Raw genomic sequence first — 57671 nt, forward strand, 5'->3', positions numbered from 1 at the left:
GAGTAAGTGGAGGTTGTCAACATCTTTATTATGCAAAGATAAATGACAGTATGAAAATCCATGAAGGTGGTGGAATACATGATGAGCAAATAGAACTTATGTATTTACCTCTTAATGAGTATAAAGAGTTTATTTATGATGAATCAAAAGCAAAGACTCCTGGATTGATGTTTGCATTTATGTGGTTTATGGAAAATAGAATCTAGATGAAGTTTGCACAAGAATTAAACGTAATCTTTGAAAACCCTTCAAAGCACAAGTATGGATATTATGTTCAAGTTTTAATTTATCTAAATATTCTAGTTAGCATAGGAGTGATGTTTTTAGAGACAGAAAAATCTTTAAGTGAATATTTTGAACTTTTTAAAACTATTAATATGATAAATATATTTTTATTTACTATTGAGTATTTATTAAGAGTCTATTCTAAAACAAGAAAACGAATAAAATATATGTTAACTCCTTTAATGATTATTGATTTAATAGTTTTAATACCTTTTTATCTATCATTTTTAAATATCGATTTAGGTTTTTTAAGAGGACTAAGAATACTTAGGATTTTCAAGCTTTTTAGACTAGCAAAGTTTAATGAGTTTGATAAAATGATTTTAGATATAATAAAAGAGAAAAAAGAGGAGCTATTTTATATAGTTGTAGTTCTTTTTATTCTTCTTTTTACTCTAACTCCTTTAGTTTACTATTTTGAGTCAAAAGCCCAGCCAGAAGTGTATTCAAGTATGGGTACAACTTTATGGTGGGCTGTGATAACTTTTACAACTGTTGGGTATGGAGATATGTATCCAATAACAACAGTAGGTAGAATTTTAACTACAATAGTTAGTATATTAGGAATTGCTTTTTATGCAATCCCTGGAAGTATTTTTACAAGTAGTTTACTTGATAAGATAAACCAAAGACGAAATAAAAGAAGAAGACGATAATTATTGTTGTTCCCACCACTTTTGTGTTTGTTTATACTTTAGTAAAGAAATAATCTCTCCCATTTTGGGATGAGTTATTAAAATATTTTTTTCTCTAGCTTCTTTAGAAATTTTTTTTAAAGGTTCATTCCAAGCATGATTTGAGAGTTTAAAACTACTGTTATGTATAGGAAAAAGTATTTTTCCTTTTAAATCTTGATGAGCCCTTATTGTCTCTTCAGGCATCATATGAACTTCTTTCCAGCGTTCATTATAAGCTCCGGCTTCTAAAAACGTCATATCAAAGGGACCAAACTTATCTGCAATTTTTTTAAAACCACTAAAATATCCCGTATCTCCACTAAAAAAGATTTTAGATTCCGAAGAGTTAATAACCCATGAAGACCAAAAAGTCTTATTTCTATCAAATAAGCCACGCCCTGAAAAATGTTGTGCTGGGGTTGCAGTTAATGAAAGGCTTCCTTTTGTACAAGATTGCCACCAATCTAGTTCACATACTTTCATAGTATCTATGCCTAAGTCTAATAAGTTTTGTTTTACTCCAAGAGTAGTATAAAAATGTCCTACTTTATCTTTAAGTTTTACGATACTTGGGGCATCTAAATGGTCGTAATGATTATGTGAAATAATAACTATATCTATAAAAGGCAACTCTTCAATGGTAATTGGTAATTTATGAAATCTTGTAGGAGCAACAAAAGGAAAAGGTGTAATTGACTCAGAGAATACTGGGTCAGTTAAAATATATTTATTATCTACTTTAAATAGTAAAGTTGAATGTACCAATCTAACTACAGAGTTATTAGGCATATTTTCAATATCTTTAGAGGTTAGTTTAACAATTGGAATTGTATTATCTTCTGGTATTTTGTTTTCAGTTTTATCTGTCAAAAAAGCCCATACGTTGGACAAAAAGGTACTAAAACTTGAATCATAACTCATTTCAAGGTTTTTAAATACACCATTTTCATAGTGTTGTTTTGAACTTGTTAACTTCTTTGTGTTTTGTGCACAACTTGACATGAAAACTCCTGTTAAAAAAATCAAAAAAAAGTATCGATTCATATTTTAGTCTATCTATTTTTGACTGTGTAAAATGCAGTAATACTTGACATTATTGCAGAAATAGCTAAAATTATGGCACTAAAAACAAATGTTATCTCATATCCATATGCATCGAATAACAGTCCACCAAGTGCTGCTCCTAAAGTAATAGATAATTGAATAACTGCAACCATTAATCCACCACCAGCTTCTGCATCATTTGGTAGTGTTTGACTAAGCCAAGTCCACCAAGCAACTGGGGCTGAAGTTGCAAATAGTCCCCATAGACTTATTAATATAAATACCCAAGTAACAGAGTTTCCAAATAAAATAAAACCTATAGCAAGAAACATCATTAAAAAAGGAATAACTATTAGTAAACTAAATAGTTTTGTTTTTAATAGGTTTCCAATAATAAATGTTCCAATTAAGCCTGCAATACCTAAAGCTAAAAGAGCTAAAGATATCATCTGAACATCTAGTTTTGTTTTTACTTCTAAAAAGGGTCTTAGATAAGTAAAAAGAGAAAATACTCCCATAAAAAATAACATAACCGAAACTATTCCTAGAGTAACTTTCCATTGTTTTAAAAGTTTAAATACACTGCTTAGTTTTGGTCTATGGCCATAAGAGTGCTGTGATGGTAATGATGGCATAGATTTATATTGCCAAATAAATGCAATAATTGCAATTGGAACAATACAAAAAAATGCTCCTCTCCATCCAATAATTCCACCTAAATAACTTCCAAGAGGTGCAGCAATTGTTGTTGCTAATGCATTTCCGCCATTTATAATAGCAAGTGCTTTTGGAACTTTATCTTTAGGAACAAGTCTCATTGCAGTTGCAGCAGACATAGACCAAAAACCACCTATACAAATACCTAGAATTGCTCTTCCTATCATCAAAATTGTTGCATTTGGTGCAAAAGCAACTATTATTCCTGATATTCCCATTAAAATAGTAAAAAATAGAAGTATACTTTTTCTATCGATTTTACCTACTATAGTAGTAAGAAATAAACTTGTAAAGAGTGCAAATAGCCCGGAAATAGATATTGATTGACCTGCATATCCTTCAGTAATTGTTAAATCATTAGCAATAGGTGTAAGTAGACTTACTGGCATAAACTCTGATGCAATTAAGACAAAAGCACAAAGTGCCATTGCCCAAACTGCTCCCCAGATAGGATTAACTTCTTTTTTTTCTTTCATTATTATCTTTTATATAGTAGCAGTATCGATTACGTATCTATATCTAGCTTTTTTGTTTTCAACATTTTTCCAAGCCTGAGTGATTTCTTGGGCTTTAATTATTTGAATCTCTGGTAAAACATCATTTTTTGCACAATAATCAACCATTTCTTGTGTTTCTTTCATCCCACCAATAAGTGAAGCATTAAAATTAACTCTATTAAAAGCAAGCCCAATATTACTTAGTGTAAGTTCAAATCCTATAGGCATACCAACCATAGTAAAGTAACCATAAGGCTTAACAGCATTTGCATAAGCAGCTACATTAAACTGATAAGGAATAGTTGAAATCATATAATCTAATTGTCCAGCATATGGTTGAATAGCTTTTAACTCTTCATCAACTACAATTACTTCTTTTGCTCCAAAACCTTTGATATCTTGTACTTTATCAGCACTTGTCGTGAAGGCATAAACTTGGGCACCTTTTGAAACAGCAATTTTAACAGCTAGGTGTCCTAGTCCACCAATTCCAGCAACACCAACTTTATCACCTTTTTTAATGTCTGCTTTTATTAATGGTGAATAAGTAGTAATACCAGCGCATAATAGTGGGGCTGCTTTTTCAAAACTAATATTATCTGGTAAATGTACTGCAAAATGATCTCTTACAACTAAGTGTGTAGAGTATCCACCTTGAGTGATACCAGTAGGCTCTTTTTCTTCTGGATAACCATATGTAAATTTAGTATCTGGATGATATTGCTCTTCTTCACAAGTTGTACAACCATTTACCATACAACCAACACCAGCTCTATCACCAACTTTAAATTTTCTTACATTTTTCCCAACTTGTGTTACAACACCGGCAATCTCATGACCTGGCACTTGTGGATATTGTTGTTTTCCCCAGTGACCTTTTTCTTGGTGAATATCTGAGTGACAAATACTTGCTGCTTTAATTTCTATTAAAATATCATTATCTTCAACAGGTCTTCTTTCAAACTCCCAAGGTTTGATTTCTCCTGATTCATCAAATGCTGCATATCCTTTTGTTTTTACTGTATTACTCATTTTATTTCCTTTTGTTTCTGCAAATATATTTACAGGTTGTGTAGTAAATACTACTCCTGCACCAACTAAAGCTGAATTTCTTAAAAATTCTCTTCTTGTTTGTTCTTGTTTTTTAGTTTTGTTCATATTTAAGCCTTTTAAGTAGAAAGACTGTGGCTTATTTTAAGTTATTATAATACTCATCATCCACAGGTTCAAGCCATTCATTTGAAGTCTCTTCTCCAGGAATCTCAACAGAGATATGACTAAACCAACTATCTTTTTTAGCTCCATGCCAGTGTTTTGTATTTGGTGGAATAATTCCAATTGAACCTTCTTTTAACTCTTGCGGTTCTTGTCCTTCTAGAACTAGCCACCCTTCACCTGCTGTACAAATAAGCATTTGTCCACCACCACTTTTCGCTTTGTGGATATGCCAGTTATTTCTACAGGCTGGTTCAAATGTCACATTTGCCATGAAAATAGGAGCTTCACCTGGTTTAACTAAAAAATTTAAAAATGAATCTCCAATGAAATATTTAGCATAGTTATCATTTGGTACACCAGTACCAAACATATTTGCTTTTTCAAATTCATCTTTATTTAAATATTTCATAATGTCCTCCTAAAAATATTATTGTTTATCTATTTTAATTGTTCCACTCATTTTAGATATATATTCTAAGCCTGAGGTACACTCTCCTAATTCATATAAACCACTTGCACTTCCAAAGTCTTTATAAAACATAACTACATCTGCCCATGGAGCATAATAAGCTAGTGTTCCATTTTTAGCATTTGCTTTTGGAGTGTTGTTAACTGATAACTTTGTTGGTGGATAAAAAATCTTTTCATTATCTCCAAAGTTTTCAACTGCAATAGTTAGTGGTAATTGTGAATATAAGTCTTTTGAAGCTTGTGAATTATTTAATTCAAAAACTGTAGTATTTCCATTTGAAACTACACTTATTTTCATTTTTTTTCCTTGTTTGGCATAAGATATTGTTGTAAGTAGAATCAACAAACTATAAAGTAATTTTTTCATTTATCACTCTTTTATTTTTATTATAATCCATTTTTTAATATAAAGGATAGACAGATTCTCTATGTGTATTGCCTATTTCTATAAATTTGTATGCTTTGGGTTTTTTGCAAAAATAAGTGTTGTGATACAAACTATAAATGCTAAAACTCCATAGAATATTGATACATGAAATAGATTCATATAGTGTGAAAGTTGACCTGCAATAAAACTTGATACTGCTGCTCCTGTATATGAAGTTGCATATATTAATGACAATACACCAGCTCTTTGTTTTATATTTATATCTGCAAGAAGTGAACGAATACTTCCTGTTAAAACTGCACCTTGTGATGCTCCTGCAATTGCACTAGATAAAATAAATAGTGAAATCATAGATAGTTTTAAAGAAGCTAATATTCCAAAAACAGCAAATGTAAAAATAACCATTCCTATTCTTTGTGCATTTGCAGAAGTTAATTTAGTAGTTAAAGGACCTCCAATTGCACTAGGAAGTAAATATGATGAAAATAAAATAGCAACCATAAGAGTACTATGTGTTCCTAATTGGTCAACTGCAATAGATGGTCCAAATGCTTGATAAAAAGCACCCATAGCCCAAGTTGCAACAAAAGTAGATGCTGCAATAGGATAAAGTCTTTTGTCTGTTTGAGGCAAAGAAAATTTTGGTTTAAGCGATTTTATTAAGCCTTTATTTTTCTTGACGGACTCTTTGCTAAACATAATTAGTATTGAACAAAGACCTAGAATACATAATATAACTACATAACATAAAGCTCTAGGATAAGGTGCAAATTCAACTAAACTTCCACTCATAAGTGCACCTAAAGTAAGACCTACCATAGGAGAATTACTTATAATTGCAGAAGGAATCCAAGATGGTAAACCATGGGCTGAATCAACTATATATGAGCTGATAGCACTTGAAGCAAGCCCACAAGCAATACCTAGCAATAATCTTGCAATGATTAGTGATTGAGCAGAATCAATATCTAATAACATAAGTGTTGATATAAAGGTAAGTACAAAAATTAAAAAAGCAACTGGTTTTCTACCTAAATGATTTGATACTCTTCCAAATATTAAAAGAGCTGAAATAGCTCCAATAAAATAAACAACAGCAGTAAGTGCTAAATCATTATATGTTAAGCCTTCTTCTTGTCTATATATGTCATACAATGGGATAGGTGCTGCAGAAGCTGCAAAAACCATAAGAAAAGAGAATGTTGAAGCAATAAATGAGATATTTAATTTATATTTTTTGATTATTTCTCCTAACAGTAATATCTATAGGTCATTATAAATAAGATTAAAAAAATAGAATAGAAGAATTATCCATACTAATTGTCTAATTCTCTAAGTTTAAATTTTATTTGTAGAATTTGGTATAAAATTTGGAGAAAATGGTATTCAAATATTTTGATATAACTTTTATAATACTCCTGCGAATTTAAATTACAAAGGACAAATAAATGGAGTTTTCTTTTCATAATCCAACAGGAATAGAGTTTGGAAAAGGTAAAATTAAAGAGATAGCGAACCTAATCCCAAAAGACAAAAAGGTATTAGTAGTATATGGTGGTGGTTCTATTAAAAATAATGGAGCTTATGACCAAGTAGTTGAAGCTTTAAGTGGACATGAGTGGTTAGAGTTTGGTGGTGTTGAGCCAAACCCAACAGTTGAAACTATGAATAAAGCAGTAGAATTAGTAAAAGCTGAGGGTGTTAATTATATCCTTGCAGTTGGTGGTGGTTCTGTTATTGATGGTTCAAAATATCTTGCAGCAGCATCTTTATATGATGGTGATGGATGGGATTTCCTAGATGGTACAGCAGAAGTTCAAGAAGCTCTTCCTTTAGCAGTTGTATTAACTTTAGCAGCAACTGGTTCTGAATCAAATAACTTAACAGTTGTATCAAGAAAAACTACAGATGAAAAAAGAATGTATTTCTCAGATCATTCTTACCCACAATTTGCAGTATTAGACCCATCATTTATGGGAACTTTATCTGACAGACAATTAGGAAATGGTTTAGTTGATGCATTTGTTCATATTTCTGAGCAATACTTAACAAAAACAAATGACCTTTTAGTAAATGATGGTTATGCTGAAACTTTATACAAAGGTTTAGTTACACTAGCTGAAAAATGGAGTGAGAGAAGAACATTATGGTGGCAAGAAAACTTAATGCACATCTGTAATCAAGCACTTAACTTCCAATTAGCAAATGGTGTTTGCCAAGACTGGTCAACTCACATTATTGGACATGAATTAACTGCATTTTATGGATTAGACCATGCAAGATCTTTAGCAGTAATCTTACCTCACTTAATCAGAGAAATGATTGATGAGAAACAAGACAAATTAGCACAATTTGGTAAAAATGTATTTGGAATTGAAAACAATAACGAAGCTATTATAGAAAAAATTGAAGAAGTATTTGAATCTGTTGGTGTACCAACTAAATTAACTGCTTATGAGATTGATGATAAAGTTGTTGAAAATGTGCATAGTGCATTTAAATCTCATGGTTACACTGAAATTGGAGAAAATGGAACTGTTACTTTAGATAAAGTTGAAAAAATTATTAACAGATCTATTGCAGCGTAAGTTTTAACTTACACTACACTAACAAGAGGCTTTTGCCTCTTTTGGTGAAAATCCAAAATAACTTTTAAAATCTCTACTAAAATGTGATGGGTTATCATAACCTAATTCATTGGCTACATCTACAACTTTATAGTCATATTTTACTAATAAGTCTTTTGCTTTTGTTAGCCTTATCTTTTTTATATATTGCAGTGGCGTGTGTGAAGTAATCTTTTTAAAATGATTATGAAATGAAGAAACACTCATATCGCAAACTCTTGCAAGAGTATCTGTATCAATATTATCCTTATAGTTATCATGAATAGTTTTTAATGCTTTTGCTATTTTTGATTCCTTGTTCTCTTCTAAAAACATTTTATGTAACATCTTTGCATTTTTACCAATGGCAATTCTATAAAATAACTCAGTTAAAACACCATTAGCTAAGATACTTGATTCTTCTTTTGACTCTAAAATATCTAACAGTTTTGAAGTAGCATCTTCTATTTCATTTGTAACTTTATCAGAAAAAATACCAAAGCTATTTTCATCTTTATTCTTAAAAGAGTCGTGATTTAGTTTTTCAATAATATCATACATGATTTTTCTATCTAGCGATATTAGTAAGCAGATAAAAGGTTCTTCTTTTGTTGCATAAGTTTCACACTCTAAGGGTAAGGTTGTAGGAACAACAAGATAGTTATCACAGTCAAAAGTAAAACTATTATTAGCTAGGTTTGCAATCTTTTTCCCTTGCAAAACAAGGATTAGACATACATCGTAAATTAAAGGGCTCTTTGGTTCATAGTTTTTAGTTTTAAATATCTTTACACTTTTTAAGTTAGTATCATGGATACCATCTTCAATATGTAGGATTTCTCTATTTTCAATAATACTTTTTTTCATTTCTTTCTTTATAAATAAAATCGTGGAATTTTAATACAACTATGTAATATTATAGATTAAATGAAGTATCTAAACCCTTATACCTTTTAAAGTATAAGGATTATGTTTTTATGAAAGGTAAGCTCCACCACAAACAGGTAGATATGTTCCTGTAATATGTGAACTCTCATCTTTTACAAATAGGCTAACTGCATTTGCAATATCATCAGGGTTTGCAACTTTTCCGGTTGGAGTAATTGACTTGATAAACTCAATAAACTCTTCTGGTGCACCACTTGTTGCATCAGTTAAAACTAATCCTGGGGCAATTACATTTGATGTTATTCCATAAGCTCCTAGCTCTTGAGCAAGATATTTATTAAATGAATCAAGTGCTCCTTTTGCTGTTCCATGTGCAATAAAGCTTGGAAGAGGGTCTTCTGATAGAGTACTAGAAATAAATACTAATCTTCCAAACTTCTTTTTAATCATTGATTTAGTTGCAAGTTTAGAACAAGCATATGCTGCATGCATTTCATCATTTAATTTTTGAGAGAACTCTTCCCAAGTCTGTTCTACAAATGGTTTTGGTACAAAATTCATATTTGCATTTGATACAAGAATATCAATACCACCATGATTTTCTTCAATTTCATTAAACATCGCTTCTAATTGTGCATCATCTCTTATATCTGCTTGTATAGCAACAGCTTCTCCACCGTTGAAGTTTATTTCATTTACAAGTTCATTTGCAACTTCAGTACTATTTACATAGTTAATGATTACTTTGTAGCCTTCATTTGCTAGTTTTTTGGCTGTTGCAGCGCCAATTCCTCTAGCCCCACCTGTTATTAAAACATTTTTTTTCGACATATAAAATCCTTTGTTGGTTAAATACTTGTTAAGTGCAAGTATAATTGAGCTAAACTTAATTACTTGTTAAAGACAAGTATTAGTAAAATATGTTATAATTTTTTATGGAAAAACAAAATTTCGAACTACAAAAGTCTTTAGGGTACCACTTTAATATAATATTTATAAATATTAAAAAGTCAATGGAAATAAAACTAAAAGATTATAATTTAACTCACTTACAATTTAGTATTTTAATTAACTTATATAAAAATAATGTCACAACACAAAAAGAGTTATTGAAATATACTTATGGTGATGAAACAAGTATTACAAGACTAGTTGATAGATTAGAATCAAAAGGCTACTTAAAAAGAGTACAATCACCAGAAGATAAAAGAAAAAAAATGCTTCTTTTAACAGAAGAAGGGGGTATTTTAACTGAAGAGTTGATTACTAGTGCAAAAAAAGTAAATAGCGAAATAACAGCTAACTTAAGTAAAGAAGAGTCTACACTACTTTTAGAGTTATTACAAAAAATAGATATCTCTATGTAATATCTTCATTTTAGATAAATAGGCAAGTTTACTAGATAATCATTATATTGTGATTTTATATTTTAATGTATACTTCTTTTTATAAAGGAGTGAAATCATGAAAAAAAATCAAACATTATTATCTGTACTTGATTTAGTTCCAATCGGAGAAGGTTTTTCAATAGGTGATGCTTTAAAAAATAGTACAAAACTTGCCCAAGCAGTTGAAAACTTTGGGTTTACAAGATATTGGATTGCGGAACATCACAACTTTAATAATATAGCAAGTGCTGCTACTTCAGTTATTTTAAGTCATATTGGTGCAAATACAAAAAAAATAAGAATTGGTTCAGGTGGAATAATGCTTCCAAATCATTCTCCTTTAGTAATAGCCGAACAGTTTGGGACATTAGAGTCTTTATATCCAAATAGAATTGATTTAGGATTGGGAAGGGCACCTGGGACAGACCAAAGAACAGCTATGGCTTTAAGAAAAGACAAAAATGATGGGTCTGATTTTCCACTTATGCTAAATCATCTACAATATTATCTATCTAATGAAGGTGGTCCAAAAGCAATAAAAGCTGTTCCTGGATATGGACTTGATATTCCTATTTGGTTGTTAGGTTCAAGTACTTTTAGTGCAAAACTTGCAGGACAGAAAGGTTTACCTTTTGCTTTTGCTTCTCATTTTGCTCCTGATGCTATGGAAGATGCAATACTTGAATATAAAACAAATTTTGTTCCATCAAAGAGTTTGGAAGAACCATATATTATTATTTGTATAAATGCTGTTTGTGCTTCAACTCAAGAAGAAGCCGAGTTTTTAGCAACTACAGAACTTCAAAAATTTGTTTATTTACATAGAGGTGATGATAGGTTATTACCTAAACCTACAGAGGATATGGATAGTATCTGGAAAGATTGGGAAAAAGAAGGTATAAAACATAAACTTAGAGAATCTATTTGGGGAACACCAAAGTTTGTAAAAGAGAGATTAGAAAATCTAGTTGAAAGAACAGGTGCAAATGAGATTATGATAAACTCATGGATTCATGACCCAAAGAAAAGAATAGAATCCTATGAATTAATATCAAAAGAGTGGATGAGGTAGATTAACTAGCTAACTTCTTCTCTTAGATATATAGCATGTGCTTTAGGGGACATCCCAAACATTCTAGAGTATTCTCTACTAAACTGAGAAGGACTTTCGTATCCTACTGCAAAGGCAACTTCAGAAGCTTCAACATTTTGATTAAGAAGCATCAGTTTTGCTTCTTCTAATCTAATTTTCTTTTGAAATTGAATAGGAGACATGGAAGTAATAGTTTTGAAGTTTTGATAGAGTGATGATTCACTCATATCAATAAGTCTTGCAAGCTCTTTTACATTTAGTTTCTCATTGAAATTTTCTTTTATCTCTGTAATTGCATGAACTATTTTATTTGAAACAGTACCTTCCATAGCAAATTTATTTAAGAAATACCCACTTTTGTCATTGATTAAAATAAATAGAATCTCTTTTATAATTAAAGGTGCTAAATAATCCATCTCTTCTTTTGTTTTATCAATAAGTTTAATTAGTCTTGAAACTGGCTCATATAGTTTTTCTGTTAAGTCATCAAAGAATAAACCTTTTTCAGATTTTACATTCATCGCAAGTTTATTTGTATCAATATTTTTGATTACATCATAAATATCTTCAAGTTCAAATTTAATTCTAAGTGATGCGTAGGGAACTTCTTCACTTGCTTCTAATATCTTTACTTTTGCTGGTACGTGAGTTGAAGATAATAAATATTTTGAATAATCATAACTATAAAGTTCCTCTCCAAAACCTACTGCTTTACTTCCTTGAAGAATTATGCATAAAGATGGCTCATAGATAATTGCATTAAACTCTGTTGGCTCTGAAGAAAAGTAAAAATCTAAGTTTGGAATATCTGTTTGAAAAAGTCCATTATTTTTAAAAGAGTATTTATTCTCAACTATATTTATCATGGAACTTTTTAGTAGTTCTATATTATTCATTATGTCCTCACTATTTAGAATATATAACTAATTATATAGAAAAAAGTTCCAAGTGAATATAAAAATGCTCTAAAGTGATTGCCTAATTCTACAAAAACATAAGGTGATTTAATTATTTAAAGATTTAGAGAATCAGGCAATTGTTTTATAATATTGTTCTATTTGAATTTAAAAGTTTCATATATACTTAAAATGGATATGACTAAAAAGTTATTTAAATAATTAAGAAAAGGAATGAGTATGAAAATTTTATCAATTACAAGTTTAGCAGCAGTATTAGTTGCATCACAACTTCAAGCAAGTGATGTAAAACATGAACAAACTATTAGTAAAGTAGAAGATAGAAAATCTATTGTTGTAAGTAAAACAGATTTTAAAAAATATTTTACTGGAGGTGAAGTTAGAATTGACCCTGTTTATCCTAAAAGTGATACAAAAACTCACTCAGGTGCATATGTGACTTTTGAACCAGGAGCTAGATCAAATTGGCATACTCATCCAAGAGGACAACATATAATTGTTACTTCAGGAGTAGGGTATACACAAACGTGGAAGGGTGAAAAAAGAGTAATAAAAGCTGGTGATGTTGTTTGGTGCCCACAAGATGTAAAGCATTGGCATGGGGCATCAAAAGATATTGCAATGACACACTTTGTAATAACTGAAGCAGATGAATCAGGTAAAAATGTAACTTGGATGGAAGCAGTTACTAAGAATCAATACAACTCAAAATAAGGAATAAATAATGAAAAAGTATCTATTGGCATTTGTTTGTACTTTTTGTACATTTTTTAGTTTTGCTAGTGCAAAAGAGTTAGATTTGAAATTGTTAAGTAAAAAAGAGAAAAGTATTATAGAAATTTCTGCAATTACAACAATTGGAGACACAAAAAAGTTAACTAAACTACTAAATGAAGGTTTAGATAATGGTTTAACAATAAATGAGATAAATGAGGTTTTAGTACAACTTTACGCTTATGCAGGTTTCCCTAGAAGTTTGGGTGGAATTTTTACTTTTATGAAAGTTGTTGAAGATAGAAAAGCTAAGGGTATAGTAGATGAAAAAGGAAAAGAAGCTTCACCAATAGAAGAAGGTCTAAATAGAGATACTTATGGAGCAAAGGTTAGAGCTAGCTTAGCTGGGCAAGATAAAATTCCTGAGCCAAGTGGGTATCAATTATTTTCACCTACAATTGATAAGTTTTTGAAAGAACATCTATTTGCAGATATTTTTGCTAGAGATATTTTAACTCATAAACAAAGAGAACTTTCTACAATATCAATCTTAGCTGCACTTGGTTCAGTTGAGGGCCCTTTAAAGTTTCATCTACAAGCATCAATGAATACAGGATGGACTAAAGATGAGTTAAAAGAGTTTTCTTTAGTAATAGAAAATATACTTGGTGAAGAAAAAGCAAGAACTGTTCAAGTACTTTTAAAAAAGATATAGAAATAGGAAGTAATAAATGAAAACTATAGTTATAGATGGAAAAAAGTTTGATGTAGCGAAAATACCAGAAGATACTCCTTTATTATGGGCAATGAGGGATTATTTAAACATTACTGGAACTAAGTTTGGTTGTGGCGTATCAATGTGTGGAGCATGTAGTGTTTTACTTGATGGAAAAACAGTTAGAAGTTGTCAAACACAATTAAGTGATGCAATTGGAAAAAGTGTTACTACTATTGAAAATACTGAAGATAATGAAATAAATACATTAAGAAAATTTTGGAAAAAAGAAGATGTAGCTCAATGTGGATATTGTCAACCAGGACAAATTATGAATGCTGCAGGTTTTTTGAAATCAAATAAAAATCCAACAAAAGAAGAGATAGTTGAAGCTATGAATGGAAATATTTGTAGATGTGGTACCTATAATAAAATCCTAAAAGCAATTTCTCAAACAGCAAAGGAGATATAATGCAACAAAGTAGAAGAGACTTTTTAAAGACAACTTCAATAGCAACATCAGCTGTTTTAATTGGTTTTTATGCTCCTGTTAAAGGAATGGCAAAACAGTTAGAGACTAGTAAAATTTCAGAACCAAATGCTTTTATTAAAATTGAAAGTGATAATACAATTACTTTTATAATGGGACAAGCTGAGATGGGTCAAGGTGTTTACTCAACTATGGCAATGTGTATTGCAGAAGAGTTAGATGCTTCTTGGGAAAACATTATCTTTGAACCAGCACCTGTTAAACCTGTTTATGCAAGACCTGGTGCTGGAATAATGATGACAGGTGGTTCTGGTTCTATCACTAATCATCAAGAACAAGTAAGAAAAGTAGGTGCAGCAGTAAAAGAGATGATAAAAAAAGCAGCTGCTAAAAAATGGGGTGTTAGAGTTTTTGATGTAACTACTGAAAACTCATATGTTATAAATAAAAGAACAAGTGAGAAACTACCATATGGTGATTTTGTAGAGACAATAAAAAAACAGAAAGTACCTAGTGATGTTAAGTTAAAAAAGCCTAGTGAGTATAAGTTAATAGGTAAACCTATGAAAAGGCATCCAAAAGAAGTAGAAGAAAAAATCACGGGGAAAGCTACATTTGGAATAGATTTAAGACTCCCTAATATGAAATATGCAGCGCTAGTTCATCCAAAAGTTTTTGGTGCAAAAATAGAATCTTTTGATGATACTAAAGCAAAAGAAGTTTCAGGGGTCCTTAAAATCAAACAATTACCAAATCAAAAGATTGCAGTAATTGCAGACTATTGGTGGCAAGCAAAAAAAGCTGCAGATTTAGTTGAAGTAAACTGGGATGAAGGAGATTTTGCAAAAGTAAATACTCAAACTTTAAAAGAAGAGTATCAAAAAAGATTAGATACTGATGAAAATCCAGTTATGAGAAAAGATGGTGATATTGATAAAGCCTTTAAAGAAGCATATACAACAGTTGAAGCTCAATATGACTTTCCCTTCTTAGCTCACGCAATGATGGAGCCTTTAAACTGTACAGTACACCATAAAAAAGATAGTGCATATATCTCTCTAGGAAGTCAGTTTCAAACTAGTGTAAGAAATCTTTGTGCAGAAATTTTAGGAATTGATAATGAAAAGGTTGAATATCATAATACTTATTTAGGAAGTAGTTTTGGTAGAAGAGCCCCTGGAAATTTAGACTATATTAAAGATGCAATTTATACTTCAAAGGATGAATCATATCCTGTTATGACTTTATGGAGTAGAGAAGATGATATAAAACAGGGTAATTATAGACCAATGACTAAATCATCTGCAAAGCTTTCAATTGATAAAGAAGGAAATATTACAGGTTTTAAAGCAAAACTTATAAATCAATCTTTAGGAAGAGGTACTATGTTTGAACCATTTTTATTAAAGAATGGAATAGATGGTACTCAAAGAGAAGGATTAGAAAATCATCCATATAAGATTGAAAACAATGACTTACAAGCATATTGCCCAGAATCTCCAATCTCTGTTTTGTGGTTACGTTCTGTAGGGCATACTGTTTCAGCTCCTATTGTTGATTGTATTATTGACCAAGGTGCAAGTGCTGCAAATATGGACCCAATTGATTTTAGAATCAAAAATCTAAAAGATGAAAGGTTTGTAAATCTTCTTAAAAATGTTGCAAAACAGTCTGATTGGTATAATAGAAAAAAAGGGACAGGATACGGAGTAGGTATTGCTGAGTCATTTGGTAGTATTGTTGCCTATGTTGTAAAAGTAAAAGTTGAAAACAATGATTATAAGGTAGAGAAAGTATGGGGAGCAGTTGATTGTGGTTATGCTTTTAATCCTTATAATGTAGAAAACCAAATAATGAGTGCAGTTAATTTTGCTATTGGGTATACTAAATATTCTGAGTTAACAATAGAAAATGGTAGTACAGTTCAAAATAATTTTTATGACTATGAAGTAAATAGATTGAAAGATATTCCAGAAATAAATGTTGAAATCATTAACTCTGGTGCTAAGCTTGGTGGTATAGGTGAACCAGGTGTTCCTCCTATGTTCCCTGCAATTGCAAATGCTTTATATGATGCAACAAACAAAAGATATACAACTTACCCAATTAAGTTAGGATAAAAATGTTTTCAAATAAACAAGTTTATCAATTTATACAAAAATCTATAAAACAGAAACAAAATATAGTAGTAACTAGTGTTATTAAAACACTAGGTTCTACTTATTCAAAAGCTGGAAGTATATTTGTTATAAATGAAGAAGGAAAGACTTGTGGAGTATTAGGTAGTCCTAAACTTCATAATAAACTTTTAGAGTTATCTAAACAAGCTTTAGAAACTAAAGATGTTTTTGTTTTAGATAATATTCCAAGTGATGAATCTTCAGGACATGGGGAAAGTAAGTTTTTTATTCAAGCTTTTTTTTATGAAGAGAATTATGGTTTATTACAAGAGTCTTTAGAAAATACAAATAAAACTTTAGTTCGTTCTATTATTGATGGAAGATATTTTTTTGAAGAAAAACAAAGAAGTATAGAGTTAAAAGAGAATCTATTTTATCAAACTATTAAAAAACCTTATTCTTTATTGATTTTTGGAGCAGAAGCACATGTTGAACCTTTAATCAAAATGGCAAATTTACTTGGCTGGAAAACAACAATTATAGATATAAAAATCAATAATGAATTTGTAAGAAATGCAGATAAAACAATAAAACTAGAAGATGTAAAAGAGGTATTAAATATTGATTTTAAACAGTATGATGCTTCAGTTATTTTAAGTCATAGACCAAGTACTGATGAGGTATATTTACAAGCATTAGCTTCTTCTAATATTGAGTATATTGGAATGATGGGAAATAAAAAGAATATGATTAGAATTAAAAACAAACTAGGTTTAAACAATGATAATAGAATTTTTGCTCCTGTAGGACTTGATATAGGAAGTAATAGTTCAGAATCAATAGCACTATCTATTTGTGCTCAAATTGAGTCAAAGCGAAATGGTAAAATCTAATAATTTAGCTGTTGTTGTTTTAGCAGCAGGAATCTCAAAGAGACTAGGTTCTTGTAAGCAATTAGTAAACTATAATGGTGAAACTTTATTAAGAGTCACTGTAAAAAAAGCACTTGAGATTTCAAATGATGTTTATGTTGTTTTAGGATATAAAAAAGATGTTTGTGAAAAAGAGTTAGAAAATCTTGATGTAACAACTGTTTTTAATGAGAACTATAAAAAAGGAATGGGTACATCTATTTCTTGTGGAATAAAAGTTACACAAAAATTTAAAAATAGTATGATTCTTTTGTGCGACCAACCTTTTATGCCAGTTTCACATTTGAAAAAGCTTTGTGAAAAAATAGACAATAATCATATTATCTCCTCTTTATCTAGTAAAGGTTTAAAAAAAACAGTTCCTGCTATTTTTCCAAGAGCTTTTTATGATTATTTGATAAAACTTGATGAGGATTTTGGTGCAAAATATCTATTGCAAAATGAAAAGTCAATAGATATTTTACTAAAAGAGGAGTTCTCTTTAGATATTGATACAAAAGAAGATAAAGAAAAACTTCTTAAAGATAGTTTGATAGTTCAATAAGATTTTTATCTGGGTCTCTTAGATAAATTGATTGAATCTCTCCTAAAGCTCCCGTTCTTTTTATAATATCTTGTTCTAATTTTATATCTAAACTAGAAAGATGTTTTTTTGCTTCTTCTAAAGAGGTTTCAATAATAAAACATAAATCAGCACTTCCTTCTTTTACATTAAATGCTTTTGGCTCAAACTCTTTTCCTAGTTCATGTAGATTTATTTTTGAGTTTCCAAATTTCAGTGCAACTCTAGAGCCTTTGAAAACTTCCTTTTTCATACCTAAAGCTTTAGTATAAAATTCAACTGTTTTATCTATATCTTTTACTGTTAAAACAAAGTGGTCTAGGTTTTTAATATTTATCATTTTTCTTCCTATCTTGATAAAGAGATACCAAAGTTTATTCTTGTGATATCTTCATTATAATCAATTAAACTTTCTCCATATCCACTTGAAATTTGAATATGCCCAAATGTATTTTTTGAACCAAAGAAAGGGAAAGTCCAATCAAGTTGTCCATAACTTCTATTATCACTTGATTTAAGATTATTTCTAAGTAATAGTTTAAAAGTATGATCTTTATATGGATACATTAATGTAAGGTCTCCATAACCTAAATAATCATCTATATCATGGTTATCATCACTATCTTTATCCTCTTTTAGTCTATACCAAACTTTAGGAACTACGAAAAGGTGTTTATATTGGAAGTATGTTTCTAAATAGATTCTATTCCATGACCTTGATTTTTCTTCGCTTTGTCCATTTGATTCATGTAAAAAACCTGCTTTAAAACCTTTTAATGCAGTTTCATCTTTTTTTCCATATGGAACTGTTACAAATACTTCTGGTTTATAGTTTGTTTCTCTAAAAGGAGATGAATCATCATATATTTGCCACCAAGATGTTTGTGTATAACCAAAGTAAAAAGTTTCATCAAAGCCAAAGAAATCATGAATTATAGGTTTTTTTATACTTAGTTGAAATTTAGCTTCATTTCTTTTTCTATCTTCTTTTGATTTTGTATCATATGAGATTGGAAAGAAGTAGTTTTCTTGGTAAGCATAGATATCAAAAGAGGATTCTAGCATTTGTTCAATAGTTGATTTTGTCTCTTTATCATCAAAGCTATTTAATCCATTTTTTAAAGGTGTAACCTCTTTTTTTTCTACAATCTTTTTTTCTTTTACTATTTTTACCTCTTCTTCTTTTGGAAACTCTATAGTTTCAACATTTGCAAGCTTTTTATAAATGAGCATTGCATTTTTATAATCATTTGCTTTTTCATACTCTTTAGCTTGTTTTAGTAATTCTTGAGTATCTTGTGCATTTAATAAAATACAAATAGATAATAGACTTAATGTTTTTTTCATTTAATAAGTCCTAATGTGTACTCTAGGTTTGCATTATTTACAAGGTGAGAGTAGTAAGTGTTTACAAGATTTGATTTTGCTTGTGTATATTGTAGTTTTGCATCATTTAATTCTAATAAATCATTTAATCCAGCTTGGTATCTTTGTGATGCTAAATCAAGATTTTTAGTAGCTAAATTCAATGATAAAAGACTTATTTTAATACTTTCAAAACTTTGCTTAGTATTTAAATGTGCATTTGTTACAGCTTCAATTATTGCTAACTCTTGTTGTTCTTTTTGTTTGTATGATGAACTAAGATTTGAAAGAGCTATTTTCTTATTTGCATCCCTAGAAAAACCTGTAAAAATATCCCATTTTATATTTAATAAAACTGCTGTTTGATTTGAGTCTAATGTAGAGATATCATCTGAATCTTTTTCATTATATGAAGCACTTACATCAATAGTTGGAAGGTATTGATAGTTTGCATTTTTTACACTCTCTTTGTTTGCTTTGATTAGTGATTCATATTTTTTCATTTCAGCTCTATTTTTTATAGCAATATCAATTAGCTCTTCTACATTTTTATACTTTAGTTCTGCATTTTGTGCTAAAAGTTTAATATCCTCTTCATCAAGTTGTATTTTTAAGTCTTCACTTATGGCTTTACCTAAAATAGAGATTAGATTTGTTTTTGCTTTTTTTAAATCATAATTTGCTTGGATTAGTTTTAGGTTTGAATTAGATAATTGAAGTTGGGCATTTGTGATATCTATTTGAGTTCTAATTCCTGCTTTAAAATACTCTTTTGCCTGTGAAAGTTGAAGTTCATCTAACTTTACAGCCTCTTTAGCTACTACTATTTGTTGATGTCTATTTAAAATATCAAAGTAAGCTTTTTTTACTGCTAGAATGATTTGTTTTTCAATAGAAGTAACATCTTCTTGGCTAGCTTCTACATTGTATTTTGAAGCTTTTATTGCAGTTGTAGTTTTTCCAAAATCATAAATAAGTTGATTTGCATTAACACTTACACTTGTGGCATTTCCATCTTGTTTTACACCACTTTGTTTAATGTCATACTCACCTGTATTTGCACTTGATGTTACATATGGAAGATAAGATGCTTGTGATTGTCTTAATCTTTGCTCACTAACATCTTTTTGATTTTTACTTAGTTGTATATTTGTATTATTTTCTAATGCAATTTCAATAAGCTCTTCTAGGCTTAAACTTTTTGCATTTAAATTAATAGTTAAAAAAACAAAACAAATAGAATATATAAAAAGTTTACTCATTGTTTTTTCCTTTTCTTTCTCTTAGTCTTTGAAGTACTACAAATAGTACTGGAGTTAAAAGTAGAGTTAAGAATGTTGACATTATCATTCCTCCAAATACAGCAGTACCTAAAGATTGTCTTGATACAGCTCCTGCTCCACTTGCAAATACAAGAGGTAAAATACCAAGTAAGAATGAGAAAATAGTCATTAAAATAGCTCTAAGTCTTAAAAGTGAAGCATTTACAGCCGCTTCAACTATGCTTTGACCTTTGTCTCTTAACTCTTTTGCAAATTCCACAATTAAAATAGCATTTTTTGAACTCATTCCAATTAAAAGTACAAGTCCAATTTGAGTATAAGTATTATTTAAAAGTCCTGCAAGCATATTTGCACCTAAAGCTCCAAACATAACAGTTGGAATTGGAAGCATAATCATAAGTGGCATCATCCAAGATTCATATTGTGCTGAAAGGAATAAAAATACCATTAAGATTGATAATAAGAAAATATACATTGCTGCATTTCCTGCTTCTTTTTCTTGTAAACTCATACCTGCAAACTCATAACCAACATCAGTTCCTAAAGTCTCTTTAGCTATTTTTTCAATAGCTGTAATGGCATCACCTGAACTATATCCTTCTTTTATATTATGAACACCATTTATTGAAATACTTTGATATGAGTTAAAGTGTGTGATTGTACTAACTCCACTTGTTCTTTTTATTTCAACAATTGCACTTAGTGGAACAATATCTCCTTTAGTATTTTTTACGAAGAAGTTATTAATAGAGTTCTTTTCTGCTCTAAAGTTTTGGTCTGCTTGAATAAATACTCTATATGTTTTTCCATATTTGTTAAAATCATTGATGTATAAAGAACCAAGATATGTTTGAAGTACGGAGAATACGTCATTTAGTTTTAAATCTAAAGAAGCAACTTTATCTCTGTTTATATCAATGTAGTATTGTGGATAATTACTATTAAATCCAGTATATGCCATCATAATTGATTTATCTTCATTTAGTTTTTGAATAAACTCACTTGCTCTTTGCTCAAAATCTTTAATATCCATTGAACGAAGATTTTGAAGTTTTACTTCAAATCCACCAACTGCTGAAAGCCCTGGAATAGAAGGCATATTAAATACTCTTACATCTGCTGTTTGTATTTGTTCTTTTGCTTTTAGGTTTATATTATTTGTAATTGCTTCAACTGAAGTATCTTTTGAAGTTCTTTGCTCCCAATCTTCTAATACTAGGAAAATAGTTCCAGCTGAAGAGTCTAACGCTCCTGTAAGTATGTTAAACCCTGCAACAGAAATCACATCTTTAACACCTTTTGTTTCTTTCATAAGCTCTACAATTTTATCCGTTGTATCTTCTGTTTTATTAAGTGTTGTTCCTGCTTGTAAAGATATTGAAGCCACAAGTGTTCCTTGGTCTTCATTTGGAATAAACCCTGTTGGTAAAGTTTTAAAAGCAAAGAATGTAGCCCCAAGAAGTAAAACATAAACTAAAGCTACAACTTGCCAGTATTTGATTATTTTTTCTAAAATCTTTTTATATACTTTTTTGAAGCTCTCTAAAGCATTATCAAACTTTTCAAAAATGATATTTTTCTTTTCCTCTTCATTTTGTGCATTTCTTTGTTTTCTTTTTAATAAAGTTGCACAAAGTGCTGGAGAAAGAGTAAGTGCATTAATTGAAGAGATAATTACTGCAAAGGCAATTGTTGTTGCAAATTGCTGGTAAAGTGCTCCTGAAATACCAGGAATAAATGTAACTGGTACAAATACTGCAAGAAGAACTAATGTTGTTGAAATAACAGGTGCAAAAACCTCTTTCATAGCTATTTTTGTAGCTTCTTTTACACTTAAATCAGGATTCTTTTCTAAGTTTGCTTCTACATTTTCTACTACAATAATTGCATCATCAACAACAATACCAATAGCTAAAATAAGACCAAATAAAGTTAAAGTATTGATTGAAAAATCCATAGCTAAAAGTAGGGCAAAAGTACCTATTAAAGATACAGGAATTGCAATTGCTGGAATAATTGTTGTTCTAAAAGATTGTAAAAAGAAGTAAACTACTAGAAGAACTAAAAGTAAAGCTTCAAATAAAGTTACAATAACTTCTTTAATAGAAATCTCAACAAACTTTGTTGTATCGTAAGTTGGTTTTACTACAACACCATCTGGAAATCTTTGTTTTAACTCTTCTATTTTCTTACCAACTTGTTCGGCTACTTCTAAAGCATTTGCTCCTGGAAGTTGATAGATACCTAACAATGCAGTTGGTTTATTGTTTAGTTTTGCTGACCAACTATAGTTTTCAGCTCCTAACTCAACTCTAGCAATATCTTTGATTCTAACTTTACTTCCATTGTCATTGTGTCTTACAATGATATCTTCAAACTCTTTTGCTGATTCAAGTTTTGTTTTACTTGTAAGTGTGTATTGAAATTTATTTGATGTTGAGTTTGGACTTGAACCAATAGAACCTAATGCTGCTTGGGCATTTTGTTCTTTGATTGCTCCTACAACTTCATTAATGCTAATATTTAAATTTGATAGTTTATCTGGGTTTATCCAGATTCTCATAGAGTATTTTCTTTCACCTAAGTTTTGAACGTCTCCAACACCATCAATTCGTTTTAACTCTTCAGCAATATTAATACTTGCAAAGTTTGATAAAAATAGTGCATCATGTTGAGGGTTTGTTGAATCAACAGTTAAAATTTGAACCATAGATGTTGATTTTTTCTTTGTTGTAACACCTCTTTGTTTTACACTATCTGGTAAAATTGGTGTTGCTAGGGCAACTCTATTTTGTACATCAATAGCTGCAACATCTAAATCATATCCTGATTCAAAGTATAAGTTTATAGTTGAATTACCATCTGATGAAGAGGTAGAGTCCATATAAATCATACCTTCAATACCATTTAGTTGTTCTTCAATAGGTGTTGTAACAGAGGTTTCAACCACTTGTGCACTACCTCCTGTATATGTAGCACTTACTTGAATAGTAGGAGGTGTGATTTGTGGAAACTGAGCTACGGGAAGTAAATAAAGTGCAATAAGCCCAACTATCATAATAAAAATAGAGATAACTTTTGCAAAAATAGGACGGTTTATAAAAAATATTGAAAACATATCTTCTTCCTAAAGTTTAATTGGGTTTGCTACTTGTGTAGCCTCTACACTCATTCCATTTCTAAGTTTTGTAATATCACTAACAATAACTTTATCTCCTTCTTGTAAACCACCAGAGATGATTACTAAATCATTATTGCTATAGTTTAATTCTAATTGTCTTGTTTCAATTTTATTTTGTTCATTTACAACTAATACATAAGCTCCAAGTTGGTTTTGTCCTAAGTTATTTGGACTTACAGCTATTACTGGAATTTGATCTGTAATAAATAGGTTTATCTCAACAAAAGTTCCTGGAAGTAAAAGATTATCATCATTGTTTATGATGGCTCTCATAGCAACAGTTCCTGTTGTTTCATTTGTAACATTATCGATAAAGTCTACATGACCAGTTGTTTTAACTGTGTTGTATTCACTTTGAGACTGAATAACTTCAACCTTTGGTTTTTCTTCAGATTTGTATTTTTTAATAAGTGATACTTCATTTGTACTTGGACTAAAGTTTGTATATAAAGGGTTTGATTGAACTATTTTTGCTAATTCAGTGGACGAAGCATTTATCATGTTTCCAATATCAACTAAAGGTTTTCCAATAACACCATCAATAGTTGCTTTAATCTGTGTATATTCAACATCTAGTTTTGCTTGATTTAATGCTGCAATATCTGCATCAACTACAGCTTTTAGTTGTTTTTGTTCAGCAACTAATTGGTCTAGCTTCTCTTTTGGAGCAAGCCCTTTTTCTACTAAAGGTGCATATCTTTTAACATTTGCAATAGCAAGGTTTAAACTTGCTTTGTCTTTTTCTAAAGATGCTTCTCTTTGTTCTACAATGTTTTTATATTTTGTATCATCTATTTTAAATAGTAATTGTTCTTTTTTTACAAGTTGTCCTGCTTCAAATAGTCTTTGTTCCAATTCTCCTGTTACCCTTGAAGTAATAGCAACATTTTTATAAGCTTGGGTTTTACCAGAGAAGTTAACCCAAATAGGGTAGGTCTGCTTTTTAATTGTGTGTACGTCTACTTTAACTTTTTGTGTAGTAGGTATATTATTTTTTTCTTCTTTTTTTTCATTACAACCAGTGAAAAAAACTAAAGTAAATACTGAAATACAAGTAACTATAATAGATTTTAAATTCATGACTTCTGCCTTTGATAAATTAATTATTTATAATATACTATAATATAGTTTTAATAAAAGAAGGAAATAAATTGTCCAAAAGCTTGAAAAAGTTAACTATTTGCAAAGATTGTGGTCTTGTTTTAAATAAACCACATCTAGACTATGACCATCAATTTCATTGCCCAAGATGCAATGCTTTAATATATAAATATGGACAAGACTATTTAACAATTCTGCTTTTTGTTTTTACTTCTATTATACTTTTTGTTCCTGCTGTTACTTTGCCTTTAATGAGTCTTGAAATTATGGATTTAAAGCAAAGTACAACTTTAGTAGAGACTTTATTGATTTTCTTTAAAAATGGTTATACAGCTATTTCTATTTTGATTACTTTTATTGGGATAGTTGTTCCTTTATTTATGTTAATTCTTATTTTAATAATACTAATTCCATTAAGATTAGGAAAAAACGCAAAGTATGTTTCAAAACCTTTAAAACTTTATGAACATCTTTTAGAGTGGCAAATGGGTGAAATATATATGATTAGTATTGTTATTGCAATCATAAAGTTACAAAAAATGGCGACTTTAGATATAGGATTAGGTTTTTACTTTTTCCTTGGCTTTTTAATAATGATGTCTTTAACAATGGCTTTATTTAATCCTTATGATGTTTGGAATGATGATGAATTATAAAAGTGATAAAGATTTAGATTTAGTTCTTTGTACTCACTGTAATAGTGTTTTTAAAGCAGAAGAAAAAGTATGTACTAAATGCAAGAGTGAATTAAAACAAAGGGATAAATACTCTTTAGTAAAAACACTTAGTTTTACAATAGTTGCTATTATATTTTTATTTCCAGCAAATATTTTACCAATGATGGAAGTTACAACTTTAGGTGTAGTTGAGTCAAGTACTATTTTAGATGGGATAGTATACTTCTTTGAAACACAATCTTATTTAATAGCACTAGTTATTTTTGTTGCAAGTATTTTAGTTCCTATTTTTAAATTAGTAGTATTGATTTATTTGTTATATACAACAAAATACAATAAAACTTATTTAGCAAAAAATGCAACAAAATATTATAGAATAATTAAATTTATTGGTAAATGGTCAATGATTGATATATTTGTGGTTGCTTTGATGATTGTAATGGTTCAGTTTGGTAATCTTTCAAATATCATAGCAGGACCAGCAGCAATAGCTTTTACAATAGTAGTTGTTTCTACTATGTTAGCAACAGAGAGTTTTGATACAAGATTATTATGGGATAAGGATTAATAAATGGATGAAAAGATAGAACATGTAAGTGTAAAAAAGAGTAAAAAAATTGTATTTTTAATATGGCTTTTACCTTTTATTGCATTACTTATCTCTACTTCAATGTTATATAAACACTTTGAAAAACAAGGTGAAGAAATAGAAATATATTTTGATAACGCTGAAGGTTTTGTAGTAGATAAAACTCCTTTAAAATACAAAGGTATTAAGATAGGTATAGTATCAAGTATCGAAGTTGATGAAAAAAATATAAATCGATTTTTAGTAAGAATCTCAGTTGATAAAAAAGCTTTAACTCTTGTAGCAAAAAAGGGTACTAAGTTTTGGAAAGTTGAACCTAAAGCTACTTTAACTGAAATATCTGGATTAAATACAATCTTTAGTGGTATTTATATTGAAGCAATGCCAAGTGCTCAAAATATTGAACAAATAAAAGCTTTAGAAGAACAGCATACATTTAATGCAGTATCAGAAAAGCCTATAAACTATTTACAAGATGGTCTATTCTTAGATTTGAAATCTTCAAGTGGGACACTAGAAGTAGGGGCTCCTATTTTATATAAAAGCTTTTTAGTTGGAAAGATTGTTAAAAAGAATTTAAAAGACAACAATATATTTTATACAATATTCATAGAAGAAGAGTATAAAGATTTAGTAAAAGAAGATAGCTCTTTTTGGAATATAAGTTCAATAGATTTAAAAGCCTCTTTAAGTGGTATAAAATTTAAAGTTAATACTTTAGCTTCTTTAATAGCAGGTGGAATTGCATTTGACTCAAATAGTTTAAAAGAACCATTAAAAGATACAAATAAGATTTTTAATCTATATTCAAGTAAAGAGGATATTGATTATTTAGCTGATTATGTAGTTTTAAAAACAGAAGTTGAGCATGGTTTAGAAAAAGAGTTTAGTAAAGTTCTTTATGATGGAATAGAGATAGGATATGTTCATGATTTGAGTTTTGTTCTTGAAGATAAACAGAGTTTTATTTTTATAAAAATAAAAAAAGAGTTTGCATCTTTATTAAAACAAAATCCATACTTTGAACTTAAAAAACCTACAATCTCTTTAGAAAAGTTAGATGAATTATCAAATGTGATTAAAGGTACATATATAAATCTTACTAAAAGGTCTACAAAAGAAGAAGAGATTAAAGATATTTATACTTTACATAATGAGCCAATCAAAAGAAAAACATTAGAAATAGTTTTAAAAAGTGATGACACTTTAAAAGTATCAAATGATTCAGCGGTATTTTTTAAAGATATAAAAGTAGGGCAAGTAAAAAACAAAAAGCTTCATAGTAAATCTGATGAATTAAGAGTTGAGGTAGAGATATTTAAAGAGTACTCTTATTTAGTAAATGATAGTTCTATTTTTTATATTCAATCACCTGTGGAGATAAATGCTAGTTTAGAAAATATCTCTTTTAAAACTGCTCCTTTAAGTGGATTTATAAATTCTTCAATAGCCTTTGAAACTAAAAATTTAAAAGCAAAAAGAACAGTAAATAGATTTTACTTATTCCCAAGTTATGAGAAGATGTTAGAACAAAAATATTTCTTACAAAAGGGGGAAAGATATACTCTTTCACTTGATAATGCAAACAGTGTATTAAAGTCTAACTCTATTTATTATAAGGGAATAGAAGCTGGAAAAGTAGTAAGTAAAAAGTATAATGAAAAAACAAAAAAAGTTGACGCTCAAATCTTTGTTTTTGAAAAGTATGCAAAATATATAAACGAAAGTACAAAGTTTTACTCTATAAGTGGATTTGATGTAGATTTTTCACTAGAAAAAGTAAATATAAAAACTCAATCTTTAAATACTTTAGTAAAAGGTGGTATCTCTTTTATTTCCTTAGATGAAAAAGCAAAAGAGGTAAAAAGTTTTCATAAGTTTGAATTTTATAAAAGTTTAGATGAGATTTTAAAAGAAGAAAGATTTAATGAAAATGGTTTAAGGGTTGTAGTTCTTGCAAAGAGTAAAAGTTCATTAAAAGAGAATTCTCCAATATTTTATAGACAACTTCAAATAGGAGTTGTAGAAAAATATAACTTAGCTAAAGATGGAACTTCAGTAGAGTTACAACTTTATATTGATGAAAAGTTTAAACATCTTGTTAGAGAAAATTCAATCTTCTATAATGCAACAGCTTTTGGAATGGAGATTAGCCTTTTAGGGGTAAAAGTTACAACAGAGACTTTAGAAACACTTCTTGCAGGTGGAATTTCTTTAGTAACTCCTACAGAATATAAAGAAAAAGCAAAACCTATGATGAGGTTCCCTTTATATGATGATGTGGAAGAGGAGTGGTTGCAGTGGAATCCTAAGTTTGAAAAGCTATAGGAATTTTAAAATATTTTTGCAAGAAAAACAATGGTATAATCCCGCAATTATTTAAAAAAGGTTATTATTTATGCTTGTAGCACCTTCGATTTTATCGGCAGACTTTGGAAAACTAAATGAAGAAATTACAGCTATTTGTGATGGTGGTTGTGACTATATTCATGTTGATGTGATGGACGGACACTTTGTTCCAAATATGACTATTGGACCAGTTGTAGTTAATCCTGTTGCAAAGGTTGCAACAAAACCTTTAGATGTACACTTAATGGTTGAAAACAACAGTTTTTTTGTAGAGCTTTTTGCTCCTTTAAAACCTGAGTTTATATCTTTTCATATTGAGAGTGAGAAACACCCTCATAGACTTATTCAAAAAATTAGATCTTATGGAATTAAACCTGCTATTGTTTTAAATCCTCATACGCCACCTGAAGCAATTGAGTACTTACTTGAAGATTTAGATATGGTTTTATTAATGTCAGTAAATCCAGGTTTTGGTGGTCAAAAGTTTATTTCAAGTGTAGTTGAAAAAACTAAAAAGTTAAAAGAACTTATCAATAAAAGAAACCCTGCCTGTTTAATTGAAGTAGATGGTGGAGTGAATGATAAGAATATTCATGAACTAAAAGAAGCTGGTGTAGATATGGTTGTTGCTGGGTCATATGTTTTTGGAAATGAAGACTACTCAAAAGCAATAAAGAGCCTTCAGGTTTAGTTTATGAAAATTAAGATTTGTGGAATAACAAATTTAGAGGATGCTTTAGCTGCTGTTGAAGCAGGAGCTGATGCATTAGGTTTTGTTTTTTATGATAAAAGTCCAAGATATATTGAACCTTTTGAAGCTAGAAAAATTGTAGATGAAATCCCTCCTTTTATTCAAACTGTAGGTCTTTTTGTAAATGAAAACAGTGGTTTTATAAATCAAGTTTGTACAAATGCAAAGATGCAACTTGCACAAATAATTGATGATGATAGCTTTACTGATTTTGATGCTTTAAAATTTAAATCTATGAGAGTAATAAGAGCAAAAAGCGAAAAAGATATTATTGAAAATATCAATAACTATGTTTTAGTTGATGCTTTTGTTGATTCTTTTGGTGGAGCAGGCAAAAGAGTTGCCTTGGAGTGGTTTAATCGTGTTGATTGTTCTAAAATTGTTCTTGCTGGTGGTTTAACAGAAGATAATATCGCTGAATTAAAAGGTTATACTTTTTATGGAGTTGATGTTAGTTCTGGAGTTGAAGAAAGCAAGGGTAAAAAAGACAAGCAAAAAATGATAAATTTTGTAAAAGCTGTAAATGAAATCCAATAAAAATTTCTATTCTAGTCTTGTAGATAAACTAAAAAAAGCTCCTATTTTATTTGATGATTTTTTAGATATTCTTTCAAGGCATAAAGAGAAGTTTTTTGATAATCCAGAGTTAGAGTTTGAATTACTACTTTCAAATGGATTTCCCATTGATATTGAAGATGATAAAGTCTTTTTAAAAACAACTAAAACAAAAATAAGCGAACAAACTTTTTGTATAGTTGATATTGAGACAAATGGTGGTCATGTAAATAAAGGCCATCAAATAATAGAAATTGGGGCAGTAAAATATAAAGACGGAGAGATTTTAGACTCTTTTGAGTCTTTAGTTTATGCTAAAGATATTCCTGAATATATTCAAGGAGTAACGAATATAACTCCTTCTATGCTAGAAGATGCTCCTTTACTTAAAAAAGTACTAGAAGAGTTTAAAATATTTTTAGAAGATGATGTTTTTGTAGCCCATGATATAAAATTTGATTATAACTTTATTTCAAACTCTTTAGAAAAATGTAACTTAGGTAAGCTTCATAATAGAAAGCTTTGTACTATTGATTTAGCTAGAAGAACAATAAAAGCTGAAAAATATGGTCTAAAGTCATTAAAAGAAGTACTTCAAATAGATATAGATAATCATCATAGAGCTTATAGTGATGCACTAAGTACAACATATATTTTAAAAGAAGCTATAAAGCATTTAGATGACAGTGTTGTAACAGTAGAGGATTTAATTACATACTCTAAAACTGCAAAACCTGTTATGCCTAGAATGAAAGTAAATCATGGAAGAAAAGAAGAAAAACAAAAGGTGGAAAAATAATGTTTACACAAGATAAATACCAAAAAGCAATGAACTTTGCAGCAAAAGCCCATGGTGAACAAAAAACACCAACGGAAGTTCCTTATATCACTCATTTAGCTTCAGTTGCTATGGAAGTAATGCATGCTTGTGCAAAGAGTGAATTAAAACTTGAGCAAACAGATTTAGCGATTACTGTTGCATTGTTACATGATACTATTGAAGATACGGATGTTACTTATGATGATATTTACAAAGAGTTTGGAGCTGAAGTAGCTGAAGCTGTAGATGCTTTAACAAAAGATGAGACAATTGAGTCTAAAAAAGAACAAATGGCAGCTAGTATTAATAACCTGCTAACACAGCCATATGAAGTTCAGATGGTAAAACTTGCAGATAGAATTGTAAATATGCAAGAACCACCAGCATCTTGGGATAATCTAAAAATATTAAATTATCACAAAGAAGCAAAATTTATATTATCATGTTTAAAAAACTGTAATATTCATCTTTCAAAAAGATTAGAAGACAAAATCAATCAATATATTATTTATATAAATAGATAAATAGTTTAGAAGTTTTTCTAAACTATTTTACTTTTTTTGCGTACTCTAAACCTAAATCAAAAGCTTTATTATTTATATCATGAACTTTTGCAGGAACTTTAGAAAGCATTGTTTGTCTTAGTGTATCATTATCAACTGTATAACCAGTCATATGATTTGCAATAGATAAAGCAAGTACAGATTGAGTAATTACATTTCCTACTTCTTCTTTTGCGATAGTAATAATTGGAATTTCATAGATATTCCACTTCTCTCTATCTTTTTGTGTTGGTTTAACTAAGTTTGGTTCAACAACAATAGTTCCACCAGGTTTTACACCACTTTTAAACTGATCATATGAAATTTGTGCAACTGATAACATAAAATCAATTTCACCATCATTTGCATATGGATATAAAATCTCTTCATCTTCTAAAGTAATATCAACAACTGTAGGACCACCTCTTACTTGAGAAGTATAAGTTGCAGTTTTTAAACCATATCCACCAGCTTTGATTTTAGCAGCTGCAAAAATAGCACCTGCAAGAAGTACACCTTGTCCACCAACACCAGTAAATCTCATTAATGTTTTAGCCATGATGTCTCCTTATAACTCTACTTTAGTATTATTTTGATGTGCTTCTTGAACTAGTTTATACATATCTGTATATTCTCTAGCTTCTTTATCATGTTTTAAAATACCAGTAGGGAAAAGTTTCTCTTTCTCTTCACCTTCTTCTAGTTTTTCAAACTTTGTTTTAGCCATCGTGATTTCATCAATCCACTCTAAGTTTTCCATAGCAGAAGCCATTTTATTTTTTCTACCAAGGTTAACATGACAGTTAGAGAAAATATCGAAGAATGAATAACCATTGTGCTCAAAACCTTTTACAAAGATTCTTTCAAGCTTTTTAGGGTCTAACATTGTCTCTCTTGCAACAAATGAAGCACCAGCTCCAATTGCTAAATCACAAGCATTAAAAGTAGGGTCAATATTTCCTCTTTTTGCTGTAACTGTCCACATTCCTTGAGGAGTTGTTGGAGAAGTTTGAGAGTTTGTTAATCCATAAATAAAGTTATTAATAACAATATGGTTAATATCAATATTTCTTCTACAACCATGGATTGTATGGTTTCCACCAATTGCTAAACCATCACCATCACCAGTTACACAAATAACTTTTTTATCTGGATTTGCTAGTTTAATTCCAGTTGCATAAGCAATTGCTCTACCATGTGTTGTATGTACTGTATTACAGTTGATGTATGATGAAAATCTTCCAGAACATCCAATTCCAGAGACAACACAAACATCGTCCATATCCCATCCAAGTTTGTCAATTGCACGGATAAGTGCTTTTAAAATAACACCATCACCACAACCCCAACACCATAAAGTTGGCATTTTATTAGTTCTTAAATAGTTATCATAATTAAAAGCCATCTTATAATCCTTTTACTTTCTCAATGATTTCTAAAGGAGCAATTGGTCTACCATTTGATTTAAATAAAGTTGCAAAATCTCTTCTTCCACTTGCTCTTTCAATCTCTTGAATGTATTGACCCATGTTTAATTCAATAACTAGTGTTTTTTCAATTTTACTACACCATTCATTGATTTTTTTATCTGGACTTGGCCAAAGTGTAATTGGTCTAAACATTCCAATCTTAACACCTTCTTTTCTTAATCTATTGATTGCTTCTCTTGCTGAAAGTGCAACAGAACCATATGCAATAATCATAATCTCGGCATCATCAAGCATATACTCTTCATAAGATTCTAGTTCATCTAAGTGTGCATCTACTTTATTAAATAGTCTATCCATAAGGTTTTGACATGTATCTGCATCTTCTGTTGGATGACCTGTTGCATCATGGTGAAGTCCAGTATAGTGATATCTATAACCTTTGAACATAGGGTTTAAGATAGCTGCTTCATCATTTGGAACATCATATGGTCTATAATCTTTAGCATCACCTTCAAATACTCTTCTTGGTACAATAGAGTTTTTAACTTCTTCTAAATCTGGAAGAGTTGCTTTTCCACTCATATGTCCAATTGTTTCATCTAGTAATACAAATACTGGTTGCATAAATCTATCTGCAAGGTTAAACGCTCTTACAGTTTCAGTATAACACTCTTCAAGTGTTGATGCACAAACAGTGATTGATTTAAAGTCACCATGAGTTGGAGCTTTTACTTGGTTGATATCACCTTGTTGAACTCTTGTAGGAAGTCCAGTTGATGGTCCACCTCTCATAACATCTATGATAACTAGTGGAACTTCAGCAATATATCCTAGTCCAATGTTTTCAGCTTTTAATGAAATACCCGGTCCACTTGTTGCAGTAAGTGATCTTTTACCACTCATAGCTGCACCTAAAGCTGCACAAATTCCTGCAATTTCATCTTCCATTTGAATTGCAGCACCACCATTTTTTGGTAAAAGGTCTGAAATAGTATGCATAACTTCACTTGATGGTGTAATAGGATATCCACCAAAGAATTCACACCCTGCATCAACTGCTGCTATTGCTGCTAAGTCGTTACCAGTTGAAATTAATTCTCTTGCCATTATTTCTCCTTAAAGGCTACAGTTTTCTATAATTGTTTTTCTTTATTGCTTCGCCTCTTTGCCTTGCTTCATCAGTTAGTTTTGCAAATTTAAACTCTTTTTTATCAGCTACATAAATGGCAAAGTCTGGACATGATAATTCACAATCCATACATCCAATACATGAGTCTTTTTCAATAATCTCTACCATTGCACCTAATGTTGAATGAGGTTCTTGTCTCATAGCAAGGACTCCAGCAGGACAAACTGAAACACAAACATCACATGCTTTGCATCTGCTTTCATCTACCCATACAGGAGTATTTTCAGGAGCTTTCATTATTGACATATGCTCTCCTTTAAATTTTTTGTAAATATAATTAGTTAACCTAAATTAATATTAAAGCATGATAACTAAAGTTCATATATAAAAAAGAATTAAACTTTCAATAAAAACCTTATTTTATGGGCTTGTTACCATATGTTACAAGCTAAAAAGTAAAAATTACATTCAATTTTTAAATCATTTTTTCAATCCTGATGTATATCACTAAAATTAAATCTATTATTGGGTATAATCTCAGAAAAATACTTAGGGGTAAATTTGCTTTTATATCAGCCTAGTAATGGTTATTGTTACAATAGTGATACACACTTTTTATATAATTTTATTTCAATAAATTTAGAAAAATTTAAAAATATAAAAGGTGACTTGCTTGATATAGGAAGTGGAAGTGGTATTTTAGGTCTTTTAGTTTCAAGGGATTATGAAAAATTAAATTTAAACCAATGTGAAATTCAAAATGTATTTCAAGAGTTTTCTTCACGAAATGCAGCTTGCAATAAGATAGAAGCTAAGATGCACAAGGGTTCATTTTTAGAGTTAAACTTTGATAAACAGTTTGATATTTGTGTTTCTAATCCTCCTTTTTATCATAGTGATGTAATAAAAAGTGAAAATGAGATTAAAAGAATAGCAAGATACAATGATAATATGCCTTTAAGAGATTTTATTAAAAAAGTTTCAAAAATATTAAAAAGTAATGGTAAGTTCTTTTTTTGCTATGATGTTAAGCAGTTAAATGAGATTATTTTTTATTTAAAAGAGTATAGATTAAATATTGAGTCGTTGCAGTTTGTTCATCCAAAAAAGGATAAAGATGCTACTTTGGTTTTAGTATATGCTAGAAAGAACTCTAAGTCATTACTTAGTGTTTTAAAACCAGTAGTAGTTTTTGAAGATGAAGATTTTACCCAAGAAGTACAAGAGATTTATAAAAAATCTTCAACACACAGTATAAAAGTAGAAGTATGAGTTTAATAAAAAAAGATGGCTATGATTTTGCATTTAATCCAAAAGGTTGTGACTCTTGTGAGGGTAACTGCTGTATTGGTGAAAGTGGAAATATTTGGATTTCAAGACAAGAGATTGAGTATTTAAAAAATCATCTAAATATTTCAATAGAAGAGTTAGCTTCAAAGTATATTGAAAAAAGAGGTTATAGATATAGTATCAAAGAGAGAAAACTTGCAGAAAACAATTATGCCTGTATCTTTTTTGATTTAGAAAAGAAACAGTGTGGTATTTACGAAGCAAGACCTACTCAGTGTAGAACATTTCCTTTTTGGGAATATTTTAAAACAAATAAAGAAGAGGTTATAAAAGAGTGTCCAGCTATAAAAGAGCTTTAGTTTTATTACCAATTATATTTATTTTCTTTGGTTGCGTTCCTCAAACCAGCAACCTAATAAAGTATGATTATAAATATAAAGCATATGAAAATGAGAATGAATTAATTTTACATGCTTTAGAGTATATGAAACAAGGAAATAGACAAAAAGCAAGTATACTATTTTTAAATCTTTTTAATAAAACATTAAATGATGAGTATTTATTTGAATACTCAAGATTAGCTTTTTCTATAAAAAACTATCAAGATATTATTACAATAGTAGAAGCTAATAAAGAGCATATCAAAAAAAATGAAGATAAAGTTTCAAAGATTTATATCTTGTCTTTAATGCAAACAAAACAAGTAGATAAAGCAAAAGTTGTACTGGATGATTTACTAAAAAGATATGATACGGATAGTAATAAAGAGCTATTAGCTAATATCTATTTATTAAAAAAAGATTATGAAAAAGCAAAAGATGTTTTTGAAGAGGTTTATGAGTCAACGTTAACTTCAAATACTTTATTAAATCTTGTTGATGTAATGTACACATATTTAAATGAGAAAGAAGATGCTATAAACTATTTAGAATCTCATTTAAAAGTTTACGGATGTGATAATTTAGTATGTTCAAAACTACTTGGTTTTTATCAAGAACAAAAAGATATTAATGGGGTTATCTCAGTTTTAAAAAGAACATATATAAGTTTTAAAGAAGATGATAAAAACAAATATACAGTAGATAAAGTTTACAAACTTCTAATGTATTATTTAGAGAAGAAAGATATTAACGAAGCAATTGCTTTTTTAGAAGAGACAAAAGCAAATGATGAAAAGCTTTTATCTCTATATCAAAATGCAAGAATGTCAAATAAAGCTTATGAATTAGTACAAAAGTTATATAAAAGAACAGGTAATTTAGACTATCTAGCACAAGTTGCAATGTTAGAGTTTGAAGTTGCCAAAGATAGAGAAAAAGTTTTAAAAAGCGTAATTAAAAAATTTGAAGATGTTTTAGCAGTATTGGATAATCACATTTATCAGAACTATTTAGGTTATATTTTAATTGACTATGATATTGATGTAAAAAAAGGACTTAAATTAGTTGAAAAAGCTTTGGAAAAAGCACCAAATAATTTAGCATATATTGATTCTTTAGCATGGGGACAGTATAAACTGAAAGATTGTAAAAATGCAAAAATCAATATGCAAAAAGTTGTTGATAGTGCTGGATTAAATGATGATGAGATTAGAACTCACTGGGAAAAAATTAAGGAGTGTAGTAAGTGATATTAGATGAAATTAATAGAAGAACGTTAGAAGATGTTGAGAGAAGAAAAAAAGAGTATTCTCTAGATTGGTTAGGAAGAAGTTTAAGTGCTAATCCATTTCCTCCAAGAGATGTAAAGCCATATTTAACATCTACAAAAGAAGAACCAATTAGAATTATTGCTGAAGTAAAAAAGGCAAGTCCAAGTAAAGGTGTTATAAAAGAGGATTTTGATCCTTTAGCTATTGCACAAGAGTATTCAGCAAATGGAGCAAATGCAATCTCTGTTTTAACAGAACCACATTATTTTCAAGGAAATTTAGAGTATTTAACTCAAATAAGAAGATATGTTCCAACACCAGTTCTTAGAAAAGATTTTATCTTAGATAAGTATCAAATCGTAGAAGCTTTAGTTTATGGAGCTGACTTTATTTTACTTATTGCAAAAAGTTTAAGTACAAAAGATTTAAAAGAGCTTTATGAGTATGCACTTCATTTAGGTTTAGAAGTATTAGTTGAAATACATGATAAAGAAGACTTAAAAAAAGCTATGCATTGTGGTGCAAATATTATTGGTATCAATCATAGAAATCTTGAAACATTTGAAATGGATATGAATCTTTGTGATGAATTAATTCCAATGATTCCAAATGGAAAAATCATTGTAGCTGAATCAGGGGTTTCAAATATTGAGACTATTAAAAGATTAAATTCAATAGGAGCAGATGCCTTTTTAATTGGGGAACACTTTATGAGAGTTCCAAGTATTGAGGAGGAGCTAAAAAGCTTCAAAAATGCTTTAGCGTAAGATTACGCTAAGGCATTTTGTCTATTTTTGTTTTAACTTCTTTTATATGTAGTTTTAATGCATTTTTAATTACTTCTACAAAATTGCTTTCTAAACCTGTTTGATAATAACCTTTTGTAAAGACATTTATTTCATTTTCTTTTGTTGTGTTTATCTTTAAGTTTGTAGCTATTTCTGTACTTAAAGTAATAGCCCAAAAACCAGGTGTCATCCAAGTCCAAAACTTATTTATATCAACATTTACAATCTTAGTATCAGTAGTAATATTTTTTTCATCTTTAATAACTTGATATCCTGATTCTAAAAAAGCTATTTCAATATTTTCTTTCATTAAAGAACTAACCGTTTGACCTTCTTTTAATAAAATGTCACCTAATCCTTTACCATAGCTATTTCTTTTTCTTGCTATAGCTCTTGCTTGTACTTCTTTAGTATTAATTTCATCAGGGCTTAAAGATGGAATATTTGGGTCTCTAGGATTAAATTCAAATCTTCTATTATCTTTTACTTCTTTTATAAAAACACTTAATTGTGAGTTGTTATTTACTTTTGTTTCTTTTGCCTCTTGCTTGATAGTTACTTCACCACGCTTGATTGCACAACCACTTAGAATAAATACTAAAGAGATTGGAATTAATGCTAATAATAAATTTTTAATCTTCATGTTTTACCTTTTATTGTAGAGAGAAGTCTATTTCTTCTTCAAGTTCTTTAATCCAGATATTGTAGTTATTATGAATATTATAATGAGTATCTGCACCTAACTTTTCACTTGTAATATAAGTGATACTATAACTATTTAAACTATAATCAATTCTAACGAAAGCTGTATGAACTCTTCTTACAACTTTTGCTAAGATAAAGCCATCTTCTTGTTTGCTCATAACCCAGCTAATCTTTTCTCCTGCATTTAGAATTTTTTCTTCTATTTTAGATAGTGAATTATAGTTTTTATTAATTTTTTTATTTACAACATTATAAATAGGTTTGTATTTATTATTTCCCGCATCTAAGGGATTTTTCTTATACTCATTAGATAACTTTTCTGCCTCAATTAAAGAAGAAGTCATCTTTAAAGGAGTTAACTTAGCATCAATTTGATTTTCTAAGTTTCTTACCCATCCATTATAGTTTTTATGAATAGTATTTTTTGAACTATCATAGTTTAAATTTTCTGCTTCTAGAAGTTTTATTGAGTAAGAGTCTTTATCAAAAGAGATAGATACTTTTGCAACATGGTCTCTGATTACAAGTTTACCAATAATCGTATTTTCATCAGTTTGTTTCATACTCCATCCAAGAAACTTTCCTGATTGGATAATTGCATTGTAAACAGTTTGGTTTTGAGTTTTTGTAGAGAAGTTTTTTGTCTCAACATTATATACTTTATTGATTCCGCAACCAACAAACAGTAAAGCTAATAATGAAAGAACTAAAGAATGTAGAATACTCTTTTTCATGTATTTCCTTTTAAATGATTTAGGAAATTATTTTATCAAAAAGAAGCTATTAAATATATTTATTTTAGTTATATTTTAGAAGAAAAGAAGAACTATTAAAGCTCTTCTTCAAATACTTTACTTAGAATTTCACTTTCACTAAGTTCTTTTTTAACCTCAGTTTTAGGAGGGTTTTTAATAAGTAAAACCATCTCTTTTAAATCATCTAAGTTATATTTTGTAAGGTTATTAATTAAAGTATCGTTAATCATCTCTTTTTTAAGAGTATCGTTATTTATCATTTTACCAATAACAGTTTGAAGGTTTTTTCTTGTTCTTTCAAATACTTGCTCTTCTTCTGTTAATACTTTAAACTCTTTTTCAATATAAGCAATAAGGCTATCACCTTTATATTTATAAGTTTTAACAGTGTTATAAACAAACTCTTGAGATTTTACATCTTCAACATAAACATTTGTAAATACATATCCACCAACTGCAACTAATCCAACTAAAGATTTAACAGGATTGTGTGAACAAATAAAGTCTTCTTTTACTCTTACTGGTGCATACTCTAAAGATGTAATGTTGTTTCTTAATACAATGAAGTTTTTATTTACTTCAATTGGTCCACCTTTTAGGGAAACTAATTCATTTTTAAAGGCTAAAAAATCTCCATCAACTCTTTTTGGACTTCCTTCAAGTGTTGTAAGTTCATTATCACTTACATCAAAGTCACCTTCAACTTCATGAAATCTAAGGGGAAGTTTTGAAAGGTTTTCTAACTTTCCTGCAAGTCTTACATCTCCATGAACTCTTACTGAGTTATCTGGTAAAACATGATATTTTTTGATACCCATTCTATGAAGCCATCTTTCTACTTCATCTCTTGTAGTTAAGGCAAGAAGTGGTTTATAGATGTGACCAATAACTTCTTCACCTTTATATTTCCACATCTTCTTTTCTTCATCAAAGTTTCTAGAAATATGGTTTAAAGAGATATCAGTAAATAGATTCCATGAAATTTCATCTGCAATATCATTTAGGTTTTTAAGTTGATTCCAATAACACACATAGTCTTGACCAACAGTAATTGGACCACCTCTTAAAAGTTCTAATCTATTTTTAGAACAGTCAAAAGTACCTTCTACATATTTTGGTCCACCTTCTAAAGATGTAATTACATTATTTGAACAGTTAAAGTAGTTTGTAATACTTCTTGGAGCACCCTCAATAGACTCTAATCTATTATTCGAACAGTTATAATATCCAGCAACTTCTTTTGGTCCATATGAAAGGTTATTTTTGATTTCATTATTTGAACAGTCAAAGTCTCCAACTTCATTTGGAGCACCAAAAAGTGATGTTAATTGATTATGTGAACAGTTAAAGTCTCTTACTACTTTTTTAGGAGAACCTTTTAGGCTTGTTAAATTATTGTTTGACACATTGAAATATCCATCTACAACATCAAATTTTACAGGAAGTTCTGGCTCATCAATTTTTCCTTCAAGATTTACACTACCGTGAACAGTGATATATAAATCTTCTGAAATAGTAAAATTTTCTATTCCTTTTTTAGTCAACCATTTTTTAACATCAATTACATTATCCATTAAGTGCCTTTAAAATATTTATAAATATTCATAAAATTATAAAGATTGTACCATATTTTATTTTACACTTTTATTTACAAATTAAAAGTTTTTTGTTATAAATGTAAAATACTACTGAAGAAGCTATATATAGGAGTATAAGAGCTATTTGAAAATATGAAAAATGTTCTTTAATAATAATTAGAATAAATAAAAAAGAAAGTTATATAAATAGTTATTTTTTTAAAGATACAAAAATTAATTTGTATCTTTTTTTCTTGATTTTATTAATGTAATTAGTCCAAAAATACCAAATAAGAAACCTAAAGCAGAAATCATATTTAGGTATCTATCATATGGAGTTTTTTCAAACTCTTTTACATTTTTGTTTTCATCAACTGTAATATGAAAACTTTTTAGGTGTGAACCATGGTCACTAGGAACATCAATATCAACTCTCCATTTACCATGTGAATCTGGAATAAATGCAAAATTTCCATTTAGGTCTGTCTTACCCTTTGTAAATGGAAGTGAACTCTCAGGAGCATAAATAGTAACCTTTGCATTATCAATTGCTATATTGTTTGGTGCAGTTACTCTAACTCCTACCGCACCATCAACAATATCATAGAATACACCATGGGCAAATAGTGAAATGTTTAATATAAAAGTAAATAATAGAGTTTTAAACAACATAATTACTTAACTTCAAATGAGATACTACTTTGAATAGTGATATTACTTACTTTTGGGTCACTTAATTCACTTGTATAGTATTGAGCTGCAATAATTTGTAAACCTTTTGATTTTACAGGGATATTTGCAATACCATATTTATTTGTTTTTATATTTAAGTCTTCATAATCAGATGTTTCAAAACCAGCACCTTCTAAAGCTTTTCCATCTTTAATAACAAGTACAGGTAGTTTATCACCAACTTTTATTGTAAGTGGATTAATTAAAGGTACAACCTCAAGAGGAAGTCCAGATGGTTTTAGAAAACTTTCATTCCAGTCAAAGAATCTTTTTCCATATTTAATACTTTTTAGAGTATTGTAAACGATACCATCATATTTTGATGGGTCAACATTCTCATATCCATTTTCACCTTTAACCCAATAACCAGCATCAAAGATTAAACTCATCATCGCAGGTTTTTTAGCAGTTAATAAAACAGGTTGTTTTTTTGAGTAATCGATTCCTGTATTAATCTCTTTGTTGTTAATATCAAAAGCTAAAGCACCTTTTAATTGACTTGATTTATATTCTTGGAACTCTCCATGAGCCCAGAAACTTGCTTTATATGTGTTGTTTTCTGCTTTTTGTGCAGTAATTTGGTGTGCAAACAGTGTTGCAGTAGATAATAGTAGTGAAAGTGTAAGTTTTTTCATTATATTCCTTCAAATGTAATTTTGATGGATTTTATTTGAAAAAGATTAAAGAAGCAATAGAATTTTGAGAATCTTGTGTATTTTTAGAACAAGGAGATTTAAATAAAAGAAAAAATCTTTTATTTAAATAGTGTTGAACCAACTCTAATCATATTTGAACCGCAAGCAATAGCTAGTTCAAAATCTGAGCTCATTCCCATAGAACAATATTTTGCTCCATGTTTTTTTAGTTCGTCAAAAATAGACTTTGTAGTAGTAAAAGAGTCTTTTATAATATTTCTATCCTCAACATGTGCCCCAATACTCATAACACCTTTAAGTCTTATATTTGGACACTCATTTAAAATCTTCTCATATATTTCAATAGCATCTTCTGGCATAACACCTGTTTTACTATCTTCTTTTGCTGAGTTTATTTGAAGTAGGCATGACATCTTTTTATTCTTAGCTTCAAGTTTTTTATTTAACTCTTGAGCTAACTCTAAAGAGTCAAGTGATTGTACTAAAGTAGGGTTTAAATCAATTAAGTTATTGATTTTATTTTTTTGTAGTCTTCCTACAAAATGCCATTCAAGAGGAAGTTCTTCTAAGTCAGTAGATTTTTGTTTTAAATCTTGAACTTTATTTTCCCCAAAAGCTCTTTGACCAGCACTATATAAAGTGGCTACATCTTCACTAGTAGAGTATTTTGAAATACCAATGATTTTTACAATATGGTGTTCAGATACTCTAAGTCTTGCAGCTTCTACTTTTGAAATAACTTTGTCTAAATTTTCTACAGCTTTAGTTTTATCCATTTATTTATCCTAAAAATAATCTATTAATATCGTTATATATACCAAGAAGCATTAGTGAAGCTAAAATTACCCATCCCATGATAGTTAAATACATAAATACTCTATCACTTGGTTTTCTTCTTGCAATAATCTCATATAGGTTAAACATAATATGTCCACCATCAAGAGCTGGAATAGGAAGTAAGTTTAATACTCCTAAGTTAACAGAAATCAAAGCAGTAATTGCAAGTAGGGCAATTATTGATGATTCACTTGCATCTGAGATAACTTTTCCAATAGTAATCACTCCACCAATTTCACTACTTGGAATTATTCCTTGAATTAGTTTTTGAACTCCTAAGAAAATCATTTTAGATGATTCAACTGTTTTATCCCAAGCAAAAGAGATAGCACTTATTGGGTCATGGTAAATTGTTACTACTTTTGGCGCAGGAGAGATACCTATCATTCTTTTTTTGATATTTTCCCTAAACATATTTTGTGCATCAGAGATATGAGGATTAATAACTTTAGAAATAAGTTGTCCATCTCTTTTTATATAAAATTGTAAGGCACCATTTGTAGAAGTGATAGTTTCACCTATTTGTTCCCATGTTTTAACTTCAGTGTCATTAATTCTAATAATTTCATCACCAGCTTTAATTCCAGCTTTAAGAGCAGGAGAGTTTTCTTGAACTTTTCCTACAGTAGGGCTTAAAGAGTTTGCACCTGCTAGGGCAATTACAAAGTATAAAATAGCAGCAAGAATAAAGTTTGCAAAAGGACCTGCAAAAAGTATAACTATTCTTTGCCAAGGCTTTTTATTGTTATATGAGTCACTTCCATCTTCATGAAGACCAGGTTTTGTATCATCTTGACCTTTCATTTGAACATAACCACCAAGAGGAATTAAAGCAATTTGCCATCTTGTTCCTCTCCATACTTTAGAGTAAATTTGTTTTCCAAATCCAATTGAAAAAACATTTACAGTTACTCCAAAGTATCTTGCAGCTAAAAAATGTCCTAACTCATGAAAGAATACTAAAAATGAAAGTACAAGTAAAAAAGTTATAGTACCCAATTGTTTTCCTTATGGTTATATCTTATAGTAATCTCTTAAATATTCATATCCAGAATATAAAGTTAAAATTACTGCAATCCATAAAAGTGCAGTTGCAAATGGCCAGTTCATAATTAAGAACCCTATAGCAATCATTTGAACAACAGTTTTAATTTTTCCTGCCATTGTAGAAGCAACACTTTTACCTTCACTTACAGCAACAACACGAAGTCCTGTGATAAAAAATTCCCTTGAAAGTATTAAAAATACTGCCCAAGCAGAAGCTCTATCAATAATCATAAGACCAATAAATCCAGCAAGCATTAACATTTTGTCTGCAAGTGGATCTAAAATTGCACCTAATTTTGTCATTTGATCCCATTTTCTAGCAATAAAACCATCAAAGAAATCAGTAACAGATGCAATTACAAAAATTAAACCAGCAAAGTAATCAAACCAAGAAGGGTGCCAAGAAGCAAAAAGAGAAAAGTCTCTTTCCACTAAGAACCATAGCATTAGCGGGGCTAATGCTATTCTGAAAAGAGCCAAAGCATTTGGTAAGTTTAAGGCTTTAGACATTATTTAAACGTTGTCCCGCCATCAACGATTAGTGTATGACCTGTAACCCATGAAGCATCATTTGTACATAAGAAGTAACAAGATTGTGCTAGGTCTTCAGGTTGACCAATTCTATTTAATGGAGAATATTCAGCAGTTTTAGCTTTAACTTCTTCATAGTTTGTAAATGCTTTTAAAGCATCTGTATCAATAGGACCACCAGATACTGCATTTACTCTAATATTCATCTCTCCAAGTTCTGTTGCAGCATATCTAACCATAGCTTCTACAGCTGCTTTATTTGTACCGTGACCTGAGTAGTTTTCAATATATACTAAGTTTCCAGTAGAAGATAAAGAAACAATAGCTCCTCCACCAACTTTTTCCATTCTTTTAGCTGCTTGTTGTGCACCACATACAAAAGCATTTACTGTTGCAGTATAGATATTATTTAATCCTCTAGGTTTTAGTTTCATAAATTTACCATATCCACCAACAACAGCTCTACCATAAATCATTGCATTTGAAATAAAGAAGTCAACTCTATCAAAGTCTTTATCAATTTCTAAAAATAATTCTTTATATTTTTCTGGTTCTAAAACATTAAAAGGATATGCTTTACATTTAACGCCAAATTTTTCTTCAACATCTTTGCATATATTTTCAGCAATTTCTGAATTAGAGTTATATGTAAAAGCTACATTTACACCATTACTTGCAAATTTATATACACACTCTTTACCGATACCTTTTGTACCACCAGAAATTACTAAAGTTTTACCTTTCATTTCGTTACTCATTATTTAATCACCTCATAGTTTTTTAAAGTTTCTTCTAATTTTTTCATTGTTTCTGCACTTGGTACAGTTAAAGGAAGTCTATACTCTAATGTATCTAATAATCCTGCAATATACATTGCTGCTTTAATTGGAATAGGATTACTTTCACAGAAAAGTACAGAGTTTAGAGGAAATAAATCCTCATTGATTTTTTTTGCAGTTGCAAAGTCTCCGTCAAAAACAGAGTGAACAAGCTTAGATTTTAAATTAGGTAAAATATTAGCTGTTACAGAAATATTACCTTTACCACCACTTGCTAAAATAGGGAAGTCAATACCATCTTCACCTGATACAATTACTAAATCTTTTCTTTTAGATTGTAGCTCAACGATTTTTTCTACTGAACCACTTGCTTCTTTGATTGCATAAATATTTGAAATATCATCATATAATCTTACAATTGTATCAGTCTCAATTTCTACACCTGTTCTTCCAGGTACATTATAAAGCATAAATGGAATCTCAACAGAGTTTGCAATTGCTTTATAGTGTTGGTATAAACCTTCTTGTGTTGGTTTATTATAATATGGTGTAACAGATAATAGTCCATCTGCTCCCACTGATTGTGCGTGTTTTGCAATATCACAAGCTTCATGTGTAGCATTTGAACCAGCACCAGCTATAACCTTAGCGTTTGTTCCTTTACAAGTTGCAACTGCTACAGAGATACAGTCTTTGTGTTCAGCATGTGATAAAGTAGCACTTTCTCCTGTTGTTCCCACTGGAACAACTACATCAATACCTTGTTCAATTTGTCTTTTAATTAGAGATTCGTATTTTTCTAAATCTACTTTTCCATTTTTAAATGGTGTTATTAAAGCGGTCATTGCACCAGTAATAATTTCCATATATTTCTTCCCTTCGTAAATTATTTTTCTTTTTTTAATATAACTGTTGTTGAATTTTTCTTTGTTAAATATTTTTTTGCAACTTTTGAAATATCTTTTCTTTTCAGTTTTTCAATATTCTCTTCATATTCAAAAAGAGGTTTAACATTTCCTCTTACAAAGTAACTACCATAAAGTGAAGCTACAGAGCTTGAATTTTCAAGTGAAAAAATAAAATCAGCTTTTGTATTTATCTTAATTCTTTCAACTTCTTTTTTAGTTATTTTTCCATCTTTGATGTTTTGAATGATTGTATCAATCTCTTTTTTTACATCTTTTGCTTTGATTCCCTCATTACAAACAGCTACAAAAAGAAAAACACCTGGGTCTGTTAATTCTAAGTTATAAGCATAAACAGAGTTAACTAATCTTTTTTCATCTACAAGTATTTTTTGTAAATATGAGCTTTTCCCAGAACTTAGAAGTTCACTTAATGCACTTAGTGCAACTTGATCTTCATGTTTATAGTTTGGAATATGATATGAAACAGCAAGCATTTCAACTTGGCTATCTTTATAGATAGTAATATTCTTTTCACCATCTTGTACAGGTTCTACTGTATGAATAGTCTCAGGAATCTCTTTTTTGTTTTTAATATTTGAAAAGTACTTTTCACTAGCTTCAAAAACTTCTTCTTTACTAATATCACCAGCTACAACTATAACTGCATTTTTTGGTTGATAATATGTAGAATGGAAATCTTTAATATCTTCAATTGTCCAGTTTTTGATGTCTTGTGTAAATCCAATAGGAGTCCAGTGATATGGATGATAGATATATGTGTTATTAAATAGTCTATACTGTAAATATCCCATTGGGTTATTATCAGTTCTCCATCTTCTTTCTTCTGCTACTACATCTCTTTCTGGTTGAAACTCTTCATCTTTTAATGTTAAATTTTCCATTAACTCAGCAAAAAGCTCTAAAGACTTGTTCATGTTTTTTGAACTTGATTTGATGAAATATTTTGTGTAATCAAATGATGTTGAAGCATTATTAACTCCACCAAAACCTTTTACAACTTCATCAAATTCACCAGCTTCTAAATTTTTTGTAGATTTGAAGTTTAAGTGTTCAAGCATATGTGCAATTCCACTTTTACCCATAACTTCATTTCTACTTCCTACATTGTAGAAAATATTTGTAGAAACTACGTTTGAACCATTGTCCATCGGTATAGCAACAATTTCTAGGCCATTATCTAATGTTTTAGTATGATATTTTAATAAACTATTAGCCATTAACTCTCCCGTAAAAATAATGAATAGTGAAAAGCATGTTATAAATAATCTAAACTTTTTTATACTCATATCTTTTCCTATTTTTTTCTATTTTAAATCTGAACCAATTACTTCAGAAATGCTATTAAATCCATCTTTTTGCATAAGTTCTAAAATCTCTTCATTGATTTTTCTAACCATTGAAGGACCTTCAAATACAAGTCCAGAATAAGCTTGAACAAGTGTTGCTCCAAGCTTTAATCTTTTGTATGCTTCTTCTCCTGTTGAGATACCACCAACAGAGATTAGAACTGTTTTTCCATATAACTCTTTTGCAATTTCAGCAAACAGGTCTCTAGACTTTTCTTTTAAGCATTCACCACTTAAACCACCAAAGTCTTGACAGTTTGGTACAAGTGAATAATCAATTGTTGTATTTGTAGCAATAATACCTGCAGCTCCTGCATTTACAGCTGTATTACATAATTCAATTGCTACATCAACTTCCATATCAGGAGCGATTTTTAGAAATATTGGTTTATCTGTAAGCTCTTTAGCCATACCAAATAACTCATTGATAAACTTTTCATTTTGTAAATCTCTTAAATTAGGAGTATTTGGACTAGAAATATTTATTACTAAATAATCACTTGTGTCTTTAAACTTTCTAATTAAAGCTTTATAATCTAAAAGAGCATGCTCTTCTGGTGTTGTTTTGTTTTTACCAATATTAGCACCAACAGGAATAGTAAAAGGATAAACTTTTTTTAAGTTCTCTAATACTTTTGCAGAACCTTCATTGTTAAATCCCATTGCATTTTGAACTGATTTTTGCTCAGGGTATCTAAACATTCTTGGTTTAGGATTTCCATCTTGAGCTCTTGGAGTCATTGTTCCAATTTCAGTAAAACCAAATCCAAGTGCAGGCATAGATTTAATCATAGTTGCATTTTTATCAAAACCTGCAGCAAGTCCTACTGGGTTTTTAAATTCAATGCCAAAAACTTCTTGTGTAAGTTTTGGGCTCATCACAAAATTTTTCTTTACCATATAATTATTAAGCAATTTACAGTTAGGTAAAACTCTTAATCCATACTCTCCCAAATGGTGAGCAGTTTCAGGTTGAAACAAAAATAATATTTTCTTTAATGTGTTATAGGTAAACAAATATTTCCTTTTTTATGAAATTTCAACATTTTATCTAAAAAGTATTGAAAAAAACTTGATATTAGATATTTGCAAGATTGTAAAGTCTTTGATACTCTTTACAATTATTTAATAACTCTTCTTCATTACCTACACAAACTATTTCACCTTTTCTAAATACGGCTATTTTATCAGCATTTTTAATTGTGCTTAATCTATGTGCAATAACAAAAACAAATCTATCTTGAGATACTTCATCTATAACTTCAGAAATAATAGATTCACTCTCATTATCTAAGGCTGATGTTGCCTCATCTAGTATAAGAATTTGAGGGTTTTTATATAATGCTCTTGCAATAGCAATTCTTTGTCTTTGACCACCACTTAAGTTTGTCCCAAACTCATCTAAAGTAGTGTGAATACCATTTTCAAGTTGTTCTACAAAATCAAATGCATGGGCTTGCTTTAAAGCTTCAATTACTCTTTCTTCATCTAACTCTTCACCATATGCAACATTTGAAGCAACACTATCATTGAAGATATAAACTCTTTGAGTAACAACAGAGATATTCTTTCTTAAATCTTTAATACAGATATCCCTAAGACAAGTGTCATTAAATAGAATCTGACCTTTGCTTGTATCATAAAATCTAATTAGAAGATTAATTAGTGAAGATTTTCCTCCACCACTATCTCCAACAAGGGCAACTTTTTCACCTCTTATAGCATTTAGTTTAATATTTTTTAAAGCAACAAAGTCATCATACTTTAGTTCTACATCTTTAAATTCAATTGTTTGAACCTTTGAAGGAATATTTTTTTCACCTGTCAAAATAGTAGGTTTAATCTCATAAACAGAAAGAATTCTTTCATGGGCAGCAATAGCACTTTGAAGTTTATTATAGATTGTTGATAATCTTTTAATTGGTGCATAAAGCATAAAAAGTGCTGCAATAAATGACATAAATGTACCTGTTGTCATTTCACCTTCTATTACTAAACTACCACCATAAACTATAACAATAGCTGCTGCAATAGCACCTAAAAACTCCATTAAAGGAGAAGTTAGCTCTGATGTTTTAACTGATTTTATATTGATATCAAAAAACTTTTTATTGTGTTTTTCAAATTTGTCAAGCTCTGTTCTTTCTGTTGAGTTTGCTTTTATGATTTCAACATTGTTGAAAATTTCACTTAAATGTGATGTAATATCAGAAGCTTTTTCTTGAGATCTAAATGAAAGTTTCTTCATCTTTTTTGCTAAAACTGTAAGTGGATAAATAGCTAAAGGCATAACTACAAGTCCATAGAATGCTAGTTCTGCACTTTGATAAATAACAACACCAATTAAAGCAATAATTGTTAAGAACTCTCTAATCATACCTGCTATTTGACTTGATACAGCAGATTGGATTTTATTAATATCATTTGTTACTCTTGAAATAAGCTCTCCACCATGTTTCTTTTGGAAAAAGTCTATATCTAAAGTCAAAATATGTGCAAGTAGTTTATCTCTAACAACTCTGATTATATCTTGTCCAATATATGAAGTGTAGTAGATTTGAATATATTTACCAACACCTTGTGCCGTTTGTACAACAATTAATAAAATTGGTACTATATAAAGCATTTGCTGGTCTTTTTCAATGAAAACTTGGTCAAGTAAAGGTTTTACAATATAAGCAAGTCCAGCACTTCCTCCTGCAACCCCTAAAATACCTATTAAAGCAAAAAATATTTTTAATTTGTAGTTTTTATAATAAGGTAAGTAATATTTAAAAAATTGTTTCATTATAGTCCTATATTTTGTTTTAAAAAGTTAATATTATATCTAAATTTTACTAAAATACAATGTTTTAAGATTTTTTAAACCAAACTCTTTTAATGTAAGTATTAAAAGAATAAAACCACTAAGTGTACTTGCAAAAGCAAGTCCAGCTGCACCATATGGTTTTATAAGAAGTAATGAAAATACAATATTAAAAGCCAATGCTTTCATAGAGATTTTAGCAGCTAAAAATTGCTTTTCATGTGAGTAAAGCCATAGTGAAAAAATCTTTGCTAAACCATAGGGTAAAAGACCAATTAAATACATTGTTAAAATAAGTGCAGTATTTGTTGTATCAGTACTACTAAAAGCTCCTCTTTCAAATAAAAGCCAAATAATTTCATTGTCAAAAACTATTCCTATTAAAGTTGCAAGAGAAAGTAATCCTATAAGTATGATAGAAGATTTTTTCATAAGTTTTAAAGCTCTGTTTTCATCTTTGTTTTTTATCGCTTTTGCAATCATAGGAAATAGGGCAACCGATGTTGCAATAGCAAAAAGAGCAAGGGGAAGTTGAAAAACTCTATTTGCATAATAAAGGTACGAAATTGAACCACTAACTAAGAATGAAGCAAGCCAAGTATCTAAAAAAGCTGAGATATGAGCAGTTGAACTTCCAAGTGTTGCCCCAAAGAAGCTTTTATAAAATCTATTCTCTTCTTTTTTCTTGTGTTTTCTAAAAGTGAATATTTTACATAGATTATATTTTTTTACAGCAAGAAGATGAACTAATACTTGTAAAAATCCACCTGCTAATACACCATATGAAAGGTAAAAAGTGATTTCATATTTCTCTAAATCTTTAGATATTAAAAGTGCTGCTATAAGTGCTAAGTTTAATAAAGCTGTTGAAAAGGCTGTAGTTGCAAAATGGTGTTTATACTGTAAAAGTGCAGCCATAAATGTTACTACAAAAATAAGTGGTAAATAGTAAAAATTTATTGCCACTAGTGGTGCAGCTAGATTTATGGTTTGTTCATCAAAACCTAAAGCAATAGCTTTTGTAATAAGAGTTGAAAACAAAGTTACTACAAGGGATAAGAAAATCAAAAATGCGAACAGTTGCAAAAATATAATTGAAGAGAATCTAATTTTATATTTTGATTTTGCATAAGAAGGAATAAAAGCTTGTGTAAAAGCTCCTTCTGCAAATATTCTTCTAAAAAGGTTTGGTAATTTAAAGGCTACAAAAAAGATATCTGAATAGATATTTGCACCTAAGATTGAAGCAGTTAGTAAATCTCTTATAAATCCTAAAATCCTAGAAACTAAAATACCACTACTGTTTGTAAATATTGACTTAATTAACATATATTATATCACTTTTATTAAATACTACTAATTGAATTTTGTTGACATAATATCCTAATTGTGCTCTTTTTATAATAATAGAAGAGCCATTTTTAGGAATAAAACTTTTATTTTTGAAATAAATTGCTATTTTTTTATTATCAAAATATAAATAGCCTTTTTTGTAGGTACCCTTTATATCTGTTATTATCTCATTTTGATTTTTTATATTAAATAAATTTAAGTCTTTTTTATAAAGCTGTTTATACTCTAAAATTTTTCCATTGTAGTTTACTATTTCAAAATCAATAACTTCTTTTAATCCTTTGAATGTTTTTATTTGTTCTATCTTTAAATCATAGGAGAAACCTTCGCTTAAGTTCTCGATATTTTTATAGATTAAGATTGCTCTACTGTTTTTTTGTTTGATTATTGCAAACTCTTGGTGTTTTAAAAGAACAATACAGTTTTTTAAAGTAATTGATTCATTGAGCTTTTCTATTTTGTATAGGTCTCTTATCATCTTTATATTTGGAACTTCTATTTTTTTTTGAGGCTTAGTAGTGAACTTTGCTATGATAGGAAGATGGTCAGAATACCCAGTTCCTTTTTGGACTCTATTTTTTACTTGCCATCTATTTATTCTTTTGTTTTTATACAGATATTTTGGTTTAAATACTTTAAAACTATTTTGTTTATATATAAACCCTTTTGTATCAAACATGGAAATAGGAAGTAGAAAATTATCAGCAGTTATATTTCTTCCTCTAAATTTACTTGAAAATCTTTCAGGTATGTTTAGTTCAAGCCAAGGGTTATAGTGAAGTAGTTTTGAAGAGTCTTTCATGTCATTTACTGTTACTAAATGATTGTTTATAAAACTGTTTAAAACATGATTTATACCAGTTACCCCATTTGTATTATTTAATCTTTTTTCATAAAAAATTGTTTCATATTCATTATAGTTTGAGTTAAAATCACCTAATAAAATATAGTCATAATCTCTTGGAAGATTTTCTAATCTATCAAAAAGTTTTTTTGCAAACTTTATACGAAAACTCTCTGCTACTCTTTTTGATGGCCAGTGATTATTAAAGATTTTGAACTCATTGTTGTTTAATTTAAAGGTTGTTTCTAAAATAGGTCTGTATATTTTATTAGAAAATTTTATATTAATAGCTTTTTCATCTACTATTTCAATTTTACTTAAAAAGCCTAATCCAACACTTGCATTTGAATATTTACTAAAAGATATATATTTATATCTTGGAAGTTTTTTTTGAAGAAGTTTTAGTAGTTCTTTATTTTCAATCTCTTGCAAAGCAACAATATCTGCATCTAAATCCTTTAGAACTTTTACAATATTATTTAGTTTTATTTGAAAGGTTTTTTTATTCCAGTTAGTGTTTGTATTGGGTTTGTACTCTTTATACTCTGTTTTGTTATAGTTTAAATCAAAAAAGTTTTCTACATTATATGAAGCTAGTGAAAACTCTTTAGCCAACAGTAGTATGGGTAAGAAAAATAAAAAGGTAAAAACTCTTATCAAAAATATCTCCTAAAAGAAGATATTTTATCAAAGAATTGATTTAATAATTATTTTTTGCTATTTAATCTTGATTGATACTCTTGTGGATGCTTACAAACTGGGCACATTTTTAGAGCTTTTTTACCTCTATGAACATGTCCACAAACTTCACAAATCCACTCTTCCTCTTCATCTTCACTTACAAACTCTTCACCTGCTTCAAGTCTTGCAAGTAGCTCTTTATACATATTTTCATGTTCAACTTCAATATTTCCAATAAGTTTTAACATAGTTGAGATTTGTTTGTGACCATCATCTTTAGCAATTTTTGCAAAGTCTGGGTACATAGTTTCATTTTCATAACTTTCACCTGCAATTGCAACTTTTAGGTTTTCAGCTGTATCTCCAAACTCTTTTCCTGTAAGTAATTCGTTACAGGCTCTTAATTCAAGTTTAGCATGCATTTTTTCATTATCTGCAGCTCTTTGGAAATGTGCAGCGATATCTCTGTATCCTTCTTTTTGGGCAATTTTTGCAAAATATTCATATTTATTTCTTGCCATAGACTCACCAGCAAAGGCTTTCATAAGATTTACAGCAGTTAGGTTCTCAGTAATCATTTCCATTTTTTCACCACAACAGTGAAGTTCTCCACCACCAACTTTTTGTACTTCTACTACATTACCACATTTATTACATCTGAACGATTCATATTGTCTCATTAATTTTTTCCTTTGCATATTAATATTAAATAGATTTATAAGGTGAACTATTATTAGAGAAAATTATAGTTCACCTAAGCTTAAGAATGAATATTAAGATAGAGTAGCTTTTATCATCCAAATATTTTTTTCTAAATGAGCAACATTGTCATCTGCAAAAGCAACTGTAGTAGTGTCATCATTTTCATCTGCTATTTTAGATAATTTTTTAAACTCTTTTAATAGAGTCTCAAAATCAGCTAAAATATTTTTTAATACATATTCAGCTGTAAAGTCAGTTTTTTTATCTTCTTTAATTAAAGAGTTTTTCTCTAAATCACCTAGTAATACATAAGGTTTATCTCCTAATTGTAATACTCTTTCTGCACAATCATCATATAGTGTGCTAAATTGTTCATACATTTTTTCTGTCATTTCATGGATTGGGAAAAATTGCATACCTTTGATATTCCAGTGATAGTTATGTAGTTTTGTGAACATAACTAGCGAACTTGCTTGTAATACTTTTAATTGTTTAATTTGTTTTTTCATAATATTCTCCTATGGATAATTTTTTTCTTTTGATAATTATAGTTTAGTAAACCTTAAAGGAAAATTATTATCTTCTACTAAAATTAATTAATAAAATCTATTTTACATTTTTTGTATATTATTCACAATATAAAACTCTGCAAATAAGAAACTAAAAAAGTTTTTAGTATTATTCTAAGCAGGAAAGGTTGAAAAGATGATGAATAGTTCACTATTATTAAAAGAGTATAATTTAAAAGTAACTCCACAAAGAGTTGCAATCGTTGAAGAGCTATACTCTAATGGACATATGAATATTGATGAACTTTATAAGAAATTATTAGAAAAATTTCCTTCTATTTCTCTTGCAACAATTTACAAAAATGTAAATGCTATGGTAGAAAAGGTATTTTTAAATGAAGTAAAAATTCCTGAAGCTAAATCAGTTTATGAGTTAGCAAAAGAAGAGCATTCTCATTTAGTATGTTCTTCATGTGGAAAGATAGAAGATATTACAATAGATACATCAATATTACAAAGCTCAATTAAAGAAGAGTCTGCATTTCAAATTCAAAATGTAGATGTAGTTTTTTCTGGACTTTGTAAATCTTGTCAGAAATAGTTCAAAATAGTCTTAAAGACTATTTTGAATAACTAATCCAAGTACTACTATTAATACAATACCAGCACTTTTATTATAAAGTTTATTAGCAGTTATAAATACTAACATAAGTGATACTATAAACGCAGCAGCAATATCAAAGAAGTTTTTACTTAAATCAACATTTAAAGTATTAACTATTGAACTCACACCTAATACCATTGTAAAGTTTGCAACGTTTGAACCGATAATATTTCCAATTGCTAAATCAGCATTATTATTTAAAGCTGATTTAATAGAGATAGTAAGTTCTGGTAAAGATGTACCAAATGCAACTAAGAATAATCCAATTACCCACTCACTAATACCAAATGATCTTGCAATATTTCCTGCACTATCAATAGCAAAATCTGCACCTACTACTACAAACACAAAACCAACAATTAATAAAGCTAAAGTTTTAGGCCATGCAAACTTCTCTTTTGCTAATTCTTCATCTATGTCATCAACTTGATTTGAACCTATTAAGAATAATAAATATGCTCCCATTAAGCAAAGGAATAAAATACCATCTACAATATTTAGTTTCCCATCAATTGCCATAAGAATAAATACTAAAATAGGGAAAAGTGACCATGCTGAATCTTTTGCAAATAAATCTCTATCTGGAGTGATTTTTTTAGCAAGAAGAAAAACAGCACCTAAAACCATAGCAATATTAAAAATTGTACTTCCAATTACATTTGCAACAGCAATATCACCACTTCCTTTCATTGAAGCAGACATTGAAACAGCCATTTCTGGTAAACTTGTACCTAAAGCAATTAGAGTTGCACCTATAACAAAGTGTGAAATATTATAGTGAAGTGCAATTTTTTCACTTTGCTGTATGATAAACTCTGCACCATAAATTAGTGCTCCCATTGATACTACAAATATCAAAAAATCCATTTATGAGTTCCTTACTATTAAACTATTTGGTAAATTAAATTTCTTAATCAACTCTTCTTCTTTTTGACGATGCTCACCATTATCAACTTCATGGTCAAAGCCTACTAAATGAAGTAATCCATGAATAAACAAAAGTTTTAATTCATCTTCAAAACTATGCTTGTACTCTTTTGATTTTTCATCTACAAAATCTATAGAAATAACAATTGATCCTAATGGCATATTTGGCATATCAAACTCTAATGGAAAAGATAAAACATCAGTTGCTTTATCAATATTTCTATGCTCTTTATTTAAAACTTGAATCTCTTCATTTTTTACAATTATTAGTTCTATATCTTTTGAAGTTACTTCTTTCGTAATTTCTTCTAAAGAAGAAGTGTCGACTGTTATGTCTGTTTGATTATCTAAATCAATCATTTCTTATCCATTTAATTTTCGCGGATTATACCCAAAAAATCATAAAGTAGCCAATAAAAAATATTTTGAAAAATTTTGCTACAATATTTCAATAAAATTTTTTAGGAGCAAAAATGGAATTAGAAATAGGTACACAAGCTACTATTGAGTTTAAAGTAAAAGCTTCAGACTTAGCAAAAAATTTAGAAATCTCAAAGGAAGATGACTTCCCAGAAGTGTTTGCAACGGCTAGACTTACAGCACTTATGGAGTGTGCATCTGCAAAAATATTAATACCTTTTTATGAAGAAGGGCAGTTATCTGTTGGTGTAGAAGTTAACTTAAAACATCTTGCACCTACACTTGAAGGTGATATAGTAAAAGCAACGGCAACTTTTGTAGGAATGGAAGGTAAACTATATAAGTTTGAGGTTGAGGCTTTTGATAGTGCTGGAAAAGTAGGAGAGTGTACTCATACTAGAGCAATTGTTACAAAAGATAGATTAATGTCTGGGGCAAATAAAAGAGTAGGGAAATAGTTGATTGAGCTTAGAGAAGCTCAATCAAAATATTAATCTAAAATAATTCAATCATTTTAGAAACTTCGTCTACTGGGAAAACTTTTAAATCAAGTTTTAAATTTGGTTTTTGTGCAACTACTGCTTTTTTAATACCTTGTGCTTGGGCTTCTCTTAGTCTTAAATCAATAGAATATACATCTTTAATCTCACCTGTTAGTGAAACTTCACCAATAAATACAGACTCTTTTGAAATAGGTCTATCTCTAAAAGAAGAAATAATAGCTGCAATAACAGCTAAATCAGCAGAACTCTCTTTGATTTTTATTCCACCAGAAACATTTATAAAAACATCATAGTGATTTAATGGCAAATCAATTTTCTTTTCAAGGAGTGCTAGAAGCATATTTAATCTATTTGCATCAAATCCTGTAGCACTTCTTTTGGGATTTGGATAAGTACTTTCAGTAACTAAAGCTTGAACTTCTATGATTAAGGCTCTTGTTCCTTCCATGGTTACAGTTAAGGCTGAACCTGCTTGTGCTTTTGTTTTATCAAAGAACTTTGAAGCAATATCTTTTGCTGAGATTAGTCCCTCTTGTGTCATTTCGAAAATACCTATTTCAGAGGTTGAACCAAATCTATTTTTAAAGCCTCTTAACATACGTAACTCTTTACTTGCTTCACCTTCAAAATATAAAACAGTATCAACCATATGTTCTAAAACTCTTGGTCCTGCAATAGAACCATCTTTTGTAATGTGTCCAATAATAAACATAGCAATATCAGACTCTTTTGCTTTTCTCATAAGCTCAAAAGTGATTTCTCTAACTTGTGAAACACTTCCTGGTGCACTTGTTAGGTTTGAAGAGTAAATTGTCTGAATTGAATCAATAATTACTACATCATAATTTTGTCTTAATAGTTCATCTTGTATCTCTTCAAGTTTAATTTCACTTAATAAAAATAGCTCTTTATGATTTGCATCTAATCTATTAGCACGAAGTTTTATTTGTCCAGAACTCTCTTCTCCTGAAACGTACAAAACTTTTTTACCACTTGCTGCAATAGAACCTGCCACTTTTAGTAACAGTGTAGATTTTCCCACTCCAGGACTTCCTCCGATTAAAGTTAAACTTCCTGGAACTATTCCTCCACCTAAAACTAAGTCAAATTCATCGTTATTTGAAGAAAATCTTACAACATCATCT

General features: G+C 29.4%; 62 protein-coding genes (2 of these 62 running past the window's edge). 24 read left to right on the forward strand and 38 right to left on the reverse strand.

Annotated elements, in window-relative coordinates; translation table 11 throughout:
• Together CRV03_RS00545 and CRV03_RS00550 are read left to right on the forward strand one after the other, a co-directional pair.
• Window positions 1-206, forward strand: partial view of an NUDIX hydrolase gene (locus tag CRV03_RS00545; RefSeq protein WP_129083187.1) — the 3' portion only. 364 nt of this gene lie to the left of the window's left edge; 206 of the gene's 570 nt are visible here — the last part of the coding sequence; its start codon lies off the left edge, out of view; it ends in the stop codon at window positions 204-206.
• Window positions 207-941 (forward strand): ion transporter, encoded by a 735-nt coding sequence (locus CRV03_RS00550; RefSeq protein WP_129083188.1) that lies wholly within the window; start codon window positions 207-209, stop codon window positions 939-941. It begins immediately after the preceding gene.
• Here CRV03_RS00550 and CRV03_RS00555 read toward each other — a convergent pair whose 3' ends face one another.
• From CRV03_RS00555 to CRV03_RS00580, 6 genes are all read right to left on the reverse strand, one after another.
• A complete protein-coding gene (locus tag CRV03_RS00555) occupies window positions 942-1964 on the reverse strand; it encodes an MBL fold metallo-hydrolase (protein WP_129083189.1) in 1023 nt (340 codons plus the stop codon).
• A gap of 50 nt (window positions 1965-2014) precedes the next feature.
• Window positions 2015-3199 carry an MFS transporter gene (locus CRV03_RS00560; protein ID WP_258238959.1) on the reverse strand — a complete coding sequence of 395 codons (1185 nt, stop codon included), beginning with the start codon at window positions 3197-3199 and terminating at the stop codon, window positions 2015-2017.
• A gap of 9 nt (window positions 3200-3208) precedes the next feature.
• Window positions 3209-4378 (reverse strand): NAD(P)-dependent alcohol dehydrogenase, encoded by a 1170-nt coding sequence (locus CRV03_RS00565; protein WP_129083190.1) that lies wholly within the window; start codon window positions 4376-4378, stop codon window positions 3209-3211.
• A gap of 31 nt (window positions 4379-4409) precedes the next feature.
• On the reverse strand, window positions 4410-4847 hold the full coding sequence (locus CRV03_RS00570) for a cupin domain-containing protein (RefSeq protein ID WP_129083191.1): 438 nt from the start codon (window positions 4845-4847) through the stop codon (window positions 4410-4412).
• An 18-nt stretch (window positions 4848-4865) separates the two neighbouring features.
• The gene (locus CRV03_RS00575; RefSeq protein ID WP_129083192.1) at window positions 4866-5207 is read right to left on the reverse strand and encodes a cyclophilin-like fold protein; all 342 of its coding nucleotides are present in this window, start codon (window positions 5205-5207) and stop codon (window positions 4866-4868) included.
• A 147-nt stretch (window positions 5208-5354) separates the two neighbouring features.
• A complete protein-coding gene (locus tag CRV03_RS00580; RefSeq protein ID WP_129083193.1) occupies window positions 5355-6485 on the reverse strand; it encodes an MFS transporter in 1131 nt (376 codons plus the stop codon).
• A 260-nt stretch (window positions 6486-6745) separates the two neighbouring features.
• Here CRV03_RS00580 and CRV03_RS00585 point away from each other — a divergent pair, with 260 nt between their 5' ends.
• Window positions 6746-7885, forward strand: coding sequence for an iron-containing alcohol dehydrogenase (locus CRV03_RS00585; protein ID WP_129083194.1), 1140 nt, complete (start codon window positions 6746-6748; stop codon window positions 7883-7885).
• An 18-nt stretch (window positions 7886-7903) separates the two neighbouring features.
• On the opposite strand, the gene CRV03_RS00590 is transcribed toward CRV03_RS00585, so the two are convergent.
• Both CRV03_RS00590 and CRV03_RS00595 read right to left on the reverse strand, forming a co-directional pair.
• Complete coding sequence (locus CRV03_RS00590; protein WP_129083195.1) at window positions 7904-8770, reverse strand: AraC family transcriptional regulator; 867 nt, start codon at window positions 8768-8770, stop codon at window positions 7904-7906.
• 108 nt (window positions 8771-8878) lie between these two features.
• Entirely contained in the window at window positions 8879-9622 is a 744-nt protein-coding gene (locus CRV03_RS00595; protein ID WP_129083196.1) for an SDR family oxidoreductase, read from the reverse strand.
• Between the two features lie 104 nt (window positions 9623-9726).
• Between CRV03_RS00595 and CRV03_RS00600 the strand changes: the two genes are divergently transcribed.
• Together CRV03_RS00600 and CRV03_RS00605 are read left to right on the forward strand one after the other, a co-directional pair.
• Window positions 9727-10158, forward strand: coding sequence for a MarR family winged helix-turn-helix transcriptional regulator (locus tag CRV03_RS00600; protein ID WP_129083197.1), 432 nt, complete (start codon window positions 9727-9729; stop codon window positions 10156-10158).
• 97 nt (window positions 10159-10255) lie between these two features.
• The gene (locus CRV03_RS00605) at window positions 10256-11251 is read left to right on the forward strand and encodes an LLM class flavin-dependent oxidoreductase (protein ID WP_129083198.1); all 996 of its coding nucleotides are present in this window, start codon (window positions 10256-10258) and stop codon (window positions 11249-11251) included.
• A 5-nt stretch (window positions 11252-11256) separates the two neighbouring features.
• Here the strand turns inward: CRV03_RS00605 and CRV03_RS00610 are convergent, their stop codons facing one another.
• Complete coding sequence (locus CRV03_RS00610; protein ID WP_129083199.1) at window positions 11257-12168, reverse strand: AraC family transcriptional regulator; 912 nt, start codon at window positions 12166-12168, stop codon at window positions 11257-11259.
• A 240-nt stretch (window positions 12169-12408) separates the two neighbouring features.
• Here CRV03_RS00610 and CRV03_RS00615 point away from each other — a divergent pair, with 240 nt between their 5' ends.
• The 6 genes from CRV03_RS00615 to CRV03_RS00640 are packed head-to-tail and all read left to right on the forward strand — an operon-like array spanning window position 12409 to window position 17704.
• Window positions 12409-12903: a cupin domain-containing protein gene (locus CRV03_RS00615; RefSeq protein WP_129083200.1), complete on the forward strand. Its 495-nt coding sequence runs from the start codon at window positions 12409-12411 to the stop codon at window positions 12901-12903.
• A gap of 10 nt (window positions 12904-12913) precedes the next feature.
• Window positions 12914-13618 (forward strand): carboxymuconolactone decarboxylase family protein, encoded by a 705-nt coding sequence (locus tag CRV03_RS00620; RefSeq protein ID WP_129083201.1) that lies wholly within the window; start codon window positions 12914-12916, stop codon window positions 13616-13618.
• A gap of 16 nt (window positions 13619-13634) precedes the next feature.
• Entirely contained in the window at window positions 13635-14090 is a 456-nt protein-coding gene (locus CRV03_RS00625) for a (2Fe-2S)-binding protein (RefSeq protein ID WP_129083202.1), read from the forward strand.
• On the forward strand, window positions 14090-16228 hold the full coding sequence (locus CRV03_RS00630) for a xanthine dehydrogenase family protein molybdopterin-binding subunit (protein ID WP_129083203.1): 2139 nt from the start codon (window positions 14090-14092) through the stop codon (window positions 16226-16228). The genes CRV03_RS00625 and CRV03_RS00630 overlap by 1 nt, the downstream gene beginning before the upstream one ends.
• Window positions 16229-16230: 2 nt before the next feature.
• Window positions 16231-17121, forward strand: coding sequence for an XdhC family protein (locus CRV03_RS00635; RefSeq protein ID WP_129083204.1), 891 nt, complete (start codon window positions 16231-16233; stop codon window positions 17119-17121).
• The gene (locus CRV03_RS00640) at window positions 17093-17704 is read left to right on the forward strand and encodes a nucleotidyltransferase family protein (RefSeq protein WP_164968585.1); all 612 of its coding nucleotides are present in this window, start codon (window positions 17093-17095) and stop codon (window positions 17702-17704) included. Before CRV03_RS00635 ends, CRV03_RS00640 begins: the two co-directional genes overlap by 29 nt.
• Here the strand turns inward: CRV03_RS00640 and CRV03_RS00645 are convergent.
• Genes CRV03_RS00645 through CRV03_RS00665 form a run of 5 tightly spaced genes read right to left on the reverse strand, consistent with a single transcriptional unit; the run spans window position 17679 to window position 24631 of the window.
• The gene (locus CRV03_RS00645) at window positions 17679-18062 is read right to left on the reverse strand and encodes a VOC family protein (RefSeq protein ID WP_129083206.1); all 384 of its coding nucleotides are present in this window, start codon (window positions 18060-18062) and stop codon (window positions 17679-17681) included. The genes CRV03_RS00640 and CRV03_RS00645 overlap by 26 nt on opposite strands.
• Before the next feature lie 8 nt (window positions 18063-18070).
• The gene (locus CRV03_RS00650) at window positions 18071-19069 is read right to left on the reverse strand and encodes a phospholipase A (RefSeq protein ID WP_129083207.1); all 999 of its coding nucleotides are present in this window, start codon (window positions 19067-19069) and stop codon (window positions 18071-18073) included.
• Window positions 19066-20349 carry a TolC family protein gene (locus tag CRV03_RS00655; RefSeq protein WP_129083208.1) on the reverse strand — a complete coding sequence of 428 codons (1284 nt, stop codon included), beginning with the start codon at window positions 20347-20349 and terminating at the stop codon, window positions 19066-19068. Before CRV03_RS00655 ends, CRV03_RS00650 begins: the two co-directional genes overlap by 4 nt.
• Window positions 20342-23488, reverse strand: a complete 3147-nt coding sequence (locus CRV03_RS00660; RefSeq protein WP_129083209.1) for an efflux RND transporter permease subunit — start codon at window positions 23486-23488, stop codon at window positions 20342-20344. Before CRV03_RS00660 ends, CRV03_RS00655 begins: the two co-directional genes overlap by 8 nt.
• 9 nt (window positions 23489-23497) lie before the next feature.
• A complete protein-coding gene (locus CRV03_RS00665) occupies window positions 23498-24631 on the reverse strand; it encodes an efflux RND transporter periplasmic adaptor subunit (protein ID WP_129083210.1) in 1134 nt (377 codons plus the stop codon).
• A gap of 71 nt (window positions 24632-24702) precedes the next feature.
• On the opposite strand from CRV03_RS00665, the gene CRV03_RS00670 reads away from it, so the two are divergent.
• From CRV03_RS00670 to CRV03_RS00700, 7 genes are all read left to right on the forward strand, one after another.
• A complete protein-coding gene (locus tag CRV03_RS00670) occupies window positions 24703-25308 on the forward strand; it encodes a paraquat-inducible protein A (protein WP_164968586.1) in 606 nt (201 codons plus the stop codon).
• Window positions 25298-25897, forward strand: a complete 600-nt coding sequence (locus tag CRV03_RS00675) for a paraquat-inducible protein A (RefSeq protein ID WP_164968587.1) — start codon at window positions 25298-25300, stop codon at window positions 25895-25897. The genes CRV03_RS00670 and CRV03_RS00675 overlap by 11 nt, the downstream gene beginning before the upstream one ends.
• Before the next feature lie 3 nt (window positions 25898-25900).
• Window positions 25901-28246 (forward strand): MlaD family protein, encoded by a 2346-nt coding sequence (locus tag CRV03_RS00680; protein WP_129083213.1) that lies wholly within the window; start codon window positions 25901-25903, stop codon window positions 28244-28246.
• Window positions 28247-28316: 70 nt separating this feature from the next.
• Entirely contained in the window at window positions 28317-28958 is a 642-nt protein-coding gene (gene rpe, locus CRV03_RS00685; protein WP_129083214.1) for a ribulose-phosphate 3-epimerase, read from the forward strand.
• A 3-nt stretch (window positions 28959-28961) separates the two neighbouring features.
• Window positions 28962-29555, forward strand: a complete 594-nt coding sequence (locus CRV03_RS00690; RefSeq protein ID WP_129083215.1) for a phosphoribosylanthranilate isomerase — start codon at window positions 28962-28964, stop codon at window positions 29553-29555.
• Complete coding sequence (locus CRV03_RS00695) at window positions 29542-30372, forward strand: 3'-5' exonuclease (RefSeq protein ID WP_129083216.1); 831 nt, start codon at window positions 29542-29544, stop codon at window positions 30370-30372. Before CRV03_RS00690 ends, CRV03_RS00695 begins: the two co-directional genes overlap by 14 nt.
• A complete protein-coding gene (locus CRV03_RS00700; protein WP_129083217.1) occupies window positions 30372-30917 on the forward strand; it encodes an HD domain-containing protein in 546 nt (181 codons plus the stop codon). Before CRV03_RS00695 ends, CRV03_RS00700 begins: the two co-directional genes overlap by 1 nt.
• Before the next feature lie 22 nt (window positions 30918-30939).
• Here CRV03_RS00700 and CRV03_RS00705 read toward each other — a convergent pair whose 3' ends face one another.
• Genes CRV03_RS00705 through CRV03_RS00720 form a run of 4 tightly spaced genes read right to left on the reverse strand, consistent with a single transcriptional unit; the run spans window position 30940 to window position 33800 of the window.
• Window positions 30940-31494 carry a 2-oxoacid:acceptor oxidoreductase family protein gene (locus CRV03_RS00705; protein ID WP_129083218.1) on the reverse strand — a complete coding sequence of 185 codons (555 nt, stop codon included), beginning with the start codon at window positions 31492-31494 and terminating at the stop codon, window positions 30940-30942.
• A gap of 9 nt (window positions 31495-31503) precedes the next feature.
• Entirely contained in the window at window positions 31504-32340 is an 837-nt protein-coding gene (locus tag CRV03_RS00710) for a 2-oxoglutarate ferredoxin oxidoreductase subunit beta (protein WP_129083219.1), read from the reverse strand.
• A 1-nt stretch (window position 32341) separates the two neighbouring features.
• Window positions 32342-33472: a 2-oxoglutarate synthase subunit alpha gene (locus CRV03_RS00715; RefSeq protein ID WP_129083220.1), complete on the reverse strand. Its 1131-nt coding sequence runs from the start codon at window positions 33470-33472 to the stop codon at window positions 32342-32344.
• 16 nt (window positions 33473-33488) lie between these two features.
• Window positions 33489-33800 (reverse strand): 4Fe-4S dicluster domain-containing protein, encoded by a 312-nt coding sequence (locus CRV03_RS00720; protein ID WP_129083221.1) that lies wholly within the window; start codon window positions 33798-33800, stop codon window positions 33489-33491.
• Window positions 33801-34055: 255 nt separating this feature from the next.
• Here CRV03_RS00720 and CRV03_RS00725 point away from each other — a divergent pair, with 255 nt between their 5' ends.
• Genes CRV03_RS00725 through trpC form a run of 4 tightly spaced genes read left to right on the forward strand, consistent with a single transcriptional unit; the run spans window position 34056 to window position 37202 of the window.
• A complete protein-coding gene (locus CRV03_RS00725; protein ID WP_129083222.1) occupies window positions 34056-34766 on the forward strand; it encodes a tRNA1(Val) (adenine(37)-N6)-methyltransferase in 711 nt (236 codons plus the stop codon).
• Window positions 34763-35143 carry a YkgJ family cysteine cluster protein gene (locus CRV03_RS00730; protein WP_129083223.1) on the forward strand — a complete coding sequence of 127 codons (381 nt, stop codon included), beginning with the start codon at window positions 34763-34765 and terminating at the stop codon, window positions 35141-35143. Before CRV03_RS00725 ends, CRV03_RS00730 begins: the two co-directional genes overlap by 4 nt.
• Window positions 35119-36414 carry a hypothetical protein gene (locus CRV03_RS00735; RefSeq protein WP_129083224.1) on the forward strand — a complete coding sequence of 432 codons (1296 nt, stop codon included), beginning with the start codon at window positions 35119-35121 and terminating at the stop codon, window positions 36412-36414. The genes CRV03_RS00730 and CRV03_RS00735 overlap by 25 nt, the downstream gene beginning before the upstream one ends.
• Window positions 36411-37202 (forward strand): indole-3-glycerol phosphate synthase TrpC, encoded by a 792-nt coding sequence (gene trpC / locus CRV03_RS00740; RefSeq protein ID WP_129008105.1) that lies wholly within the window; start codon window positions 36411-36413, stop codon window positions 37200-37202. Before CRV03_RS00735 ends, trpC begins: the two co-directional genes overlap by 4 nt.
• A gap of 7 nt (window positions 37203-37209) precedes the next feature.
• On the opposite strand, the gene CRV03_RS00745 is transcribed toward trpC, so the two are convergent.
• From CRV03_RS00745 to CRV03_RS00825, 17 genes are all read right to left on the reverse strand, one after another.
• Window positions 37210-37866 (reverse strand): flagellar biosynthesis protein, encoded by a 657-nt coding sequence (locus CRV03_RS00745; protein WP_129083225.1) that lies wholly within the window; start codon window positions 37864-37866, stop codon window positions 37210-37212.
• A gap of 10 nt (window positions 37867-37876) precedes the next feature.
• Window positions 37877-38662, reverse strand: coding sequence for a hypothetical protein (locus CRV03_RS00750; RefSeq protein WP_129083226.1), 786 nt, complete (start codon window positions 38660-38662; stop codon window positions 37877-37879).
• A 95-nt stretch (window positions 38663-38757) separates the two neighbouring features.
• Window positions 38758-40257, reverse strand: coding sequence for a hypothetical protein (locus tag CRV03_RS00755; protein WP_129083227.1), 1500 nt, complete (start codon window positions 40255-40257; stop codon window positions 38758-38760).
• A 237-nt stretch (window positions 40258-40494) separates the two neighbouring features.
• On the reverse strand, window positions 40495-40929 hold the full coding sequence (locus tag CRV03_RS00760; protein WP_129083228.1) for a carboxypeptidase-like regulatory domain-containing protein: 435 nt from the start codon (window positions 40927-40929) through the stop codon (window positions 40495-40497).
• A 5-nt stretch (window positions 40930-40934) separates the two neighbouring features.
• Window positions 40935-41627 (reverse strand): DUF4198 domain-containing protein, encoded by a 693-nt coding sequence (locus CRV03_RS00765; RefSeq protein ID WP_129083229.1) that lies wholly within the window; start codon window positions 41625-41627, stop codon window positions 40935-40937.
• Between the two features lie 119 nt (window positions 41628-41746).
• The gene (locus CRV03_RS00770; RefSeq protein ID WP_129083230.1) at window positions 41747-42424 is read right to left on the reverse strand and encodes a YggS family pyridoxal phosphate-dependent enzyme; all 678 of its coding nucleotides are present in this window, start codon (window positions 42422-42424) and stop codon (window positions 41747-41749) included.
• Window positions 42425-42428: 4 nt separating this feature from the next.
• Window positions 42429-43484: an RIP metalloprotease RseP gene (gene rseP / locus CRV03_RS00775; protein ID WP_129083231.1), complete on the reverse strand. Its 1056-nt coding sequence runs from the start codon at window positions 43482-43484 to the stop codon at window positions 42429-42431.
• A 15-nt stretch (window positions 43485-43499) separates the two neighbouring features.
• Window positions 43500-44042 (reverse strand): CDP-diacylglycerol--glycerol-3-phosphate 3-phosphatidyltransferase, encoded by a 543-nt coding sequence (gene pgsA, locus CRV03_RS00780; protein ID WP_129083232.1) that lies wholly within the window; start codon window positions 44040-44042, stop codon window positions 43500-43502.
• Window positions 44042-44821, reverse strand: coding sequence for an enoyl-ACP reductase (locus CRV03_RS00785; protein ID WP_129083233.1), 780 nt, complete (start codon window positions 44819-44821; stop codon window positions 44042-44044). The genes pgsA and CRV03_RS00785 overlap by 1 nt, the downstream gene beginning before the upstream one ends.
• Entirely contained in the window at window positions 44821-45708 is an 888-nt protein-coding gene (dapA, locus tag CRV03_RS00790; protein WP_129083234.1) for a 4-hydroxy-tetrahydrodipicolinate synthase, read from the reverse strand. The genes CRV03_RS00785 and dapA overlap by 1 nt, the downstream gene beginning before the upstream one ends.
• A 20-nt stretch (window positions 45709-45728) precedes the next feature.
• Window positions 45729-46988: a pitrilysin family protein gene (locus CRV03_RS00795; protein ID WP_258238960.1), complete on the reverse strand. Its 1260-nt coding sequence runs from the start codon at window positions 46986-46988 to the stop codon at window positions 45729-45731.
• Between the two features lie 87 nt (window positions 46989-47075).
• Entirely contained in the window at window positions 47076-48134 is a 1059-nt protein-coding gene (locus tag CRV03_RS00800) for a quinone-dependent dihydroorotate dehydrogenase (RefSeq protein ID WP_129083236.1), read from the reverse strand.
• Window positions 48135-48195: 61 nt separating this feature from the next.
• Window positions 48196-49905 carry an ABC transporter ATP-binding protein gene (locus tag CRV03_RS00805; RefSeq protein ID WP_129083237.1) on the reverse strand — a complete coding sequence of 570 codons (1710 nt, stop codon included), beginning with the start codon at window positions 49903-49905 and terminating at the stop codon, window positions 48196-48198.
• Window positions 49906-49944: 39 nt separating this feature from the next.
• Window positions 49945-51252 carry a murein biosynthesis integral membrane protein MurJ gene (gene murJ / locus CRV03_RS00810; protein WP_129083238.1) on the reverse strand — a complete coding sequence of 436 codons (1308 nt, stop codon included), beginning with the start codon at window positions 51250-51252 and terminating at the stop codon, window positions 49945-49947.
• The gene (locus CRV03_RS00815; RefSeq protein ID WP_129083239.1) at window positions 51242-52780 is read right to left on the reverse strand and encodes an endonuclease/exonuclease/phosphatase family protein; all 1539 of its coding nucleotides are present in this window, start codon (window positions 52778-52780) and stop codon (window positions 51242-51244) included. Before CRV03_RS00815 ends, murJ begins: the two co-directional genes overlap by 11 nt.
• 47 nt (window positions 52781-52827) lie before the next feature.
• The gene (locus tag CRV03_RS00820) at window positions 52828-53481 is read right to left on the reverse strand and encodes a ferritin family protein (protein WP_129083240.1); all 654 of its coding nucleotides are present in this window, start codon (window positions 53479-53481) and stop codon (window positions 52828-52830) included.
• A gap of 93 nt (window positions 53482-53574) precedes the next feature.
• Window positions 53575-54012, reverse strand: coding sequence for a DNA starvation/stationary phase protection protein (locus tag CRV03_RS00825; RefSeq protein ID WP_129083241.1), 438 nt, complete (start codon window positions 54010-54012; stop codon window positions 53575-53577).
• Window positions 54013-54208: 196 nt separating this feature from the next.
• Between CRV03_RS00825 and CRV03_RS00830 the strand changes: the two genes are divergently transcribed.
• Window positions 54209-54613 (forward strand): Fur family transcriptional regulator, encoded by a 405-nt coding sequence (locus CRV03_RS00830; protein WP_129083242.1) that lies wholly within the window; start codon window positions 54209-54211, stop codon window positions 54611-54613.
• Between the two features lie 12 nt (window positions 54614-54625).
• Here the strand turns inward: CRV03_RS00830 and CRV03_RS00835 are convergent, their stop codons facing one another.
• Both CRV03_RS00835 and ybeY read right to left on the reverse strand, forming a co-directional pair.
• Entirely contained in the window at window positions 54626-55543 is a 918-nt protein-coding gene (locus tag CRV03_RS00835) for a calcium/sodium antiporter (protein WP_129083243.1), read from the reverse strand.
• Window positions 55544-55963, reverse strand: coding sequence for an rRNA maturation RNase YbeY (gene ybeY / locus CRV03_RS00840; protein WP_129083244.1), 420 nt, complete (start codon window positions 55961-55963; stop codon window positions 55544-55546).
• 113 nt (window positions 55964-56076) lie between these two features.
• On the opposite strand from ybeY, the gene CRV03_RS00845 reads away from it, so the two are divergent.
• Window positions 56077-56481 (forward strand): thioesterase family protein, encoded by a 405-nt coding sequence (locus tag CRV03_RS00845; RefSeq protein ID WP_129083245.1) that lies wholly within the window; start codon window positions 56077-56079, stop codon window positions 56479-56481.
• A 37-nt stretch (window positions 56482-56518) separates the two neighbouring features.
• Here CRV03_RS00845 and radA read toward each other — a convergent pair whose 3' ends face one another.
• On the reverse strand, window positions 56519-57671 hold the 3' portion of the coding sequence (radA, locus tag CRV03_RS00850) for a DNA repair protein RadA (protein WP_129083246.1). 197 nt of this gene lie beyond the right edge of the window; only the last 1153 of its 1350 coding nucleotides appear in the window; its start codon lies off the right edge, out of view; the stop codon is at window positions 56519-56521.

It is taken from the genome of Arcobacter sp. F155 (assembly GCF_004116455.1).
Lineage (GTDB): Bacteria > Campylobacterota > Campylobacteria > Campylobacterales > Arcobacteraceae > Halarcobacter.

Excerpts from the sequence above, each read along its gene's own strand:
- CRV03_RS00830 (WP_129083242.1), top strand. The coding sequence starts at position 54,209 with ATGATGAATAGTTCACTATTATTAAAAGAGTATAATTTAAAAGTAACT.
- CRV03_RS00650 (WP_129083207.1), bottom strand. The coding sequence starts at position 19,069 with ATGAAAAAAACATTAAGTCTATTATCTATTTGTATTTTATTAAATGCA.
- CRV03_RS00665 (WP_129083210.1), bottom strand. The coding sequence starts at position 24,631 with ATGAATTTAAAATCTATTATAGTTACTTGTATTTCAGTATTTACTTTA.
- CRV03_RS00565 (WP_129083190.1), bottom strand. The coding sequence starts at position 4,378 with ATGAACAAAACTAAAAAACAAGAACAAACAAGAAGAGAATTTTTAAGA.
- CRV03_RS00710 (WP_129083219.1), bottom strand. The coding sequence starts at position 32,340 with ATGGCTTTTAATTATGATAACTATTTAAGAACTAATAAAATGCCAACT.
- CRV03_RS00660 (WP_129083209.1), bottom strand. The coding sequence starts at position 23,488 with ATGTTTTCAATATTTTTTATAAACCGTCCTATTTTTGCAAAAGTTATC.
- CRV03_RS00680 (WP_129083213.1), top strand. The coding sequence starts at position 25,901 with ATGGATGAAAAGATAGAACATGTAAGTGTAAAAAAGAGTAAAAAAATT.
- CRV03_RS00730 (WP_129083223.1), top strand. The coding sequence starts at position 34,763 with ATGAGTTTAATAAAAAAAGATGGCTATGATTTTGCATTTAATCCAAAA.
- murJ (WP_129083238.1), bottom strand. The coding sequence starts at position 51,252 with ATGTTAATTAAGTCAATATTTACAAACAGTAGTGGTATTTTAGTTTCT.
- CRV03_RS00795 (WP_258238960.1), bottom strand. The coding sequence starts at position 46,988 with ATGGCTAATAGTTTATTAAAATATCATACTAAAACATTAGATAATGGC.
- CRV03_RS00675 (WP_164968587.1), top strand. The coding sequence starts at position 25,298 with ATGAATTATAAAAGTGATAAAGATTTAGATTTAGTTCTTTGTACTCAC.
- CRV03_RS00615 (WP_129083200.1), top strand. The coding sequence starts at position 12,409 with ATGAAAATTTTATCAATTACAAGTTTAGCAGCAGTATTAGTTGCATCA.
- CRV03_RS00585 (WP_129083194.1), top strand. The coding sequence starts at position 6,746 with ATGGAGTTTTCTTTTCATAATCCAACAGGAATAGAGTTTGGAAAAGGT.
- CRV03_RS00605 (WP_129083198.1), top strand. The coding sequence starts at position 10,256 with ATGAAAAAAAATCAAACATTATTATCTGTACTTGATTTAGTTCCAATC.
- CRV03_RS00715 (WP_129083220.1), bottom strand. The coding sequence starts at position 33,472 with ATGGCAAGAGAATTAATTTCAACTGGTAACGACTTAGCAGCAATAGCA.
- CRV03_RS00770 (WP_129083230.1), bottom strand. The coding sequence starts at position 42,424 with ATGGATAAAACTAAAGCTGTAGAAAATTTAGACAAAGTTATTTCAAAA.
- CRV03_RS00750 (WP_129083226.1), bottom strand. The coding sequence starts at position 38,662 with ATGAAAAAGAGTATTCTACATTCTTTAGTTCTTTCATTATTAGCTTTA.
- CRV03_RS00630 (WP_129083203.1), top strand. The coding sequence starts at position 14,090 with ATGCAACAAAGTAGAAGAGACTTTTTAAAGACAACTTCAATAGCAACA.
- CRV03_RS00820 (WP_129083240.1), bottom strand. The coding sequence starts at position 53,481 with ATGAGACAATATGAATCGTTCAGATGTAATAAATGTGGTAATGTAGTA.
- CRV03_RS00745 (WP_129083225.1), bottom strand. The coding sequence starts at position 37,866 with ATGAAGATTAAAAATTTATTATTAGCATTAATTCCAATCTCTTTAGTA.
- ybeY (WP_129083244.1), bottom strand. The coding sequence starts at position 55,963 with ATGATTGATTTAGATAATCAAACAGACATAACAGTCGACACTTCTTCT.
- CRV03_RS00695 (WP_129083216.1), top strand. The coding sequence starts at position 29,542 with ATGAAATCCAATAAAAATTTCTATTCTAGTCTTGTAGATAAACTAAAA.
- CRV03_RS00805 (WP_129083237.1), bottom strand. The coding sequence starts at position 49,905 with ATGAAACAATTTTTTAAATATTACTTACCTTATTATAAAAACTACAAA.
- CRV03_RS00555 (WP_129083189.1), bottom strand. The coding sequence starts at position 1,964 with ATGTCAAGTTGTGCACAAAACACAAAGAAGTTAACAAGTTCAAAACAA.
- CRV03_RS00600 (WP_129083197.1), top strand. The coding sequence starts at position 9,727 with ATGGAAAAACAAAATTTCGAACTACAAAAGTCTTTAGGGTACCACTTT.
- dapA (WP_129083234.1), bottom strand. The coding sequence starts at position 45,708 with ATGGAAATTATTACTGGTGCAATGACCGCTTTAATAACACCATTTAAA.
- pgsA (WP_129083232.1), bottom strand. The coding sequence starts at position 44,042 with ATGTCTAAAGCCTTAAACTTACCAAATGCTTTGGCTCTTTTCAGAATA.
- CRV03_RS00720 (WP_129083221.1), bottom strand. The coding sequence starts at position 33,800 with ATGTCAATAATGAAAGCTCCTGAAAATACTCCTGTATGGGTAGATGAA.
- CRV03_RS00765 (WP_129083229.1), bottom strand. The coding sequence starts at position 41,627 with ATGAAAAAACTTACACTTTCACTACTATTATCTACTGCAACACTGTTT.
- CRV03_RS00620 (WP_129083201.1), top strand. The coding sequence starts at position 12,914 with ATGAAAAAGTATCTATTGGCATTTGTTTGTACTTTTTGTACATTTTTT.
- CRV03_RS00550 (WP_129083188.1), top strand. The coding sequence starts at position 207 with ATGAAGTTTGCACAAGAATTAAACGTAATCTTTGAAAACCCTTCAAAG.
- CRV03_RS00595 (WP_129083196.1), bottom strand. The coding sequence starts at position 9,622 with ATGTCGAAAAAAAATGTTTTAATAACAGGTGGGGCTAGAGGAATTGGC.
- CRV03_RS00570 (WP_129083191.1), bottom strand. The coding sequence starts at position 4,847 with ATGAAATATTTAAATAAAGATGAATTTGAAAAAGCAAATATGTTTGGT.
- CRV03_RS00575 (WP_129083192.1), bottom strand. The coding sequence starts at position 5,207 with ATGAAAATAAGTGTAGTTTCAAATGGAAATACTACAGTTTTTGAATTA.
- CRV03_RS00610 (WP_129083199.1), bottom strand. The coding sequence starts at position 12,168 with ATGAATAATATAGAACTACTAAAAAGTTCCATGATAAATATAGTTGAG.
- CRV03_RS00635 (WP_129083204.1), top strand. The coding sequence starts at position 16,231 with ATGTTTTCAAATAAACAAGTTTATCAATTTATACAAAAATCTATAAAA.
- CRV03_RS00655 (WP_129083208.1), bottom strand. The coding sequence starts at position 20,349 with ATGAGTAAACTTTTTATATATTCTATTTGTTTTGTTTTTTTAACTATT.
- CRV03_RS00845 (WP_129083245.1), top strand. The coding sequence starts at position 56,077 with ATGGAATTAGAAATAGGTACACAAGCTACTATTGAGTTTAAAGTAAAA.
- CRV03_RS00755 (WP_129083227.1), bottom strand. The coding sequence starts at position 40,257 with ATGGATAATGTAATTGATGTTAAAAAATGGTTGACTAAAAAAGGAATA.
- CRV03_RS00560 (WP_258238959.1), bottom strand. The coding sequence starts at position 3,199 with ATGAAAGAAAAAAAAGAAGTTAATCCTATCTGGGGAGCAGTTTGGGCA.
- CRV03_RS00700 (WP_129083217.1), top strand. The coding sequence starts at position 30,372 with ATGTTTACACAAGATAAATACCAAAAAGCAATGAACTTTGCAGCAAAA.
- CRV03_RS00705 (WP_129083218.1), bottom strand. The coding sequence starts at position 31,494 with ATGGCTAAAACATTAATGAGATTTACTGGTGTTGGTGGACAAGGTGTA.
- CRV03_RS00580 (WP_129083193.1), bottom strand. The coding sequence starts at position 6,485 with ATGGTTTTTGCAGCTTCTGCAGCACCTATCCCATTGTATGACATATAT.
- CRV03_RS00625 (WP_129083202.1), top strand. The coding sequence starts at position 13,635 with ATGAAAACTATAGTTATAGATGGAAAAAAGTTTGATGTAGCGAAAATA.
- rpe (WP_129083214.1), top strand. The coding sequence starts at position 28,317 with ATGCTTGTAGCACCTTCGATTTTATCGGCAGACTTTGGAAAACTAAAT.
- CRV03_RS00785 (WP_129083233.1), bottom strand. The coding sequence starts at position 44,821 with ATGAGTAACGAAATGAAAGGTAAAACTTTAGTAATTTCTGGTGGTACA.
- CRV03_RS00835 (WP_129083243.1), bottom strand. The coding sequence starts at position 55,543 with ATGGATTTTTTGATATTTGTAGTATCAATGGGAGCACTAATTTATGGT.
- CRV03_RS00645 (WP_129083206.1), bottom strand. The coding sequence starts at position 18,062 with ATGATAAATATTAAAAACCTAGACCACTTTGTTTTAACAGTAAAAGAT.
- CRV03_RS00590 (WP_129083195.1), bottom strand. The coding sequence starts at position 8,770 with ATGAAAAAAAGTATTATTGAAAATAGAGAAATCCTACATATTGAAGAT.
- CRV03_RS00825 (WP_129083241.1), bottom strand. The coding sequence starts at position 54,012 with ATGAAAAAACAAATTAAACAATTAAAAGTATTACAAGCAAGTTCGCTA.
- CRV03_RS00690 (WP_129083215.1), top strand. The coding sequence starts at position 28,962 with ATGAAAATTAAGATTTGTGGAATAACAAATTTAGAGGATGCTTTAGCT.